The sequence below is a fragment of the Plantactinospora veratri genome (assembly GCF_036421995.1).
GTDB classification, from domain to species: Bacteria; Actinomycetota; Actinomycetes; order Mycobacteriales; family Micromonosporaceae; genus Plantactinospora; species Plantactinospora veratri.
In genome coordinates, this window is sequence record NZ_JAZGQL010000001.1 from 1 (window position 1) to 57,671 (window position 57,671).

General features: G+C 71.5%; 45 protein-coding genes, 1 tRNA gene and 3 pseudogenes (1 of these 49 running past the window's edge). 29 read left to right on the top strand and 20 right to left on the bottom strand.

Annotation, left to right across the window (positions count from 1 at the left end; all coding sequences use genetic code 11):
- Positions 1 to 160 precede the first annotated feature (160 nt).
- Together V1634_RS00005 and V1634_RS00010 are read left to right on the top strand one after the other, a co-directional pair.
- Positions 161 to 976 (top strand): SigB/SigF/SigG family RNA polymerase sigma factor, encoded by an 816-nt coding sequence (locus V1634_RS00005; RefSeq protein WP_331205637.1) that lies wholly within the window; start codon positions 161 to 163, stop codon positions 974 to 976.
- Between the two features lie 147 nt (positions 977 to 1,123).
- Positions 1,124 to 1,392, top strand: a pseudogene (locus tag V1634_RS00010) (helix-turn-helix domain-containing protein); the annotation flags it as partial.
- Positions 1,393 to 1,502: 110 nt separating this feature from the next.
- Here the strand turns inward: V1634_RS00010 and V1634_RS00015 are convergent.
- Both V1634_RS00015 and V1634_RS00020 read right to left on the bottom strand, forming a co-directional pair.
- The gene (locus V1634_RS00015; protein WP_407951683.1) at positions 1,503 to 2,063 is read right to left on the bottom strand and encodes a hypothetical protein; all 561 of its coding nucleotides are present in this window, start codon (positions 2,061 to 2,063) and stop codon (positions 1,503 to 1,505) included.
- A 653-nt stretch (positions 2,064 to 2,716) separates the two neighbouring features.
- Positions 2,717 to 3,112, bottom strand: coding sequence for a hypothetical protein (locus V1634_RS00020; RefSeq protein WP_331205638.1), 396 nt, complete (start codon positions 3,110 to 3,112; stop codon positions 2,717 to 2,719).
- A gap of 861 nt (positions 3,113 to 3,973) precedes the next feature.
- Between V1634_RS00020 and V1634_RS00025 the strand changes: the two genes are divergently transcribed.
- Positions 3,974 to 4,046 (top strand) — tRNA-Lys (locus tag V1634_RS00025).
- Between the two features lie 266 nt (positions 4,047 to 4,312).
- Complete coding sequence (locus V1634_RS00030; RefSeq protein ID WP_331205639.1) at positions 4,313 to 4,441, top strand: hypothetical protein; 129 nt, start codon at positions 4,313 to 4,315, stop codon at positions 4,439 to 4,441.
- Here the strand turns inward: V1634_RS00030 and V1634_RS00035 are convergent.
- The 6 genes from V1634_RS00035 to V1634_RS00060 all read right to left on the bottom strand — a co-directional run bounded on the left by V1634_RS00035 (position 4,423) and on the right by V1634_RS00060 (position 12,333).
- The gene (locus V1634_RS00035; protein WP_331205640.1) at positions 4,423 to 5,838 is read right to left on the bottom strand and encodes an FAD-dependent oxidoreductase; all 1,416 of its coding nucleotides are present in this window, start codon (positions 5,836 to 5,838) and stop codon (positions 4,423 to 4,425) included. The two genes, V1634_RS00030 and V1634_RS00035, sit on opposite strands and share 19 nt — an antisense overlap.
- A gap of 534 nt (positions 5,839 to 6,372) precedes the next feature.
- Entirely contained in the window at positions 6,373 to 8,475 is a 2,103-nt protein-coding gene (locus tag V1634_RS00040; protein WP_331205641.1) for a xanthine dehydrogenase family protein molybdopterin-binding subunit, read from the bottom strand.
- Between the two features lie 22 nt (positions 8,476 to 8,497).
- Positions 8,498 to 9,508, bottom strand: coding sequence for an FAD binding domain-containing protein (locus V1634_RS00045; protein ID WP_331205642.1), 1,011 nt, complete (start codon positions 9,506 to 9,508; stop codon positions 8,498 to 8,500).
- Positions 9,505 to 10,059 carry a 2Fe-2S iron-sulfur cluster-binding protein gene (locus V1634_RS00050; RefSeq protein WP_331205643.1) on the bottom strand — a complete coding sequence of 185 codons (555 nt, stop codon included), beginning with the start codon at positions 10,057 to 10,059 and terminating at the stop codon, positions 9,505 to 9,507. Before V1634_RS00050 ends, V1634_RS00045 begins: the two co-directional genes overlap by 4 nt.
- A gap of 64 nt (positions 10,060 to 10,123) precedes the next feature.
- Positions 10,124 to 11,485 carry an outer membrane protein assembly factor BamB family protein gene (locus tag V1634_RS00055; RefSeq protein WP_331205644.1) on the bottom strand — a complete coding sequence of 454 codons (1,362 nt, stop codon included), beginning with the start codon at positions 11,483 to 11,485 and terminating at the stop codon, positions 10,124 to 10,126.
- A 128-nt stretch (positions 11,486 to 11,613) separates the two neighbouring features.
- Positions 11,614 to 12,333: a PP2C family protein-serine/threonine phosphatase gene (locus V1634_RS00060; protein WP_331205645.1), complete on the bottom strand. Its 720-nt coding sequence runs from the start codon at positions 12,331 to 12,333 to the stop codon at positions 11,614 to 11,616.
- 63 nt (positions 12,334 to 12,396) lie between these two features.
- Here V1634_RS00060 and V1634_RS00065 point away from each other — a divergent pair, with 63 nt between their 5' ends.
- From V1634_RS00065 to V1634_RS00080, 4 genes are all read left to right on the top strand, one after another.
- Entirely contained in the window at positions 12,397 to 13,380 is a 984-nt protein-coding gene (locus tag V1634_RS00065) for a helix-turn-helix domain-containing protein (protein WP_331205646.1), read from the top strand.
- 339 nt (positions 13,381 to 13,719) lie between these two features.
- Positions 13,720 to 15,552 (top strand): SCO2524 family protein, encoded by a 1,833-nt coding sequence (locus V1634_RS00070; RefSeq protein ID WP_331205647.1) that lies wholly within the window; start codon positions 13,720 to 13,722, stop codon positions 15,550 to 15,552.
- Between the two features lies 1 nt (position 15,553).
- Complete coding sequence (locus V1634_RS00075; RefSeq protein WP_331205648.1) at positions 15,554 to 16,471, top strand: SCO2523 family variant P-loop protein; 918 nt, start codon at positions 15,554 to 15,556, stop codon at positions 16,469 to 16,471.
- The gene (locus V1634_RS00080) at positions 16,471 to 17,430 is read left to right on the top strand and encodes an SCO2522 family protein (RefSeq protein ID WP_331205649.1); all 960 of its coding nucleotides are present in this window, start codon (positions 16,471 to 16,473) and stop codon (positions 17,428 to 17,430) included. The genes V1634_RS00075 and V1634_RS00080 overlap by 1 nt, the downstream gene beginning before the upstream one ends.
- Positions 17,431 to 17,441: 11 nt before the next feature.
- On the opposite strand, the gene V1634_RS00085 is transcribed toward V1634_RS00080, so the two are convergent.
- Positions 17,442 to 21,800, bottom strand: a complete 4,359-nt coding sequence (locus V1634_RS00085) for a HEAT repeat domain-containing protein (protein ID WP_331205650.1) — start codon at positions 21,798 to 21,800, stop codon at positions 17,442 to 17,444.
- Positions 21,801 to 22,040: 240 nt separating this feature from the next.
- Between V1634_RS00085 and V1634_RS00090 the strand changes: the two genes are divergently transcribed.
- Entirely contained in the window at positions 22,041 to 22,973 is a 933-nt protein-coding gene (locus V1634_RS00090; protein ID WP_331205651.1) for an SCO2521 family protein, read from the top strand.
- Between the two features lie 74 nt (positions 22,974 to 23,047).
- Here V1634_RS00090 and V1634_RS00095 read toward each other — a convergent pair whose 3' ends face one another.
- The 3 genes from V1634_RS00095 to V1634_RS00105 all read right to left on the bottom strand — a co-directional run bounded on the left by V1634_RS00095 (position 23,048) and on the right by V1634_RS00105 (position 24,286).
- Entirely contained in the window at positions 23,048 to 23,284 is a 237-nt protein-coding gene (locus tag V1634_RS00095) for a hypothetical protein (RefSeq protein ID WP_331205652.1), read from the bottom strand.
- 79 nt (positions 23,285 to 23,363) lie between these two features.
- A complete protein-coding gene (gene mscL, locus V1634_RS00100; RefSeq protein WP_331205653.1) occupies positions 23,364 to 23,828 on the bottom strand; it encodes a large conductance mechanosensitive channel protein MscL in 465 nt (154 codons plus the stop codon).
- Between the two features lie 104 nt (positions 23,829 to 23,932).
- The gene (locus V1634_RS00105; RefSeq protein ID WP_331205654.1) at positions 23,933 to 24,286 is read right to left on the bottom strand and encodes an STAS domain-containing protein; all 354 of its coding nucleotides are present in this window, start codon (positions 24,284 to 24,286) and stop codon (positions 23,933 to 23,935) included.
- 167 nt (positions 24,287 to 24,453) lie between these two features.
- Between V1634_RS00105 and V1634_RS00110 the strand changes: the two genes are divergently transcribed.
- Positions 24,454 to 25,446 (top strand): NAD-dependent epimerase/dehydratase family protein, encoded by a 993-nt coding sequence (locus V1634_RS00110; protein ID WP_331205655.1) that lies wholly within the window; start codon positions 24,454 to 24,456, stop codon positions 25,444 to 25,446.
- A 26-nt stretch (positions 25,447 to 25,472) separates the two neighbouring features.
- Here the strand turns inward: V1634_RS00110 and V1634_RS00115 are convergent, their stop codons facing one another.
- Positions 25,473 to 26,480, bottom strand: a complete 1,008-nt coding sequence (locus V1634_RS00115; protein ID WP_331205656.1) for a DUF4352 domain-containing protein — start codon at positions 26,478 to 26,480, stop codon at positions 25,473 to 25,475.
- A 157-nt stretch (positions 26,481 to 26,637) separates the two neighbouring features.
- On the opposite strand from V1634_RS00115, the gene V1634_RS00120 reads away from it, so the two are divergent.
- From V1634_RS00120 to V1634_RS00160, 9 genes are all read left to right on the top strand, one after another.
- Positions 26,638 to 27,594, top strand: coding sequence for a threonine ammonia-lyase (locus tag V1634_RS00120; RefSeq protein ID WP_331205657.1), 957 nt, complete (start codon positions 26,638 to 26,640; stop codon positions 27,592 to 27,594).
- Positions 27,595 to 27,650: 56 nt separating this feature from the next.
- Complete coding sequence (locus V1634_RS00125; protein ID WP_331205658.1) at positions 27,651 to 28,415, top strand: IclR family transcriptional regulator; 765 nt, start codon at positions 27,651 to 27,653, stop codon at positions 28,413 to 28,415.
- A gap of 125 nt (positions 28,416 to 28,540) precedes the next feature.
- Positions 28,541 to 28,990, top strand: a complete 450-nt coding sequence (locus tag V1634_RS00130; protein WP_331205659.1) for a hypothetical protein — start codon at positions 28,541 to 28,543, stop codon at positions 28,988 to 28,990.
- 217 nt (positions 28,991 to 29,207) lie between these two features.
- Positions 29,208 to 30,470 (top strand): Ldh family oxidoreductase, encoded by a 1,263-nt coding sequence (locus tag V1634_RS00135; RefSeq protein ID WP_331205660.1) that lies wholly within the window; start codon positions 29,208 to 29,210, stop codon positions 30,468 to 30,470.
- Entirely contained in the window at positions 30,436 to 31,863 is a 1,428-nt protein-coding gene (locus V1634_RS00140; protein ID WP_331205661.1) for an MFS transporter, read from the top strand. The genes V1634_RS00135 and V1634_RS00140 overlap by 35 nt, the downstream gene beginning before the upstream one ends.
- Positions 31,860 to 32,627, top strand: coding sequence for an SDR family NAD(P)-dependent oxidoreductase (locus V1634_RS00145; RefSeq protein ID WP_331205662.1), 768 nt, complete (start codon positions 31,860 to 31,862; stop codon positions 32,625 to 32,627). The genes V1634_RS00140 and V1634_RS00145 overlap by 4 nt, the downstream gene beginning before the upstream one ends.
- A gap of 86 nt (positions 32,628 to 32,713) precedes the next feature.
- Positions 32,714 to 33,916 carry a DUF418 domain-containing protein gene (locus tag V1634_RS00150; RefSeq protein ID WP_331205663.1) on the top strand — a complete coding sequence of 401 codons (1,203 nt, stop codon included), beginning with the start codon at positions 32,714 to 32,716 and terminating at the stop codon, positions 33,914 to 33,916.
- A gap of 539 nt (positions 33,917 to 34,455) precedes the next feature.
- A complete protein-coding gene (locus V1634_RS00155) occupies positions 34,456 to 35,235 on the top strand; it encodes a DUF5753 domain-containing protein (protein WP_331205664.1) in 780 nt (259 codons plus the stop codon).
- Entirely contained in the window at positions 35,232 to 35,414 is a 183-nt protein-coding gene (locus V1634_RS00160; protein WP_331205665.1) for a DUF397 domain-containing protein, read from the top strand. Before V1634_RS00155 ends, V1634_RS00160 begins: the two co-directional genes overlap by 4 nt.
- On the opposite strand, the gene V1634_RS00165 is transcribed toward V1634_RS00160, so the two are convergent.
- Together V1634_RS00165 and V1634_RS00170 are read right to left on the bottom strand one after the other, a co-directional pair.
- The gene (locus tag V1634_RS00165) at positions 35,415 to 35,888 is read right to left on the bottom strand and encodes a nuclear transport factor 2 family protein (RefSeq protein WP_331205666.1); all 474 of its coding nucleotides are present in this window, start codon (positions 35,886 to 35,888) and stop codon (positions 35,415 to 35,417) included.
- Between the two features lie 126 nt (positions 35,889 to 36,014).
- Positions 36,015 to 36,907, bottom strand: a pseudogene (locus tag V1634_RS00170) (LysR family transcriptional regulator).
- A 129-nt stretch (positions 36,908 to 37,036) separates the two neighbouring features.
- Here V1634_RS00170 and V1634_RS00175 point away from each other — a divergent pair.
- A complete protein-coding gene (locus V1634_RS00175; protein WP_331205667.1) occupies positions 37,037 to 37,657 on the top strand; it encodes a dihydrofolate reductase family protein in 621 nt (206 codons plus the stop codon).
- Positions 37,658 to 37,806: 149 nt separating this feature from the next.
- Here the strand turns inward: V1634_RS00175 and V1634_RS00180 are convergent, their stop codons facing one another.
- A complete protein-coding gene (locus V1634_RS00180) occupies positions 37,807 to 39,024 on the bottom strand; it encodes a family 16 glycosylhydrolase (protein ID WP_331205668.1) in 1,218 nt (405 codons plus the stop codon).
- A gap of 74 nt (positions 39,025 to 39,098) precedes the next feature.
- A complete protein-coding gene (locus V1634_RS00185) occupies positions 39,099 to 41,189 on the bottom strand; it encodes a S9 family peptidase (protein ID WP_331205669.1) in 2,091 nt (696 codons plus the stop codon).
- Between the two features lie 80 nt (positions 41,190 to 41,269).
- On the opposite strand from V1634_RS00185, the gene V1634_RS00190 reads away from it, so the two are divergent.
- The gene (locus tag V1634_RS00190; RefSeq protein ID WP_331205670.1) at positions 41,270 to 42,787 is read left to right on the top strand and encodes an FAD-binding oxidoreductase; all 1,518 of its coding nucleotides are present in this window, start codon (positions 41,270 to 41,272) and stop codon (positions 42,785 to 42,787) included.
- A 278-nt stretch (positions 42,788 to 43,065) separates the two neighbouring features.
- On the opposite strand, the pseudogene V1634_RS00195 reads toward V1634_RS00190, so the two are convergent.
- Both V1634_RS00195 and V1634_RS00200 read right to left on the bottom strand, forming a co-directional pair.
- A pseudogene (locus tag V1634_RS00195) lies at positions 43,066 to 43,611 on the bottom strand (M23 family metallopeptidase); the annotation flags it as partial.
- A 172-nt stretch (positions 43,612 to 43,783) separates the two neighbouring features.
- Positions 43,784 to 45,874 carry a SpoIIE family protein phosphatase gene (locus V1634_RS00200; RefSeq protein ID WP_331205671.1) on the bottom strand — a complete coding sequence of 697 codons (2,091 nt, stop codon included), beginning with the start codon at positions 45,872 to 45,874 and terminating at the stop codon, positions 43,784 to 43,786.
- Between the two features lie 343 nt (positions 45,875 to 46,217).
- On the opposite strand from V1634_RS00200, the gene V1634_RS00205 reads away from it, so the two are divergent.
- A complete protein-coding gene (locus tag V1634_RS00205) occupies positions 46,218 to 50,597 on the top strand; it encodes a hybrid sensor histidine kinase/response regulator (protein ID WP_331205672.1) in 4,380 nt (1,459 codons plus the stop codon).
- 33 nt (positions 50,598 to 50,630) lie between these two features.
- Positions 50,631 to 51,185 (top strand): response regulator, encoded by a 555-nt coding sequence (locus V1634_RS00210; RefSeq protein WP_331205673.1) that lies wholly within the window; start codon positions 50,631 to 50,633, stop codon positions 51,183 to 51,185.
- Positions 51,186 to 51,213: 28 nt separating this feature from the next.
- Here the strand turns inward: V1634_RS00210 and V1634_RS00215 are convergent, their stop codons facing one another.
- Entirely contained in the window at positions 51,214 to 51,549 is a 336-nt protein-coding gene (locus tag V1634_RS00215) for an STAS domain-containing protein (RefSeq protein WP_331205674.1), read from the bottom strand.
- Positions 51,550 to 51,749: 200 nt separating this feature from the next.
- Here V1634_RS00215 and hemL point away from each other — a divergent pair, with 200 nt between their 5' ends.
- The 6 genes in view from hemL to ccsB are tightly spaced (at most 34 nt apart) and all read left to right on the top strand, a layout consistent with a single transcriptional unit that may run on beyond the window.
- Positions 51,750 to 53,084 (top strand): glutamate-1-semialdehyde 2,1-aminomutase, encoded by a 1,335-nt coding sequence (gene hemL, locus V1634_RS00220; protein ID WP_331205675.1) that lies wholly within the window; start codon positions 51,750 to 51,752, stop codon positions 53,082 to 53,084.
- Between the two features lie 20 nt (positions 53,085 to 53,104).
- Positions 53,105 to 53,740, top strand: coding sequence for a histidine phosphatase family protein (locus V1634_RS00225; RefSeq protein WP_331206081.1), 636 nt, complete (start codon positions 53,105 to 53,107; stop codon positions 53,738 to 53,740).
- 1 nt (position 53,741) lies between these two features.
- A complete protein-coding gene (locus tag V1634_RS00230; protein ID WP_331205676.1) occupies positions 53,742 to 54,332 on the top strand; it encodes a TlpA family protein disulfide reductase in 591 nt (196 codons plus the stop codon).
- 34 nt (positions 54,333 to 54,366) lie between these two features.
- Entirely contained in the window at positions 54,367 to 55,212 is an 846-nt protein-coding gene (locus V1634_RS00235) for a cytochrome c biogenesis CcdA family protein (protein WP_331205677.1), read from the top strand.
- Positions 55,212 to 56,930 (top strand): cytochrome c biogenesis protein ResB, encoded by a 1,719-nt coding sequence (locus V1634_RS00240; protein WP_331205678.1) that lies wholly within the window; start codon positions 55,212 to 55,214, stop codon positions 56,928 to 56,930. Before V1634_RS00235 ends, V1634_RS00240 begins: the two co-directional genes overlap by 1 nt.
- On the top strand, positions 56,930 to 57,671 hold the 5' portion of the coding sequence (gene ccsB / locus V1634_RS00245) for a c-type cytochrome biogenesis protein CcsB (RefSeq protein ID WP_331205679.1). Its footprint extends 275 nt past the window's final position; only the first 742 of its 1,017 coding nucleotides appear in the window; its start codon is at positions 56,930 to 56,932; the stop codon falls past the right edge of the window. Before V1634_RS00240 ends, ccsB begins: the two co-directional genes overlap by 1 nt.

Sequence of the window (57,671 nt, forward strand, 5' to 3'; positions counted from 1 at the left end):
TCCGTTTTATACATCAGCCGTTCGGCTAGCATCCGCCGATACCAACGGGCTAAGGTGATGCCTGAACAGCCACACGACACCTCCACCACCCGACCACCACATAACCAACCTCCACCACCGAACAACTCACACCCCCGCCCACCCAGCAGGGAGGACCACCATGACAACCACCACAGCCCCCACCACCACGGCCCCGGCCACCACCCGGACCACACACCCCACCCCCAACGACACCGCCACCGAACTCCTGCACGCCATGACCGCCCTACCCACCCACCACCCCTCCCGACCCGCCCTCCGCGACAAGGCCATCGAAGCCTGGCTCCCCCTGGCCCACCACCTCGCCCACCGCTACAGCGGACGCGGCGAACCCACCGACGACCTCACCCAGACCGCCGCCGTCGGCCTCATCAAAGCCATCGACAAATGGGACCCCACCCGCGGCGTCGATTTCGCCGGCTACGCCATCCCCACCATCATCGGCGAACTCAAACGACACTTCCGCGACCGCACCTGGGACATCCGCGTCCCCCGCCGCCTCCAGGAACTCCGCCTCGCCATCAGCGAAGCCAACAGCAACCTCCTACAAACCCTCGGCCGCTCCCCCACCATCACCGACATCGCCACCCACCTCAACCTCACCGAAGAAGAAGTCCTCGAAGGACTCGAAGGCGCCCGCGCCTACAACGCCGTCTCCCTGTCCACCCCCACCGGCGACGGCGACCGCACCACCGAACTCGGCGACCTCCTCGGCGCCGAAGACAACGAATACGAACTCGCCGAACTCCGCGTCGCCCTCGGCCCCGCCCTCGCCACCCTCGACGAACGCGAACAGAAAATCCTCACCCTCCGCTTCTACGGCAACCTCACCCAATCCCAGATCGCCGAACAGATCGGCGTCTCCCAAATGCACATCAGCCGCCTCCTCACCCGCGCCCTCACCAAACTCCGCGGCCAACTCGCCGACACGTACTGACCGGTGCGCCCGGCCGCCCGGTCCCGGGCGGCCCACCGGCCGGTTATCCCCGGGGCGGGCCGGCCGTCGTCCGGTACTCTGTACGGGCTAAAGGATGTCTCGTAACTCGCTCTTCATCCTCTGTGGATGATCGGGCACGATGTTCCGGTGCAGGTGATCACGTCAGCCCGCCCGGAGTGGATTTCCCGTTCACTGGTTCGCAACCAGCCCAGTTCCGCAGGCTGGTCCGCCTGGTGTCCGAGCGAGGCGGTGACGCGATCGCCGACGGACGGCCGGGCAGGCCGTGGGCGCTGTGCCTGGCCGACCGGGTGCTCCTGGTTGCCGCGTACTGGCGTACCAACCTGACGATGCGCCAGATCGGCCCGCTGTTCGGGGTGTCGCACTCCGCCGCGCACCGGGTCGTCGACACCCTCGGCCGAACAGCCTGCCGTTCGCTCCCGGCGGGTACTCCTTGATGTGTGATCGAGTAGCCGCACGAGCGGCGGCGGCACCGGCACATCCCGGGTCGCTGCCTTTGCCCGGTGTTTCAGCCCTCGGTCCTCGGCGGTGTCGTCCCCATCGCCCCAGGCCCGGCCCACGGCCACCGCGTTGAGCCCGTCAGGTGCAGCACGCCCCACCCCCCACGCTGGGCGGGCCGCTCGTACTCGTCTTCCCTCAGGTGAAGCACTTCCTCGGGCCGCAGCGCGGCGTAGTACATGCATCCGAAGAACGCTTCCAACTCGGGCACGGTACGCCCCACCTCGGCGAGCAGTGCCCGCGCTTGATCGGGGTTGACCACCGCGCGACGGTCCACCTCATCGGCTGTCTTCGGCGCGGTCCAACTCACCAGCGACATCGGGTGCGCGTCGAGTAGCCGCAGTTCTCCGGCGTACTTGAGTGCGCCGGAGAAGACGGCCCGTTTCCGGGCGATCGTGCTGGGCGACGCGGGAGCGCCGTCCATCCGTAGGGCAAGCGTGTCGAGAGCCTTGCGGACCAACGCGGCGTCGGCGAGCGCGGCCAGGTCGACAGTGTTGGCCTTGAGCCAGCGCACGGCGGCGGCCAGCTCGGCCGGCGGCTCTCCGGTGTCACGGCGGGCCTTGTTGAACACCCACCCGTATCTTATCCCTGAACCGGGTTTGTTGTATCGGAAATGGTCCGGCCAGGCCACGAGTCAGGCGGCCCATTTGGAAGCTAGCGAGTGGACAGCTCGAATGGGCATCATTGAAGGCCGGGCAAGGGCTCTGCATTCCCTAGCGTCGAATGGACGGGCCATCGAACGGCTAGCAACGTAGATGGACTCCGCACAGCGGCGGGGCATCGACTTGGCAAACCTTCCAGCCGCCATCGATGCCCCGTTCTTGCTTTGTGTGGAAGCGCCATTCGTGCGGCGTGCCTTTGTAAAAAATCGTCCGTCCGGTTGTGGCGTCGACGTCCGTGAAAATAAAACTGACCTGCGCCGATACGGTGCCGGTAGAGTCGACCGTCTTCCAATCGGCGGACGCTACTTTGATGCCCGTGCCGGCCGCGGCTGAGTCGGGTGCGTTGGTGGAACCAGCGTGAGCGGGCTTGGTGGCGGCGGCGCCAGGTGCTCCAGTGGTGGGCGTGGTCGGGCGGTGTCGGTTGATGCTGTCGCTATCCTGGCAGCCGCAGCCGCCCTCGTTTTTGTTGTCTTCGCACGCATGATCATCAAGGCGGCTGCGCCCACCCCACCCGCAGTGTCCACACTGCTCAGACAGCTAATGGTGGCTGCCGTAGTAGGCCCTACGCCACACCTCTGGCCTCGGCACAGTTGTAATAGGCGCCACTTGCGTGTTCGCAGACCAAGACATACACGTAGTACCCATCGGCAAAGAGGTTTCCGTGCGTCGACCTGCAGGCCCCGTCGTTGGACGGGTCATCTATCATGACCCTGAAGGGTCCACCGGTGTCAGGGTGGGTTCCATCAAGAACGGCAAAGACGCCCCGGCCATTGGATTTGTTGTCACACACCGTCACCTTTTCGCTCGACGGATAGCCTGCCAGGTCAGCGTCGAAGAACACCGCACCGCCGCCGCCCGCCGTGTAGAGCCAGTGCACGTTTTGGGGCGGCACCGCGGCACTCGCGTGCGCGGCGCCCCCAAATACGACGGCCGCCGTCACGGCCGCCAGCAGGCTCATTCGTCGTAACCATCGCATCTGCGACTCCTCCATTTCGTCATTCCGGTCACGGCTGGCGTGACCGGAGGGAATTCTCTGTTGTGACGCTTGCCAAGATCGTTGCCACACGGACGGAATTTGTCAAGGTCGGTGGGACCAGTGTGGCTTTTCATCGTGATGGGCCTGCTCACGATGGGCGCCGGCGTAACTCGTGTCGTCATAGGACGAGGCGATCGCGCGGCACACCGTGCTGGTCATGGCCGCCCTCGCCGTCTGCGCGGTCACCGCCGCCCATCTCACCGACCGCACCAACACCCAGGCGCCGCCGCCGAGCCCACCGGACCAGCCGCCACCACCCGAGCCCGGGATCCTGAATAGCCGATCCACACCACAAGATCCAGGAGACACTCCCTAGCGGGCTGTTAGCTCAACCGGCAGAGCAGCGGACTTTGATCCTCGGGGAGCGGTCTTTGTCCCCCACCACGGAACGTTGTCGTCCCCTGTGGACGGCGGGTGTCACGTGGGTGCGATGTGGGTGCCAGCCCGGATCGCGGATCTTCCTCGGTCCTCGGCCCGCTGTCTGCGTCTTCGACGACGCGCCTGAGTGCTCGGGCTCGGAGCACCTGTTTTCGGCCGGCGGGTGGGCTGGCCCGTCGCGCAAGGCGGCACTTTCGATCACGACGTCGAGCTGGACGTGGCCGGTCACCTCCCTCGCCGCAGCGATCGCGGACGACGCGGTCCCCGCGAGGGCCGTGGAGTACCTGACACCCAGGCCCCCGGCCACCGGCACGGCCGGAGCCGTACCGTGGCCGCGACCAGACCGCCGCCGCGACCGATACCCCCGGGACGTACGGTGAGCGATCCGGTAGCCTTGCAGGACACGGGCTGTTAGCTCAACCGGCAGAGCAGCGGACTTTTAATCCGCGGGTTCTGGGTTCGAATCCCAGGCGGCCCACTCATCCCACCTGCGGATATTCACGTTGCCTAATTCCACTGTGGACAACGTGAGACATGTGTGAGTCACACCCGTGACTCACGTCCGCGGACACCGACCCCGCTGGCAATCGAGACATTTAACGTTCACTACGTCGTCTTGGGGTAAATCCGGCCATCACGACATAGCCCGGCATCTCACCCCCCAGTGGGTGGTTCGAGAGCTTGTGTCCGTTATGAGCTTGATAGTTCGTCAGAGGCCCTGTTGGTGGGGGTTACACGGACGGCGTGGGCGAGGCGAGGGGGACGTGGTTGGCCGCCCGGACCGACTGGGTGTCCAGCACCACCGCGGTCGAACACGACTACCGCGAACTCGAAACCGGTCTCGACCTGGATGGTCAGGCGGCGGGTCTCTGACCGCCTGGTGTGGCGGCCTGGTCGGCCGGCAGGTTGACCGGTGGAGGTACGACCGCGTCGGCGCCATTCGATGCGGCGCTGTCGCGGCTGAGGAGGACGCGTAGCACCCGATCCGGTCGCAGCAGGCTGGTGGGCGCAGCGAGCAGGCCCGTCACGCGTACAAACGCGGCACCCAGACTCGCGTCGGTGGCGGCTGCGGCGTGCAGCCGGGGCAGGTACGCGTTGACCATGCGGATCCGTGCCGTGCGGCGGCCGGGTACCTCGGGGAAGGCAAGATCCGAGCCGGTGGCGATCTCCCACGGCGCGTCGACGACTTTGGCTATGGCCTGGAAGTAGCGCCGCGAGGTGGGCAGGCGCCCTGCGGCCAGCAGGTCACCGAACGCGGCGGCTTGCAGCGCGGCCACGGTCATACCCTGGCCGTAGATGGGGTTGAACCCGCATACTGCGTCGCCGAGGACGAACAGCCCGTCGGGGAAGCGGGAGAGCCGCTCGTACCGGTGCCGCACGTTGGCCGGGTACTGGAAGGTGGCCGGTTTGCCGAGCGGCTCGCCGTCGCGGATCGCGGTGTAGATGTCGTCGAAGGGCAGGCTCCGCGCGAACGCGAGGAAACCCTCCAGCTCGGTCGGTGGTTGGTCGCCGAGCATCCCGACCTGGGTGGCCAGGTACCGCTCGCCCTCCTGCGCGACGAGCCCGGCGCCCCGCGGCTGCCCGGGGTGCCAGGAGTGCAGCATGAGCGCGTCGCTGCCCAGCGCGCCGGGCGGCAACCGGTAGGCGCGGCTGGTGTAGCACACCCCGATATGCACCTTGTCGGCCTGCGGTCGGGTGTAGCCCCAACTCTCCAGCCAGAGCGGGGTACGCGAGCCGCGCCCGGTCGCGTCGACGACCAGGTCCGCGTCGATGACCGTGATGTGGCCGTCTGCACCGCGCACCCGTACCCCGGTGACCGTGCGGCGGTCGGCCGTGGTGGTCGGCACGACGACATCGAGGCCGTCGGCGACGCGGACGTTGGGCAGGGCGCGGACGCGGTCCCGCACGCCGGACTCCAGCAGCGGCCGGCTGGGGAACAGGACCGGCTGGCCGATGTCCGCCTGCCTGATCCGATGGCCGGACAGGAACCATCGAATGCCGCCCAGCAGGTCCCCAGTAGGTGCGCCGCCCGCGATGATCTCGGCGGTCAGGCCGGGGAACAGCCCGTCCAGCACCTGCGCGCCGCGGGCCAACAGCGCGTGTATGTGGTGTCCCTGCGGTACGCCGCGGCGCTGCGCCACGCCCGAGGGCAGGCGGTCGCGTTCGACGATCGTCACCCGCTCGAACGACTCCGCGAGGACCCGTGCGGTGAGCAGGCCCGCCATGCTCGCGCCCAGAACGACCGCGTGCCCGCCGACGATGCGACCCATGGTCCTCCCATGCTTTTTCGACAGGGACAATTATCCGCGGTGAATCGCCCGCCCTTCTTCTCCGACATTGCGCTCACGCGAATCACCATTGCCGCGAGCCGGCGCGAACACCGGCCGCGACGCTGCTGGCCGACGCGGCCAGTAGGGAGAAGGGTTTGAACCCCTGAGCCCGACCACCCACGGCCTGGCAGGGGGCACGGCGGGGGCCTGCTCGCCCGAGTTGCCGTGCCGCGTGGCGCCCGATCATGCAGTGTGACGAAGCGGAGGTGCGGTTCAGGGACTTCACGCGTGTGCCCGAAAACCCGTCCACGCGCGGCTCTGGCTCACATTCGGTGGTAGCAGCGAGTAGCGAACCGTTCGCCTGGCCGGCGGTGATGATCAGATTGGATAAGCCGACAGAGAGTCGTATCCGGGACTCGGCCACGGCATCGTGCTTAAGACCGGCCACAGCCGTCATGATGACCTGGACCGAACCCTCGGACGGCGGCCCGGCAGCCTGTGCCGTCTCGGCAGCCGTCGGCCGAGGGGGAGCCGTCAGCCGAGGGGCAGCCGGTCGACCAGCTTGTCGAGCTGGATCGGCAGGGTACGCAGCCGCAGTCCGGTCGCGTGGTGCACCGCGTTGGCGACGGCCGCCGCCGAGCCCACGATGCCGATCTCGCCCAGCCCCTTGATACCGAGCGGGTTCCCGCGGTCCTCGTCCGGCACCCAGTACGCCTCGATCCGCTGTACGTCCGCGCAGGCGGTCACGTGGTAGGTGGCGAGGTCCCGGTTCACCCAGTCGCCGAACCGCTGGTCGAGTACCCCCTCCTCGTGCAGCGCCATCGAGAGCCCCATGGTCATCCCGCCGATCAACTGGGACCGGGCGGTGGTCGGGTTCACCACCTCGCCGACGGCGAAGACCCCGAGCATCCGGGGGACCCGGATCTCGCCGGAGTCGACGTTCACCCGCGCCTCGACGAAGTGCGCGCCGAAGGCGTACCGGGGGGCCGAGGGGAGCGTGCGAGTCTCCTCGGAGGTGTCGAGCCGTACCGAGAGGCCCTCCGGCGGGACGCTCCCGGCGTACCGCTCGTCGAGCTGCCGGCGCAGGCTCCGGCAGGCCCGGTCCACCGACAGGCCCCAACCGGCGGTACCGGTCGAGCCGCCGGCGACGTACGCCGGGGGAAGGTCGCTGTCGCCGATGCTGATCGTGACCCGCTCGCCGGGTACCCCGAGGGCGTCCACGGCGATCTGCCAGAGCGCGGTCCGGGCGCCGGTCCCGATGTCGGTGGCGTTGATCCGCACCCGGTACGTCCCGTCCGGGGCGGCCGCCGCCTCGGCGGACGCCCCCGGGGTCCGGGCCGGATAGATCGCGCTGGCCATGCCCGTGCCGACCAGCCACCGGCCCTGCCGGCGTACGCCCGCGGCGGGATCGCGGTCCGCCCAGCCGAACCGTCGGGCCCCGTCCCGCAGGCAGGCGGCCAGGTTGCGGCTGCTGAACGGCACACCCTCCTCGGGATCGATCTCGGTGTCGTTGCGCAGCCGCAACTCGACCGGGTCGACCCCGCAGGCGACCGCCAGCTCGTCCATCGCGCACTCCAGCGCGAAGGATCCCGGGCATTCCCCGGGGGCGCGCATCCAGGACGGCGTCGGCACGTCGAGCCGGGCCAGCCGGTGTGTCGTCCGGCGGTGCGGTGCCGCGTAGAGCGCCCGGGTCAGCACGGCGGTCTGCTCGGCGAACTCGATGCTGGTGGAGGTCTGGCTGATCGCGTCGTGGCAGATCGCGGCCAGCCGGCCGTCGGCGTCGGCGCCGAGCCGGATCCGCTGGATCACCGGGGTGCGGTACCCGACCGGGCCGAAGATCTGCTGGCGGGTCAGCGCCAGCCGTACCGGCCGGCCGACCTGCCGGGCGGCCATCGCGGCCAGTACCGGCGTGCACCGGGGACTTCCCTTGCTGCCGAAGCCGCCGCCGACATGCTCGGCGGTGACCCGGATGGTCTCGGCGGGCAGCTCGAAGAGGCGGCCGAGGGCGTGCTGGACGTCCGTGCTGCCCTGGCTGGAGTCGTGTACCAGCAGCCGGCCGTCCGCCCAGGACGCCGTCGCGGCGTGCGGCTCCATCGGGTTGTTGTGGTACGCCGGGGTCCGGTACGTCTGGTCGAGCCGCACCTCCGCCGCCTGGTAGCCGCTGTCGAAGTCGCCCACCGAGGTGTCGGTGGGGTAGGCCGGGTTGACCTGGTCCGGCTTGTAGAGGCTCGGGTGCCGCTCGGTCAGTACGCTGCTGTGCGGCTCGGTGTCGTAGTCGATCCGGACTCCCCGGGCGCCCTCCCGGGCCGCCTCCAGCGACTCGGCCACCACCAGCGCCACGATCTCGCCCCGGTAGCGCACCCGGGGCTGCTGGAGCAGCAGCAGTTCCGCGCTCTGCGTCGGGTTCAGCCGGGGCGCCGTCTCGTGGGTCAGCACCGCAAGTACCCCCTGCTCGCGCATCGCCGCCGTGGTGTCGATCCGGATGATCCGCCCCTTCGCCACGGTGGCCTGGACCGCCCAGCCGTACGTCAGGTCCTCCGCCGGATGCTCCACCGCGTACCGGGCGGTGCCGGTGACCTTCTCCCGGCCCTCCAGCCGGGGGTGTGCCCGGCCGACGGCGGCGGCCGGCGCGCTCACCGGGTCACCCCGGCGGGCCCGCTCATCGGTCCCGCTCCGCCGTGCCGGTGCCGTCCTCGACCAGTTCCGCCAGGGTCCGCACGGTCAGGTTGCGGATCAGTGGGATCTTGAAGGCGTTGTGCGCCAGCGGTCGGGCGGCGGCGAGTTCCTCCTCGGCGGCGAGCCGGAAGGTCTCCTCGGTCGCCGGTTGCCCGCGCAGCGCCGCCTCGGCCAGCCGGGGCCGCCAGGGCCGGTGCGCGACCGCGCCCCAGCCCAGCCGGACGTCCCGGACCAGGCCGCCGTCGAGGTCGATCGCCGCCGCCACGGAGCCGGCGGCGAAGGCGAACGATGCCCGGTCCCGTGCCTTCCGGTACGCCGAACGGCGTGCGAACGGCAGCCCGGGGATCCGTACCGCCGTGACCAGCCCGCCCGGGGCCATCGTGGTCTCCTGGTCCGGCCGCTCGCCGGGGAGCCGGTGGAACTCGGCCAGCGGGATGTCCCGGGCGCCGGTCGGCTCCAGCACCTCCACCACGGTGTCGAGGGCGACCAGCGCGACCGCCATGTCCGAGGGGTGGGTGGCGACGCACTGCGGTGACCAGCCGAGGATGGCGAGTTCCCGGTTCTGTCCCTCCAGCGCCGAGCAGCCGGCGCCGGGCTCCCGCTTGTTGCACGGCCGGCTGACGTCCTGGAAGTAGTAGCAGCGGGTACGTTGCAGCAGGTTGCCGCCGACGGTGGCCATGTTGCGCAGTTGCCCGCTCGCCCCGGCCAGCAGGGCCCGGGCCAGCACCGGGAAGTCCCGGCCGACCGTCGGGTGCGCGGCCAGGTCGCTGTTGCGGACCGTGGCGCCGATCCGGAGCCCGCCGTCGGGCAGCGACTCGACCGAGTCCAGTGGCAGCCGGGTGACGTCGACCAGCAGCCCGGGTCGGGCCACCCCGAGCTTCATCAGGTCGACCAGGTTCGTGCCGCCGCCGAGGTAGGTCGCGTCCGGCTCGCCGGCCACCAGGGCCACCGCCCGGCCCGGGTCGGTGCTCCGCTCGTACCGGAAGCTCCTCATCGGACGTCCTCGGCCGCCGCGGCCTCGCGGATGGCGGAGACGATGTGCGGGTACGCGGCGCAGCGGCAGATGTTGCCGCTCATCCGTTCCCGGATCTCCGGCTCGGTGAGCCCGGCCGGCCCGGCGGTCAGGTCGGCGGTGACCTCGCTCGGCCAGCCCCGGCGCACCTCGTCGAGCATGCCGAGGGCGGAGCAGATCTGGCCGGAGGTGCAGTAGCCGCACTGGAAGGCGTCGTGCGCGACGAAGCAGCTCTGCAACGGGTGCAGCTGCCCGTCCTGCGCCAGCCCCTCCACGCTGAGCAGGTCGGCACCGTCCGCCGCGACGGCGAGGACCAGGCAGCTTTTCACCCGCCGACCGTCGAGCAGCACGGTGCAGGAGCCGCACTGGCCGTGGTCGCAGCCCTTCTTCGCGCCGATCAGTCCCAGGTGCTCGCGGAGCGTGTCGAGCAGGCTGGTCCGGTTGTCGAGGTCGAGTTCGTACGGTCTGCCGTTGACGGTTAGCCGCACCGACGACCGGTGCGGCAGGTCAATGTCCGGACTGGTTTGCACCATATGTCGAGATTACCGAGTGAAGCCGCCGGTGCGGGACCAATCCGGGCCTTCCGGTACCCGCCGCTCATCCCGGCGGGGTCGACCCCGGCGCGTACCGCCAGACCCGGATGACGCCGTCCCCGGTCCGGCAGGCGAGCAGCCGGGCGGTCCACCGGCAGGAGGAGAGGGCGTACGGCAGCGGACCCAGTGGGCGGACCGCCGTACCCTCCGGATCCAGCAGACCCACCCAGGTCCGGCCCCCGCTGCCGGCATGCCGGAGCAGCAGCATGGGCGCGGACTCGGTCGGGGTCGGGACCTCGGTCCAGCCGGCGAGGTCCACCACGGTACGCCCGGAGCGCGGGTCCACCGCCCGGCCGAGGGCGGCGTTCTCGCCGACCTCCACCAGGTGCACGCCGTGCCCCCGCAGCGACACCCGCCCGGCACTGCGCCACGCCGTACCGCCGGTGACCGGGTCGAGCACCTCGATGCCGGTCCGCCCCTCCAGACAGAGCATCGACCCGCAGGCCCCGACGTTCGGCCCGTCCGTCGACAGTGCCCGGATCCACCGGCGCTGCCAGCGGTCCGCCGAATAGAGGGCGAGGTGCGACTCGGACCGCACCAGCACGGAGTCGCCGGCCCGTTCCGCGTAGAGCGGCGGACCGCCCACCGGATCGAGCGGTTGCCGGAGCACCCCGCTCCGGGGGTCGCGCAGTTCGAGCCGGCCGTCCGGGTGCCCGGTCAGCAGCGCGGCCGGCCGTCCGGCGGTGGCGGGCACGGTGGCGACGCCGGTGAGCAGCGGTGAGGTCCAGAGGTCCCGGCCGGTGTCGAGGTCGAGCACCCGGACGGTCTGCCCGATCGGCGCGGCCGTGTACATCCCGGCACCCCACTCCGGGTAGTGGATCGGAGTGGTGACCGGCGGTGGCCTGTCGGGATCGATCCGCGAGCCCGGCGGGAACACCTCCTCGATTATCAGCGTGACTCCCGCCCCGTGCAGCGTCGCGAGCTGGCTCGACGTCGACCAGCGCGTCCGGCCGGTGCCGGGATCCAGCGCCGTGCTGCGGTAGGGGCCGTTCTGGGCGCCTCCCTCCGCCAGCACCAGCAGGCCGTCCTCCTCGACCAGCACCGCCTGCCGGTGCGCGGTCCGGTACGTCGTGCTCCAGATCTGCCGCCGCCGCCCCACCTCGTACGCGGTGACCCGGTGCCCGCCACCGAGCGGCTCGGCGACGAAGATCCGGTCACCGGCCAGCAGGAAGTATCCGCTGTCGCTCATCCGGTACACCTCGGTGAGCTGCGGAACGGCCGGTGGCGCCGCGCCGCCGGTGCCGGCCACCAACGCTCCGACCAGCACCAGTGCGGCCGTCCGGAGCCGACGTCGACGCGACCGGCGGGACGGGGCAGGGTCGGGCGGCAGGTCGTAGCGCTCCTCGCCGAGTTCGATCAACGCCACGGCCTCACCCTTCGCCGCCGGGGCCGGTCGGGTACCGAGGCAATTATCCGACCTCGCCGCCACCCGGAAGGGGCGGCCGGACCACCCGGTCCGCGCCGACGGCCGGTCAGCGACGCGACCGCAGGGGGCTATTCGGCGGTGACGTCGGCGACCACCAGCGTCACGTTGTCCGGGGCACCCGCCTGGTGGGCGAGCTTCACCAACTGACTCGCGCACTCCTCCCGGTCCGGAAAACCCGTCAGCGTCGCGGCGATGGCGTCGTCGTCGACCACGTCGGAGAGGCCGTCGCTGCACAGCAGCAGCCGGTCACCGGACTGGGCGATCAGCGCGATCGTGGCCGGCTCCAGCGGGCCACCCTGCATCACCCGGGTGACCAGGGACCGCTGCGGATGCCGCCGGGCCTCCTCCGGAGTCAGCCCACCCTGGTCGACCAGCGCCTGTACGAAGGTGTCGTCCCTGGTGAGCCGGGCCAGCCGGCCGCCGCGCAGCAGGTAGCCCCGGGAGTCGCCGACGTGCGCCACCGCGAGCCGGCGGCCGGCGAGCAGCATCGCGGTGACGGTGGTACCCATCCCCTCGGTGGCCGGGTCGGCCTCGGTCACCGCCCGGATCCGGCCGTTGGCCGTGTCGATCGCCTCCAGCAGGGCGGTCACGGGCTCCCCGTCGGGGGCGGACCGCTCCACCGGGGCGAGCGTGCTGATCGCGATCTCGCTGGCCACCTCGCCGGCCGGTGCGCCGCCCATCCCGTCGGCGACGGCGACCAGGCGGCTGCCGGCGAACGCCACGTCCTCGTTGTTCGGCCGGACCAGGCCAGGGTCGCTGACGGCCAAGCTGCGCAGGACAAAGGTCATACCGTGCAGCTTGCCCCGAGATCCACGGCAAAGTCACTACGCAGTACTGCGTAGGGTTGACTCATGATGCCGGTCTCCATGGTCGGGCGTGCCGGCGAGCTGGCCGAGTTCGCCGCCGCCTGGGCCGTGGTCAGTGGCGGGCGCCCCCGGACCGGCTGCGTGGTGGTCACCGGCGCCGCCGGGGTCGGCAAGAGCCTGCTGATCAGCGCCGCCCTGGACGGCCTCTCGCCCCGACCGGTGACCATCCTCACCGGTACGGCCCGGGTGCACACCCCGGCGCCGTACGACTGGCTCGCCGCCGCGCTCAGCGGTCGGGACACCGCCGACTTGCCGCTGCCGCCCGACGCGCTGGCCTGGCTGGCCCAGCACCCGAACGCGCCCCGCGAGCGGTACGCCCCCGACGCGCTGCTACGCCTCGCGGTACGCACCGTACGGGCGCTGGTCGGAGCCGGGCCGGCGGTACTGGTGGTGGAGGACCTGCACGCGCTCGACCCGGCCAGCCTCAACCTGGTCGGCGAGCTGGCCGCCGCACCGGACCTGCCCGCCCTGCTGCTCGTCGGCAGCCGGCCGGCGGAGGAGGCGGTGTCGCCCCAACTGGTCGCCGCCACCCTGGCCCGGCTCTCCGGCGCGCCGGGCGCGATCCGGCAGCATCTCGGCCCGCTGGGCCGGCCGGACGTGGCCGCCGTGCTCGGCCAGGTCTACCCCGGCGCGCCGGTGCCGTCGTCGGTCGTCGACGCCGTCTGGCGGCGCACCGGCGGCAACCCCTACCGGCTGGTGGAGCTGCTGGTAGCGGAGCGCGGCCGCCGGCCCGAGGAACTCGTCGCCCCGACGCCCACCGCCGAACTGACCGGCCGGGAGATCGAGGTGCTCTCCTGTCTGGCCGCCGGCATGTCCAACAAGCAGGTGGCCCGGTCGCTCGGCATATCGGTGCGGACGGTCACCGTGCACGTCTCCAATCTGCTCCGCAAGACCGGCTCGGCGTCGCGTACCGAGGCGGCGCTCTGGGCGGTACGCCAGCAGCTCACCGATCCGGCCCGGCAGAGCTGATCCGGTCCGGGTACCCCGCTCGGATACGGCGTCGCTGGTGAGCGGCTCGGCGAGGTGTTCCGCCCGCCTTGACGCGTACGCCATCATTGATGGATAGGCCCGAGATGCGAAGGGGGTGGCCGCGGTGAAACGTGGCACCACTGTGGAAAGGCCGACCAGTCCGGCGTTGACCAGCATCTTCCTCTGATCGCACCCGGTCGTGGAGCCGGGGTTGCCGCAGCCGGTCGGTCACGTCTCTATCATCGAGGCGCGTGCGGGAGCCACCCGGGACTTCCCGACGCACAACATGAGTGCCGCTCGACCTAGCCGGTGTTTTTCGCGGATGGTGGTGCACGATAGATGAGGATCCAGCCCCGTCAGGAGCTCCTGGAGATCTGGGCGGCCACCGTCCGGACGAGCTGGCAGGACGGAAAGTGGCAGTGGGGCGGGCGGGACGGGCCCAATTCGATCAGTGACGCCGAGCAGTTGCTCTGCATCCTGCTGCCGGCCACCCAGGCGGACTTCGGACTGGACCGTCCGGACGAGACCGCCGAGGAAATGATCAGGGCGCTGCGTCCACTCGGTACCGCCACCCAGATTCCCCGGATCCTGATCCAGGTGCTCACCGAGTATTACCAGCGCTACACCGACAAATCCGGGACGCCGGTCTTCTCCGGCCGGACATATTTCCAGACCGACGGCGGCGAGCCCTCCGAACAGCAACTCGATCTCGACATCGTCGACTCGTTCGCCATGTCGATCACACTCTCCCTGGCCGCCATCGGTTTCGCCCGGGTCTTCCGCACGGCGGTACGCCGCGAGGAGATTCTCCGGGAGATCGACGAGCTGGAGAGCATGGCGAGCGCGCGGCTGACCGCCGCCATGGTGGGCCTGCTGCGCAGCTTCGCGGTGAACGTCTTCGACGTCGACTCCGAGGAGGGCCAGGCGCTGGTCCGTACCCTCAACCAGAGCAACCTGCCGCAGCGGCAGATCGTCGCGCAGTTGCGCCGCCGGCTGCGGCAGACCATCGCGAGCTTCCGCGAGGTCATGATCGGTTCCGGCCAGGTGGCCGACCTGGACAGTCCGAACCGGCTCTTCGAGTGCGGCTGGTCCTGGGGCATCGTCCGGGACGCCCCGGACGTCGAGACGACCGAGCCGGTCGGCCAGCAGCCGGTCGGCGTGGCACCCGAGGAGCCCTATCTCTACTTCACCGTCATCGCGATCGACGCGATCGAGGAGCTCTTCACCGAGCGGACCCGGATCCTCGGTCTGCTCAACGAGGAGCAGCAACGGCTCTCCCGGGCACTCCAACTGCGCTGGGATCTGACCCGGGGCTACTGGGCCACCGTCGCCACCTTCGGCGACGGCCACCGCTGGCCGCTGGAGGACATCCCCTGGCGGACCACCGACCGGGACGCGACCGACTACTACACCCTGCTGGTGACCTCCCTGGCGGTCAAGGGTCTGGTGGTCGAGCGGGGCGCCGACGCCGAGCTGGGTCGGGTCGGGGCGGTGTTGGAGGAGCTGGCCAACCGGGCGCGGATCACCCGCCGGCCCTTCGACCAGGATCCGGCGCTCGCGCTGCACTCTCCCGGGGTGCGGATGACGTTGCAGAACAGCGAGAAGCTGGGCGGCCCGACGCTGCGCTGGACGGTGACCGAGTTCTCCGCCCTGCTGTTGCAGCGCACCGTCTACATCGCCGGCCTGCTCAGCGACGCCGAGCAGCGGGCCAGGATGTTGGACCTGGCCGACCGGGTCTGGGACCATCTGGTGCTCCGCCGCCTCGAACGCGGCAGCGGCCGGAGCCTGTGGGACCAGCCGGCCCGGGTGTTCCGGCAGTTCGACGACTTCCACGATTCCCCGTCGTGGTATTACACGGAACGGGTGGTGCAGGGGCTGGTCACCACCGTCCGCGTGCTGCGCCGGCCACCGCTGCGCAGCGAGCGGCTCACCATGCACGCGCTGGACCTGCTCAACGAGGCCGAGCACCTCTACGACATGGAACTGCTGGCCGGTGCGGCGGAGGCGGGTCCGAAGATGCAGCAGACCCTCCAGGTGGTCCGGGTGAACCTGAGGCGGGCCAGGGAGATCGTGCACGAGCGGCCCGGTACGGCGGCGGCACTGACCAGTTCGGTACTGCGCTGGTTGGACGAGTTGAACGCGGCCCGCCGCGACGTCGCGGAGGCTGGCTGAAATGTTGATCTTCGCGGCCTCCGACAAGGGCGGCACCGGACGCTCGGTAACCAGCAGCAACATGCTCTACCGGAGCGCGTTGCAGGGCAGCGACGTCTGCTATCTCGACTTCGACTTCGGGTCGCCGACGGCCGGTGCGATCTTCAACATCGACTCCGCCGTGCACGGCACCACCCGCGGCGGGCTGCACGACTACCTCGACGGCGCCCTGGCCGAGCCGCAGCGGATCGAGGTCTGGACCGAGTCCGACCGGCCCAGCCTGCGTAACCGGCCGCCCGGCGCCGGCCGGCTGGTGCTGCTGCCCGGCGACAGCGGCGGCGGGGAGTTCCCGGCCACCCGGGAGCGGATCGAACGCTGCGCCCGGCTCTTCCTGCGGCTGGAGGAGGAGTTCGACCTCAGCCTCGTCGACCTCAGCGCCGGCCGGTCGTACGCCACCCAGATGGTGCTGGCGGCCACCGCCATGCCGGAGCTGAAGTCGGTACGGTCCCGCTGGCTGGTCTTCCACCGCTGGACCCGGCAGCACGTCCTCGCCGCCTCGGGCCTGGTCTACGGCACCCGGGGCATCCTGGACGCCGGCACCCGGGTCGGGCACGACCACGACGAGCTGGTGAACCGGCTCCGGTTCGTGCGTACCGCCGTGGTCGACCCGGACTCGCCGGAACTGGAGGGGCTGCGGCCGGCGCAGGTCGCCTGGCTGCGGGAGTGCAACCAGGACCTGCTGGAGCTGGCCAGCAACAACCGGGTGGGCCGGACCATGCTGATCGGCTCCGTACCGCTCGACCCGGTGCTGCAATGGCGCGAGCAGCTCATCTCCGACAACGACGTGTACGCGCGCAAGATCGCAAACCTGGAGACCGTGGAGGCCTTCTCGGCACTGGCAAAGCTCATCGTCGACGACGCGGCCTGGGAGATGCTGTGATGAGACCGGATGTGACCTTCGAGGAGACGGCGGCCAGACGCAGTGTCGAGTCCGTACCGCTCTCGCACCTCTCCGTCGAGCTGGGGCACCTCTACATCGAGGAGTTCGCCGGCGGCATCGACCAGCTCCGCCGGCACTTCGCCCGGGTCGCGCCCTGGGCGGCGGCGGCCCGGCAGGCCTGCGCCGACCGGCTGCCGAGTGGCCGGCCCCGGATCAGCACCTGCTTCCTGATCGACGACTACTTCACCCGGTTCAGCACGCCCAGGGTGGTGATGGAACAGGTGCGCGAGGCCGCGCAGGACACCGGGCTGGTGATCGACTACTTCGCCCGGGAGGCCGGCTGCGCCCAGGCCGACGACATCCCGCTCGCCGAGCTGGTGCTCACCCAGCTCGTCTCCGATCCGGTCCCGGAAACCACCGGTGACCGCCCGCCCACCTCGGAGACCGGCTGGCTCTGCAACGGCAGGCGGTCGCCCGTCTCCGGCCCCGGCCAGGCGATGAGCGCCGGCCGGACCTGGCAGCCGCCGGTGCAGAACGCGGCGAACCGGCATTCCATCTTCATGGACGTCGAGCTGTGGGACTACGAGGACGACGGCCAGCGGCGCTGGTCCTGCCCGTTCCTGGCGGCCGTCTGGCAGCTCATGCGGCTGGGGCTGCTCCGGCACGAGGGCGAGGGCGTCACGAATCCCTACCAGCTCGACGACTGGCCGGACGACTGGGACGAGATGCCGGCGGTGGTGAAGCTCAACCCGCACGCCGCGCCGTTCAGCGCGTACCGGACCTTCTCGGTGCTCGGCTCGCGTTTCCTCCCCATCGAGCACGCCGTCCGGACGATCCTGAGCCAGGTCTCGATCAGCCCGGCGGTGCTGGACCAGATCCAGACCCGCAGCCGCAACGAACACATCGACCTGCCCAAGGACCTGGTCGAGCGGGCGGACTACGTCTTCGTCGGCGACTGACCGCACGCCGCTCACCGCCGTACGTCCGGCAGGTGGTCGGGGTCCGCGTCAGGTAGCCAGGTGAGCACCTGACTGGCCCGGCGCCGGAAATCGGGGTCCGGGTCGTCGCGGGCGAGTTCGGTGAGGAGTTCCCGGGTCTGGCGGTCGTTGCCGAAGTGGGTGCCGAGGGCCTGCACGGTGGCGGCCCGCACCGACCAGTCCTGGTCGCGCAGCCGCTCCACGAAAAGGGTACGCACCTCCGGATGTTCGGCGAGCCGTTCACCGAGTACCCGCAGCACCTCCCGGCGCACCTGCACGTCCTTGTCGTTGCCGGCCCGCTCGATCAGCAGCTCGCGTACTGCCCGATCGGCGCCGAAGTGCTCGCCGAGGATGCGTACCGCCACGGTGCGGATCTGCGGGTCCTCGCCGGCGGCCCGGGTCATCAGCACCTCGCACTGCTCCACGTCGGTGCCGAGCCGGGTGGCGAGTTCCACGGCGGCCTCGTGCACGAGTTCGGCGTCGGGGTCGTGCCGGATCCGTTCCAGTAGCGCCTCCCGGACGTCGGCGTCGACGCCGACCCGCTGCACCAGCAGTCGTACGGCGGCGAGCCGGACCCGGGCGTTGCTGTCCCCGTGCACCCGACCGGCGAGCAGGTCGTGCACGTCGTCGCGGGAACCGCTCCGTTCCACCACCGCGGTGGCGGCGAGCGCGAAGACGGCGGCGTCCGGGTCGTGGTGCGCCCGGTCGACCAGCACCTGGTGGACCTGGTCGGACAGCTGCGGCTCCCGGGTCAGCGCCCGGAGCGCGGCGAGCCGCACCTCCGCGTCGGAGTCGAGGCGGGCCCGGTCGAGCACCACCTCCCGGGTGGCCGGATCCCGGCGTACGGTGTCGGCGAGGGCGTTGACGGCGGCGAGGCGTACGGCCGCGTCGGAGTCGTCCCGGGCGAGCTCGGCGAGCACCTCGGAGACGGCGGAGTCCATCCCGACCCGCTCGATCAGGGCCCGGGCGGCGACGAGCCGGATCCGGGCGTCCCGGTCCCGCAGCGCGAGTTCGCCGAGCGCGGCCCCGACCGACGCCTCGGCGCCGATCTCGTCGGTCAGCGCCCGGGCGGCGAGCAGCCGTACGTCGGCGTCCCGGTCCTGGCGGGCGGCGGTGACCAACAGCTCGATCAGTGCGGTGTCCCGGTCGAAGTGCTCGACCAGCATCCGCATCGCGACCAGCCGGACGGCCTCGTCGGTGTCCCCGCCGGTGCGGCTGACCAGCAGGTCCCGGGTGGCGGTGTCCGGACCGTGTCGGTCGATCAGAGCGCGGGCGGCGGCCCGGAGCACCCCCGGGTCACGGTCGACCCGGACCCGCTCGATGAGCACCGACCGGACCTTCGCGTCACCGGCCAGCCGTTCGCCGAGGACCCGCACGCTGGTGCGCCGGGTCAGCGGGTCGGTGTCGTCGCGGGCGCGTTCGATCAGCAGGTCCCGGACGTGCCGGGTGGCGGCGAACCGCTCGACCAGGACGTGCGCGGCGGTCCTGGTCACCTCGGCGTCGGTGTCGGTGCGCAGGCACTCGACGAGTACGTCCCGGAGTTCGTCGTCGCCGCCGTACCGGTCGCCGAGGGTCTGGATCGCGGCGCGCCGTACGCTGGCGTGCTCGTCGGCGTGCGCGCGTTCCCGGAGCAGCTCGCGGACGTTCGGCTCGTCCCGGAAGCGTTCGCCGAGCGACTGCACGGCGGCGAGCCGCACCCCGGCGTACCCGTCGGCGCGGACCCGTTCGATGAGCAGGTCGCGTGCCTCCGGATCGGTGCCGAACCGCTCCCCGAGAGCCTGTACGGCGGCGAGTCGCACCCCGGCGTGGTTGTCGGCCCGGGCGCGCTTGATCAGCCGGGTCCGGGCCCGGGCGGCGGCGGCCTGGTGGGCGGGGCTGTCCACGGCGGTGGTGGCGAGCAGGGCCAGCTCGGCGAGGCCGGCGACCGAGGCGTAGGAGGCGGGGCTCTCGTCCATGCTGGCGAGCACGTCGTCGAAGAGGTCGTCGATCCGCTCGGCCGGGGTGGAGAGCATCGCGGCCAGCCGGGCGGCGTGGGTGGAGACCGGGTTCCAGACGACCCGGACGCCCCGGCGGCGGTACCAGGAGAGGTAGATCTTGCGGCCGGGCCAGTTCGGGCCGATCGCCTTGGCGGCCGGCAGGATCTCCTCGTCGATCAGCCGGGCGGTTTCCCGGTCGTCGATCGAGACGCAGTGCTCCAGCAGCAGGATGAGCTGCCGCAGCAGCGTCTCCGCCGGTTTGGCGGCGGCGCTGTGCAGGTTGCGCACCTCGGCCAGGCACTGCACGGCCAGCGCCAGGTTCCACGGCGGCGGAGCGAAGTCGGCCGGCGGCCAGGGCTGGTTGACCTCGGTGGTGAGCAGCTGGATGAGCTGCGCGGTGTGGTTCTGGTGCAGCGCACCGGCGAGCAGCCGGAGCACCTCCCGCCAGGACAGGTCGGCCCAGTGCTGCCGGAAGAGGTCCTTGAGCTGGTCGAAGGAGAGCACCTGGTCGTGCTGGAACTTCGCCAGGATGGCGTCGGCGCAGAAGAACTCCAGGAAGGTGCGGTGCACGAATCCGTAGACCTGCGGGCCGTACCGGCTGAGGATGAAGTTCCGCTCCCGGAACTGGTCGATCATTGCCAGCGCGATGCTGCGGGCGGTGGCGGCGTCCCGCCGGTAGCGCTCGACCAGATATTGCTCGAAGACGTCGCTGAGTTCCGTCCGGTCGATGTAGTTGACCGTCAGGCCCCGGTCGGCCGACTGCATCCGGTACGCCAGCCGGCGCAGCAGTTCCTTCTTGTCCTCCGGGTCCAGGAACCCGGCGACCGAGGACTGCTCCCGCAGGTGCCGGTCGGTGTCCCACTGCGCCACCAGCACGGTCGCGGCATGGTCGTAGAGCTTCCACCGCTCCCGGGGCAGCGGCTGGTGCTTGCCGATGATCGCCAAGATGGTCAGCAGCAGCGGGTTGCCGGCGAGTTCCCGGATCGCGTGCGAGTGCCGCATCGCGTCCAGCAGCCGGGCCCGCTGGGCGTGCGCGTCCTCGGGCCGGTCCCGGATCGCCAGCCGGTACCAGCTGGACAGGAAGTCGCCGGTCTGTTCCTCGTCCAGGTCCTGCAACGTGTAGTGCACGAAACCGACGCTGGTCAGGATGCGGCGCGAGTATCCGATGATCCGGGACGTGACGATCATGCGTACCTGTGGGTGGTTGGCGGCGAAGCCGGCGATCTGCCGGGCCACCTCCTCCCGGCGGTGCCGGTCGAAGACCTCGTCCAGACCGTCCAGGATCAGCACCGCCCGGCCGCCGACCCCGAGGTGCCGCAGCAGCGCGGTCCGCTCGATGCCGAGCCCGTCGGTGGCGGCCCGGTGGTCGAGATAGTCGACGAAGTTCTCGCACTTGCCCTCGGCGGCCAGGGTGACGAACGAGCGCAGCTCGATCAGCAGCGGCAGGTGCTCGGCGAGCGCGGTCAGCCGGTCGTCGACCGGGCCGCCGGTGAGGCTGAGCGCGACGTACCGGGCGGCGGTCGACTTGCCCGAGCCGGGGTCGCCGAGCAGTACGATCGCCCGCTGGTCCGGCGCGCCGAGCACGTCGAAGAGCCGCTGCAACGGCTTCGCCCGGTACGACTCGTGCAACTGCACCAACTCCCGGGGATCGACCTCCTCCGGTACGTCCTCGGTGCCGATCCGCCCCTCGGACTGCATCCGGCGCAGCCACTCCCGGGGCAGCTCGGCCGGGGGCGGATCCTCGCGTACCCACTGCTCGACGAAGACCGACATCAACTGGATCCGCAGGTAGTCCTCGGTCTGTTCCGGGGTCAGCGCGTCCAGGTCCAGCACCCCGTAGTGCTGCCGCAACCGGAGCAGGTACTGCTTGAGCGTGTCCCGGCTCAGCGTGTGCATGTCGCCGATCGGCACCCCGGCATCGGTGAGGCAGTTCGCCACCGCCGCGGTCACCATCGCGGCCAGGTCGGCCGGATCCCGAAAGGTGCTGCACATGTGCCGGTCGGCCAGCTCCGCCCGGAGCGCCTCGATCTTCTCCGCGTCCCGTCCCCGGTCCACGAAGCTGCGCGGCCAGGGCGCCTCCTCGTCCAGCAGGAAGATCAGGCACGGCTTGCCGCCGGTCAGCGCCTCCCGGTATTCGAGTTCGGTGATGGAGCGGTCGTAGCCGGCTGGGATGAAGCCGTACCGCCAGGCGAAGATGCCGACGTAGACGTCGCACTCGGCGACGTCGGCAAGGCAGCGTTCGAGGGGACGCCGGTCCTCGGCTACGTACGACTCCATGGCCATGTCCTCGACCCGCAGCCGGCGCAGCGCCAGTTGCACGGCGGCTCGGCAGTCTTGCAGATCCCGGAAAGTGGCCGAGACGTAGACCTTGGTCACGGCGGCTCCTAGGGGGCGGCGTGAGCGGCGCGTAACGCAACCGTATCAATAGGACGCAACAGCCCGATTTGCGCTGGTGGGAGGGGGTGGGCACCGGGTAACGGACGTTCGCCGACAGACCCTGCCGAATTGCTGCCGGCCGATCACCGTTCCCGGCGTGAACATCGGCTACCGTGACGCTGTCACGGCGACCCGGCCCGGTGATGCGGTCACGGTGCCCACGAGGTTGCGGAGGAGCGCATGCTGACCCTGGGCGAGGTCCATACCGGACTCCTACAGAACTCCAGCTCGCTCTCACTGGAGAACACCGCCCAACTCCTCGACCTCCTGGTCGGCCAGCGGGTCCGCCGGTCCGAGCGCCCGATCGCGTACGCGGTCTCGCCGGACCAGCTCACCGGGGTCGACTGCCGGCTGCCGACCCGGTCCGGCAGCCGTACCCGGGGGGTGGGGACGGTGGTCTCGCACGCGGCGGTGACCGGCGGGCACGTCTTACAGGGCTCCACCTACACCCGGCTGGACCGGGCGGCCAGCAACCGCCGGCTGATCTGGTCGCACTACCTGTCCCGGCCCGGTTGGGTGGAGACGATCGGCAAGGTCGACATCCGGGACGTCGCGCAGGGCTTCCTCGGCCCGACCTACCAGCCGCAGACGCTCAACCTCGGTGCGATCAGCGCCCGGCTGATCGACGGGGTGCAGAGTTCCCCCCGGCTGGATCGGCGCCCGCCGTTCCGGACCAAGCGCACCCGGCTGCGCTGGGCGGTGCTGCCGGCCGCCGAGCCGGGCACCGAGGCGCACGGAAAGTTCCGGATCGAGTCCGACACGCTGCGTACCCTGGAGTTGACCGCGCCGCAGGAGGTCGTGCCGGCGCTGGTGGAGTTCTGCGAGGACCTCGCCCTGCACGACTGGCTGCTCACCACGCTGCTGTCGCTGATCGAGTTCAGCCTCACCGGGCCGGGCACCCGGACGCAGAAGATCGACCGGCTGCGGCCGGCGATCGACTGTCTGCTGCACCTCTGGATGCCGGCCGCCCGGCTCGACGAGTCGGTGCTGCCGGTGTGGCGGGATCTCGAACACCGGCCGGGGTTCACCCGGCAGTGGCAGACCTCGGTGACCCGGATCCGCGACCAGGTGACGCTGAGCACCATCGCCCTGCTGGAGGCGCCGTCCCGCTGACCGCGTGTGCCGTCCGCCGCGCACGAGGCCGTCCCGCTGACCGTCGGCGCCGTCGGGTCGAGCCGGACGGTCGGTCACCGGGCGCCGGGCGGCCGGGCGGAGAGTTCCCGCCAGGTGTCGGGTCCGGTCAGCAGCGTCCGGACCACGTCGTACGCCGCGTCCTCGCTGTCGAACTCGTAGAACCGGGAGATCCCCTCGGCCCCGCCCGCGCGCTGCTCCACGTGCCACTGGTCGGCATCCGCCCGGAGGTAGACGTCGCGCCGGGCCAGGCGCCCCCACTTGCCGTTCCACCAGTGCTTTCGTTGCTCCATGCCGGGACCTTATCGAACGTACGTTCGAGAAGATCACCGGGTGCCGGACCGTCACCCTGGCAGGTGACGGTCCGGGGGTTCAGGGGCGGCGCTGAGCCGGCGGGTACTGCTGGCCGAACCGCTCGTCCGGGCCCTCGGGGTGCCGGTTCGGTGCCTCCCGGCCGGCGGCGACCAGCGCGTCACGGATCTCGGTGAGCAGCTTGATCTCCTCGCTCGGCGCGGCCGGCGCCGGCTCCTCGCCCCGCTGGCGCCGCTCGGCGAGCCTGTTCAGCGGAAGGACCACCAGGAAGTAGAGCACGGCGGCGGTCATCAGGAAGGTGATGGTGGCGTTGAGGAAGGCCGCCCAGTCGACCTCGGCCTTGTTCGGCAGGGTCCAGGTGCCGGCCTTGATGCCCGTGCCGCCGCCGAACATGGTGATCAGCGGCTTCAGGAACGAGTTGGTGAACTGGGTGACCAACCCGGTGAAGGCCGCGCCGATGACCACGCCGACGGCGAGGTCGACGACGTTGCCCCGCATGATGAAGTCTTTGAAGCCCTTGAGCATTGGCGTCTCCAGGTTGCCGGATTCGTGTCGGTCGACAACCTAGTGCCCAGTGCCGGGCGGACGAAAAGCGGCGGGCGTCGGCTCGGGACCGCCGGGTGACGCCGTCAGTCGGCGGCGGTGGGACCGCCGGCCACCGCCTCGTCCACCGTGGCGTGCGTCTGGAGCACCTCCACCAGGCCACTCACCTCCAGGATGCGCAGCACCCCCCGACGCGGCGCGGCCAACCGGACCATCCCGCCGGCCTCGTCGGCGCTGTTCCGGGCGCGGACGAAGACGGAGAGTCCGGTGGAGTCGCAGAACGTCAGCTCGGCCAGGTCGAAGACCAGCCGGGTGTGCCCCTTCTCCAGCAGGTCCGTGATCTGGTCCTGCAGTTGCGGCGCGGTGGCCATGTCGAGTTCGCCCGCGACCGACACGACGACGACGTCGGCCCGCTCCTCGGTGTGCACCGTCAGGGACATTCGCGACCTCCTGGGATATCGGTCGAACCGTACTCCACAACCGGCCCGGTATGCATGACGGGCGGCGGAAGTCGGCCGTCGGACCGCCGTACCGGCACCGGCGGGAGTGATCCGCTCTGCGCGAACAGGGGTTACCGGAGCCCGTCCGAGCCGGGCACCATCGCGGGATGCGAACTCTCGTCCTCGGCGGCACCGTCTTCCTCGGCCGGGCCGTCGCCCGGCAGGCCCTCGCCGCCGGCCACGACGTCACCTGCGCCGCCCGGGGCTCCTCCGGGGACCCGGTGGACGGTGTCCGCTTCGTCCGGGTGGACCGCGCCGACCCGGCCGGCCTGGCCGCGCTCACCGGCGAGTTCGACGCGGTCGTCGACGTGGCGAGGCACCCTGCCCACGTCCGGCACGCGGTGGCCGCGCTCGCCGGCCGCGTGGGGCATTTCACGTTCGTCTCGACCGGCTCGGTGTACGCGGACACCGCCACCGTCGGGCAGCGGGTCGACACCGCCCCGCTGCTGGCACCCGCGCCCCGGGACGCGGAGGACCCGGAGCTGTCCGCCGAGGCGTACGGCGCCTGCAAGGTGAGCTGTGAGCAACTCGTGACGGAGGCGTTCGGTGCCGAGCGGGTCTTCGTCTGCCGGGCCGGGCTGATCGTCGGGCCGGAGGACCCGAGCGGGCGCTTCGAATACTGGGTCCGGCGGGCGGCCCGGGGTGGCGAGGTCCTCGCGCCCGGCTCGCCGGACGACGCGGTGCAGCTCGTGGACGTACGTGACCTGGCGGCCTGGATCGTCGCGGCCGCCGAACGCGGGCTCACCGGCACGTACGACGGCACCGGCGCGCCGACGACCAGGGCCGCGCTGCTGGCCGGCGTACTCCCGGACGGCGCCGCCCTGAGCTGGGTGCCGCAGGAGTTCCTGGCGGAGCAGGGGGTGCAGCCCTGGTCCGGTCCCCGGTCGCTGCCGCTGTGGCTGCCGGTGCCGGAGTACGCCGGCTTCCTCAGCCGCGACGTGTCCCCGAGCCTGGCGGCCGGGCTGCGGACCCGGCCACTTGCCGAGACGGTCCGGGACACCAGCGCCTGGCTGGCCACGGCCGGCCCGGAGGCGGGCCGGCGGATCGGTCTCACCGAGGCCGAGGAGGCCGAGGTCCTCGCCGCCTGGCAGGCCCGCTGACCCGGTCGGTCCGGTGCACCGGACGGCTATCCGGTGCGGACCTGGATTCCGGGTGAGGTGGCGGCGGCACGCAGCCGGAGCCGGACGATCCGGGCATCGGGCGGGATGTCGTAGACCACCGCTCCGGTGACCCGGTTGCCGGGGTTGATCTCGCTGAGGAAGCTGACCTGGTCGGCGTTGGCCAGCAGTCCGGCGGAACTGTCCACCCCGAACCGCTGCCCCGCCGGCCCGTACGCGATCTGCAGGCTGTCCTGGAAGGTCACCGGTCGGGTGCCCAGGTTGCGTACCGCGAGGTCGACCAGGCAGAACTGGCCGACCGCGAGTTGGCTGACCAGCGGGTCGCCGACCTCGGTGAAGCCGCAGCGCACCGCCTGCACCTGGAACTCCAGGTCGCCGTCCCGGGCCGCCTGGTTGAGGCCGACGACCCGGGGGGCCGGGTCGCGCAGCCCGGTGTAGAAGTCCGGCCCCCAGGCCAGCGCGATCACCGCGGCGGCCACGCAACAGCAGGAGAGCACTGCGGCGACGAGGCCGAGTACGAACCACCACCGACGGTCGGTCTGGCGGACGAACTCGGGAGCCCGTGCGGTGCCGCCGGGCGGCGGTCGGCCCGGCTGCGGCCCGGTTCCGGCTTCCGGCGTGGCCGGTTGGGGTGCCCAGATCGGCGGCTGCGGCGGCGTCGGCGGGGGGTAACCGCTCAGCGGCGGGGTGGAGACCCGGGTCTCCGGCGTGGACCAGTCCGGTGGTGGCGGCGCCCCGCCTTCGGGGCGTGGTGGGGAGGGCGGGCCTGTGCCGGGCGCGATCGTGTCGGGATAGCGGCCGGTCAGCGGTAGCGGATCCGGGACCTCGTCGATCGTCGCCCCGGCCGCCGGATCCGGGGTCGGCTCCCGGGTCGGCCCCTCCGGCGGCGGAGGATCGATCGCCCAGTCCCACGGCTGGGCGACCGGCTCGGCCGGGCGCTCCCCGGCCGGCGGCGGCTCGCCGGAACCGCCGCCGGGCCGGTACGGCTGCTCGCCGGGCTGGTCGGGGCTGGTCATCGCGATTCCTCGTATCCTCCAGGGTCTTTGAAAAATAGTAGGCTTTAGTGGTATTCATCCCGGTAGGGATCGTCATCTTGCTCCCCGCAGGCGGGGCGGGACGGGGCGGCGGAACCGCTCCGGGGCGCCGTCCGAGCGGCAGTGGCAGGATGATCGGGTGGATCTCGTTACCGTCGATGACGTACGGGCCGCGGCGGGGGACCTGACCGGTGTGGTGCTGCGTACGCCGCTGCTGCCCTGCCGCTGGGACGACCAGCTCTGGCTGAAGCCGGAGAGCCTGCAACCGGTCGGCTCGTTCAAGCTGCGTGGCGCGACGCACGCGGTGGCCCGGCTCGACGCCGACCGGCGCGCCCGGGGCGTGGTCACGCACTCCTCCGGCAACCACGGGCAGGCGCTCGCCTACGCCGCCCGGTCCCGGGGAGTGCCGTGCACCGTCGTGATCCCCGAGGGCGCTCCGGCGGCAAAGGTCGACCAGGTACGCGCCCTCGGTGCCGAGGTACGCATGGTCGCCCCGGCCGACCGGCTGGCGGTCGCCGAGGCGATCGCCGCCGAGCAGGGACGGACCCTGATCCCGCCCTTCGACAACCGGCGGATCATCGCCGGTCAGGGCACCATCGGGCTGGAGGTGTTGGCGGACCTGCCGGAGCTGGACGTGCTGCTGGTGCCGGTCGGCGGGGGCGGGCTCTCCTCCGGGGTCGCGACCGCGGTCAAGGCGCTGCGCCCGGCTGCCCGGGTCATCGGGGTCGAGCCGGCGCTCGCCGCCGACGCCGCCGAGTCGCTGCGCAGCGGCGAACTGCGGCAGTGGGAACCGGCCCGGACCTATCGGACCAGCGCGGACGGGCTGCGGACCAACCTCTCCGCGCTGACCTTCGCACACCTGCGCGCCCGGCTGGACGGCATCGTGACGGTCAGCGAGGAGGAGATCGCCGCCGCGACGACCCGGTTGGTCCGGGACGCCCGGCTGGTGGTGGAGCCGAGCGGCGCGGTGGCCACCGCCGCCCGGATGTTCCACGCCGCCGAGCTGCCCGCCGGGCGTACGGTGGCGGTGGTGAGCGGCGGCAACGTCGACCCGGCGGTACTGGCGGCCGCCGCCGGCCGCCCCGACCCGGCCTGACGACGTGTCGACGCGGCCCGACCGGGTCGGTCGGCGGTGTTCCCTACATTGGAACCATGGCTGACCGGACCGGTGCGAGCGCCTCGGACAAGACGTTCGCGGTGTTGGAGGCACTGGTCGAGCACAGCCGGCTGACCGACATCGCGGCGGCGACGAACCTGCCGAAGGCGACCGTGCACCGGATTCTCCAGGTGATGGTCGAACGCGGGCTGGCCCGGCCCGCCGGCAACGGGGACTATTTCACCGGCCCCCGGATGCTCGCGCTGGCCGGCCGGGTGATGCACCGGCTGGACCTGCCCGCCCGGGTACGTCCCGAGCTGGAGGAACTGCAACGGCGCACCGGCCGTACGGTGCACCTGGCGCTGCTGCACGGTGACGAGGCGGTCTATGTGGCCAAGGTGGAGGCGGGCAAGCCGTACCAGCTCGCCTCCCGGGTCGGGATGAGCCTCGACCTGCACAGTACGTCGATCGGCAAGGCCGTCCTGGCGACCCTGGACGACGACCGGGTGGTGGCGCTCGTCGAGCGGACCGGGCTGCGCCGGCACACTCCGGGGACGATCGTCGAGGTCGGGAAACTGCTCGCCGAACTCGCCACGGTCCGGTCCCGGGGTTGGGCCGAGGACCACGAGGAGAACGAGCCCGGGGTCTCCGCGACCGGCGCCGCGGTGTACGACCACGCCGGGCACGTGATCGGCGGGGTGAGCGCGGCGACGCTGAGCTATGAGGCGGCTGACCAGCCGGCGGAGGAGGTGGGCCGGCAGGTGGTCGAGGCGGCCGGGCAGGTATCCCGGGCCCTCGGGGCCCGTACCGGCCTGGGCTGACCGGCCGGCGTACCGGAATCGGGGGACACTCGGGATCCATCGACCGGGGTAGAGTGCGTCCGGCGGCGGCGGGGTGTGCCGCCGGAATTTCTTCGGGGGAACCCGGAAGTTCGTCGGGGGACGTGGTGACCCAACATCCGGCGGATCGGCTCGCCGCCCAGCAGGCCGATCGGCGACTCGGCCGAGGGCTGCTGATCGGGCTGCTCGCCGTACTGCCGATCGTGCTGGTGCTGATCTGGGCGAGCTCCGGCCCCGACGAGTCGGACGTCTACACGGCGGCCCAGAACACCGCGTACGAGTTGGAGCGGACTCCGGTCCAGGGACTGGGGCTCACCGTTTTCGACGTCCAGGAGGCGGCGACGGCGGGCAACCGCGGCAGCGGCGGCCGGTACTCCCGAAGCGTCCTCTCGAAGATGCGGGTCGAGAGCGCGGGAGAGGATTCCCGTGGCGACCTGTACGAGTTCACCGACGACTACGGCGACCACGCGGTCTGCCTGGCGCTCCAGGTCGAGATCGACCTGACCGACCAGTCGCCGTCGTTTCCCACCGTCACGGTGAGCAGGGGAGCCTGCTGAGCCGTCGGGGCCGGCCCGGAGCAGTGGCCCGGACACCCTGCTGAGCCGCACCGTCCGGTTCGGACGTCCACAGGTCTCCACTGTCCAGAGCCCCACTCGACGCCGAATTGTTTCCGACTGGTTGCGCCGTACGAGGTTGACGGTCAGACTGTGACGAAGGTAACCGTGGAACGGCGTTCCGCAAGACGGAACGGCCGTGCTCTGGGGGTGACACCAGATGGCGGGTGGCGGGGAACGGAACCGGATCGACGACGACAGCACGGCGGCGCACTCTCCGCCGTCCTGGTCGACCGCGCCCACCAGCCGCACGCCGGACCACCCTGGAACACCGGCCGGCGACGACGTGACCCCGGTCGCCGTACCCGCCGACGAGCTGGTGGAGATCGCCGCCCGGATCCTCGCCACCGCCGGCAGCCCGGAACCGACCGCCCGGGCCGTCGCCGTCTCGCTGGTCGAATCCGACCTGGTCGGGCACGACTCGCACGGGGTACGCCGGCTGGTGCCGTACCTCGACGCGGTGCGCGGCGGCATGATCGATCCGTCGGCCGAGCCCGTCATCCGACGCCGGCACCGGGCCACCGCCGTCGTCGACGGCCGGCGCGGATTCGGCCAGCTCGCCGCCCGGCTGGCCGTCACCGAGGCCCGCGAACTCGCCCGGGAGTACGGCGTCGGCGTGGTGACGATCGGCAACTGCAACCACATCGGCCGGCTCGGCGAGTACGTGCAGACGCTCGCCGAGACGGACGCGGTCGGGCTGGCGTTCTGCAACATCGACCCGACCGTCGCCCCCTACGGCGGCCGGGAGCGCCGGCTCGGCACCAACCCGCTCGCCTGGTCGGCGCCCCGGGCCGACGGGCGACCACCGGTGGTCGTCGACTTCGCCACCTCCGCGATCGCCGAGGGCAAGCTCGCACTCTCGCTGGCCCGGCAGGAGCGGGTCGGCACCGGCCTGCTGGTCGACGCGGAGGGCCGCGACTCCACCGATCCGGCCGACTTCTACACCGGAGGCGCGCTGCTGCCGTTCGGCCAGCACAAGGGCTACGGCCTCAGCGTGATGATCGAGATCGTCGGCGGGCTGCTCTCCGGCGCCGGAGTGTCCAGCCTGCCCGGCTACGACAACACCAACGGCACCGTACTGATCGCCATCGACATCGGGACCTTCGTGCCGGTCTCCGGGTTCCGGGACCGGTCGGAGGAGTTCTGCCGACTGCTCGGCGACACCGCGCCCGCCGTCGACATCGATCCCGGCCCGGACGGCGTGCTGGTGCCCGGCGAGAAGGAGGCGCGGACCCGCGCCACCCGGATCTCCGCCGGGATCACGCTCGCCCCGTCCACCTGGCGCGAACTGGCCGAGCTGCCGGGCGGGCCCGAGCTGCCCGGCGTACCCGTACCCCACCCCCGAAGCCGCGCCGACCGCGCGGCCCCCTCGCCCGAGGAGAACGCTGATGACAACACCGGTGGACCCCGCGCCCCCGCCTGAGCCCGAAACCACCCCCACCCCCTCCGACCAGGAGCGCACCCCACCTGCCGAGCTGCGCCGGGTCGTCTCGGCCTCGCTGGTCGGCACCGCCCTGGAGTGGTACGACTTCTTCATCTACGGCACCGCCGCCGCGCTGGTCTTCGACAAGATCTTCTTCCCGGAGGCCGATCCGGCCGTCGGCACGCTCGTCGCGTTCGCCACCTTCGGGGTGGCGTTCCTGTTCCGGCCGGTCGGCGGCTTCTTCTTCGGCCGGCTCGGTGACCGGATCGGCCGGCGCTCCACGCTGATCATCACGACCCTGGTGATGGGCATCGCGACCGGGCTGATCGGCCTGCTGCCGACGTACGACCAGATCGGGGTCTGGGCGCCGATCCTGCTGGTGTTGATGCGGATCTGCCAGGGGCTCGGCGCCGGAGCCGAGTTCGGCGGCGCGTCGACCCTGCTCGCCGAGCACGCCCCACCGGAGCGGCGCGGCTACTACGCCTCGTACGCCCAGACCGGGGTGCAGATCGGTCTGGTGCTCGGTACGGTCTCGTTCCTGCTGGTCGGAATGCTCCCCGACGACCAGCTCGAATCCTGGGGCTGGCGGATCCCGTTCCTGGCCAGCTTCCTGATGATCTTTGTGACCGTCTACGTACGGCTCCGGGTCACCGAGTCGCCGGTGTTCCGCCGGATGGAGCGCAGCCGCACCGTGGTCCGGACGCCGATCATGGACACCCTGAAGATGTACCCCCGCAACTTCCTGGTCGGGATCGGGGCGCACATCTGCGACACCGCGATCGTCTACATCTTCGCCACCTTCAGCGTCGCCTACCTGACCAACGAACTCGACCAGCCGCGCTGGGTGGCGCTGACCGGCGTGATCCTGATGGGGCTGGTGGTGATCGCGGTCCAGCCGATCTACGGCGCGCTCTCGGACCGGATCGGCCGCAAGCCGCTCAACCTGTTCAGCGTGGTCTTCACCGCCGCCTTCGCCTTCCCGTACTTCTGGCTGCTCAACACCGAGGTGACCGGGCTGATCTGGCTGGCGCTGATCATCGCCGGTGGCATCGGCTTCGCACCGATGATCGCCGTACAGCCGGCGTTCTACGCGGAACTGTTCGGTGCCGGAGTCCGGTACACCGGCTTCGCCGCCTCCCGGGAGATCGGCGCCGCCATCTCCGGCTTCTCCCCGCTGGTCGCGGCGGCACTGCTCGGCGCCGCTGACGGCTCACCCTGGCTGGTCGCACTCTGGATCATCTTCACCGCCGTCGTGTCGCTGGTGGCGTTCCTGGTCGCCCGGGAGACCCGGACGATGGACATCAACGCCGTGCATGCGTACCAGGAGGGGCCGGAAGCCGGTCCGGGAGCGACGCCGCCGGCGGCCTCCACCCCGGTGGAGACGGCGCGATGAACCTGGAGAAGACCGTGGCGGTGGTGACCGGCGGCGGCACCGGGATCGGCCGGGCGGTGAGCCTGGCGCTGGCCCGGGCCGGCGCGGACGCCGTGGTGGTCAACTTCAGCCGGTCCCGGGCCGAGGCCGAGGAGACGGCGGAACGGGCCCGGGAGTGGGCCGGCCGGTCCCGGGCGCTCGCCGCCGACGTCACCGACGACGTCCAGGTCCGCGCGATGGCCGAGCAGGTGGTCGCGACCTTCGGCCGGGTCGACGTGCTGGTCAACAACGCCGGTGGTACCCGGGCGGTCGAACACCCCGACCTGGACGGGCTGACCGACGACATCTGGCGGGACGTGCTCGACCTCAACCTGCTCGGCGCGTTCCGCTGCGCCCGCGCCTTCGCCCCCGCACTGCGGGAATCCGGCGGTGCGATCGTGAACATCTCGTCGATCTCCGGCTACCGGGCCGGCGGCTCCTCGATCGCGTACGGGGTGAGCAAGGCGGCGATGCTCCAGCTCACCCGCAACCTGGCGGTGGCGCTCGCCCCCGAGGTACGGGTCAACGCGGTGGCACCCGGCACGGTGCAGCACACCCGCTGGCAGCCCGGCCTGCACGGCGAGCAGGAGTTCGCACGGCGCAGTGCCCGGGAGCGGGAGACGGTGCCGCTGCGCCGCACCGCCGACCCGGAGCACGTGGCACAGGCGGTGCTGGGACTGCTCGGCATGGACATGGTCACCGGCGAGGCGGTCATCGTGGACGGCGGCAAGCACGTCGTCTACTAGTTCGCGGGGCGGGGTGGAGTTAACTCCACCCCGCCTCTAGACCTGACGCTCCTGACCATCCGGACCGGCGCTGGTGTGCTCGACTGGTGACCACAGCCACCGCCGCCACGGCCTCCCGGACCCGCATCCCCGACCTCGACGCACTGCGCGCCTTCGCGCTGCTCGGCATCCTCGTCGTCAACATCACCTTCGTCGCCACCGGCTACAGCATGAACGTCACCGACCCGGCGTACGACTCCTGGCTGGACGACGCGGTCCGCTGGCTCAACCTCAGCTTCTTCGGGATGAAGTTCTACCTGCTCTTCTCGTTCATGTTCGGCTACAGCTTCGTGCTCCAGACCCAGGCGGCGGCGCGGGCCGGAGCGGAGTTCCGGCCCCGGATGGTACGGCGGCTGCTCGGCCTGCTCGCCCTCGGCGCGGTCAACATGGTCTTCCTGATCAGCGGGGACATCCTCACCGTCTACGCACTGCTCGGCGCGGTCCTGCTGGCTATGCGCGGGGTACGGGACCGTACCGCGCTGATCGTCGCCGCCGCGCTCTACGGCTATCTGCTGCTGGGCATCGGGTCGAGCATCCTCTTCCTCGACATGTCGAGCTACTTCGACCACGCCAGTCAGGTCGCCGCCGCACAGGAGTCGGCCGCCAACCTGGCCGGCGGGTTCGGCTCGGTGGTGCACGAGCACATCGCGATCCTGCCGCTCTACGGCCTCTCCCAGTTGACCGTGCAGGGTCCGACCACGCTGGCGATGTTCCTGCTCGGCATGGTCGCCGCCCGACGGCGGGTGCTGGTCGGGCTCACCGGCCGGGAGGCGTGGCTGCGGACCGTCCAGCTCGTCGGCTTCCCGGTCGGGATCGCCGGTGGCGTGGCCTACGCCTCGCTCGGCGGCAACGGCAACACCCTCGGGGTGTTGGTGAGTGCGATGACCGCGCCGCCGCTGGCCGCCGCGTACGCCGCCACGCTGATCCGGGTGGTGCACAGCGAACGTGGCCGGTGGCTCGGCACGACGTTGGCCCCGGCCGGCCGGATGGCGCTCTCGAACTACCTCGGTCAGTCCGTCGTCACGCTGCTGATCTTCACCGGTGTCGGCTTCGGCCTGGTGGGTCAGGTGTCACCGCTGGAGATGATGCTCTTCGCGGTCGCCATCTTCGCCGGCCAGGTGATGGTCAGCCGCTGGTGGCTGGAGCGGCACGGACACGGCCCGGCCGAGTGGCTGCTGCGCTGGTTCACCAACGCCGAACGCCCCGCCTGGCGGCGCCGCCGCCAGCTCAGCCAACCAGAGGTCGGGTAGCCGTCGGGCAGGTCAGATGCGACGGATCGGGAGCCGGGCGATCCGGCGGGAGGCGGGTCGCCCGGCGCTGTCGCCCGGAACCGGCGGAGTCCATGCCGCCGACCTGGTGTTGCTGCCCCGGGGTGGGGCGAGAGCGGGCGTCGGCTCGCGACCGGGCGTCCGGTTGGACGCGTCGGGGCAGCGCCAGCGGAGTCCGCACCGGCAGTAGCGCCAGAACCGCCGCCAGTCCCGGCGGTGTCGGGGCGCCAGCGGTACCGGTCGAGGTGCCCGTCGTGGCCAGCTCATCGTTCGGCCTCCAATCGTCGCGGCGGCTGCTGGAAGCGGGGGCCGCCCCCGAGGCGGGGGAGGCGTTCCGGGGGCGGCTCCCGCGCGGTTCCGTCCGGGCCGGACCAGCACCGAACGGTTCCGCTGCCGACACTCTGGACGGACGGTGCCTACGTTCGGTAGACATTGCGGGACACTGGGCGACCGTCCGACTTGTCGGGTGTGATCGGGTAGCCCCGGGCCGGATGTGGAGGGAGCGTGGGCAGGTCATGGGCATGCTGGCAGACTTCTTGATCGCGGAGCTTCGGGCGGCCCGGGCGGCCCGGAAACTGAACCAGGACGAGTTCGGCAAGATTGCCAACTACTCCGGGTCGCACGTGAGCGCGGTCGAGACCGGCGGCCGGCCACCGACCGAGGACTATGTCGCGGCGGTCGACGAGGGGCTCCAGACCGGCGGCATCTACAGCCGACTGCTCGCCAAGGTCACCGCCTTCGACGACGCACCGGTCTGGCTCCGTCCGTGGTTGGAGTACGAGCGCGAAGCGGTCGCCCTGCGCGCCTGCAACCCGCTGCTCATCCCCGGCCTGCTCCAGACGGAGGCGTACGCACGGGCCGTGATGGAAACGGCGTTGTCCGGCACGGAAGACATGGAAAAGCGGCTCGCGCTGCGGCTGGAGCGGCAACGTGCCGTTTTCGAGCAGGACGACCCGCCGTTGACGACCTTCGTGATCGGCGAGGCGGCACTCCGCGTCGGTGACCCGAAGGTGCTGCGTGAACAGCTCGAACACCTGCTCCAGCTCAGTGCGCGTCCCCGCGTCATCGTGCACGTCGTGCCAGCGACGACCGGACTCTGGCTCGGGCAGTCCGGGCCGTTCGTGATCGCGTCCTTTGAGGGCCCGGACGTCGCGTTCCTGGAGGACCACCTACAGGGGCGGGTGGTCACGGATCCCAGGGCGGTTGCCGCCCTACAGCGGTCGTGGGAGATTGTCAGGGCGGTCGCGCTGCCGCGTGACCTCTCCAGGGACCTGATTCTGAAGCTGGTGAACGAGCCGTGACCACCGAACAGCGCTGGAAGAAGTCGAGTCGGAGCAACGCGCAGGCCGAGTGCGTGGAGGTTGCCGACGATCTGGACGGGGCGGTCGGCGTACGGGACTCGAAGGATCCGTCCGGGCCGGTACTGGCCTTCGCTCCCGCCGCGTGGCGGGCGTTCCTTCGTGAGCTACCCGCGCGCTGACTACGACGGGCCGCGCAGGTGGTGGCTGACGTCACCGAGGAAGTCCGTGCTGACCTGCCGTTCCACGAAGCGCCACCCGAGGTCACGCCGTTCGAAGCGGTCCCGGTAGCGCCCGCTCGCCACCGCCTGCAACGGAAAGTCCGGCAGTGCCTGGAAGACGGTGAAGTAGGAACGCGCCATGGCGGTGCCGCTCGCCTCGTCGACCTCGGCGAGGACGTTCGTGGTCACATGCCTGGTACGCGGCGTCCCGTCGTCGTACAGCACCAGCGTTTCCCGGGTCAGCCGCTGCACCGCGTCCCGGCCGTCCAGCGTCTCGCGGTCGTCCAGGGTGAGCCGGGCGTCGGCGAGAAGGTCGGCGAGCCCGGCGAAGTCTCCGGTGTCCACCAGTTCGGCGTACCGGGCTATCAGGTTTTCGATCGCCCGGTGACTGGGCAGCTCGACGGGTGGGGCGTCGGCGAAGCGGTCGGTGTCCATCTGGTTGCCTCCGGGCAGGTGAAACGCCGGGCGGAGGTGGCCGAGGTCAACTCTACTGTCGCGGGTCGGTCTCGACGGTGCGGAAGCGTCAAGACCCGTGGGCGGACCTGTCGGGCGGTTCGCCGATCACTGGTTCGCGGTCGTGCGCGACGTCGTCGGCGCGGTCACGTCGGCGAGTGCGGCCAGTACGGCGGCGACGGCGGGCGGGTCGGGTGGTTCGCCGTAGGTGGCGGCGTGGATCTGCCGGCGGAAGCCGGTCAGTTCGGTGGCGTGGATGTCGGGCCGGCGATGGGCCTGGAGCGCGAGGCCGGGCAGGATGGCGACGCCTGTACCGGCGGCGACCAGGGCTTGCACGACGACCATGTCGTCGCTGAGTGAGGCGATTCGGGGGGTGAAGCCCGCTCGCCGGCACGCGGCGGTCAGCTCCTCCTGGCACCGTGCGCACCGCCGATCCAGGCGGAGTGGCGGTGGTTCGCGAGGCTGTCGTCGGGTCGCTGGCTGATCAGGTGGATCGGATCGTCGCCGAGGTGGCGGAGGCGGAATCCGTCGCCCTCGACCGGGGCGTCGGCGTGCCGGAAGACGAGTGCGACATCGATCTCGCCGTGTCGCAGCATCTGCAACGCTTCGACCGGGTGACGGTCGATCAGGCTCAGTTCGAGTCCGGGGTGCGCCTGGGCCAACGTGATGGCCGCCCTGGGCACGATTGTGCTCAACGCCGACGCGTTGGCGGCCAGCCGGACCCGCCCGGACCGCAGGCCGACCTGTGCGGCGAGTTCGCTGGTCGCCGCGTCGACCCGTCCCACGATCTCGGCGGCCCGGTCGGCCAGCAGTCGCCCTTCCGGGGTCATCCGGATGCCACGACCGATCCGCTGCACGAGCCTGACGCCGGTGGCCGCCTCCAGGCGGGACAGGTGGTGGCTCACCGACGGTTGGGAGTAGTGCAGCTCTCTCGCCGCTTCGGTCACGGACTCGTGCCGGGCCACCGCAGCCAGGACCTTGAGGTGGACCAGGTTCAGCATTGATCAAAGATATCAATGGGTCTGCCACGGGATTGGCATTGGACGTCATGTCATGGCTGTTGAATGCTGATGTTCCGGACAGGAACCGCACCGCGAGGGCGACGGCAGGTCGCGCCAGGAGGACAGGCAATGACCGCACATATCGGCAAGGTGGTCTGCGGCATCACGATCTCGGTCGACGGGTACTCGGCCGGGCTCAACCAGACCGAGGAACGCCCGTTCGGCGAGGACGGCGGCGACGGCTGGGGCGACAAGCTGCACGCCTGGTTCACCGACGCGCCCGAGGAGAGCAGGGCCGAGATCGACCAGATGATCGCGGCCAAGGCGTTCATCATGGGCCGCAACATGTTCGGTCCGGTGCGTGGCGAGTGGGATCGGCAGTGGAACGGCTGGTGGGGCGAGAACCCGCCGTACCACGCGCCGGTGTTCGTGCTCACCCACCACCCGCGCGAGCCGCAGCCGATGGAGGGCGGTACCACGTTCCACTTCGTCACCGACGGGATCAGGTCGGCACTGGCGCAGGCGCGCGAAGCGGCCGGTGACGGCGAGGTCGCGATCATGGGCGGCGCGACGACCGTCAACCAGTACCTCGCCGCCGGCCTGATCGACGAGTTGCGGCTGCACATCGCGCCGCTCACGCTCGGCGCCGGTACGCGGCTGTTCGAGGGCGTCCCGCCGCTGAAACTGGAGCAGGTGAAGTCACGGGCGACGAGCCTGGTCACGCACGTGACCTACCGCGTGCTGTCCTGAGCTGGTGGGCGCGGCACATCCGCCCCCGCAAACGGCGCGACACCGCGGCCGGTACGGTGGGGCCGGGAATACGACGACCGGCCCCACACCGGGACTCGGTGCGGGGCCGGGGTCGCGGCGGGTCGGCGTGCCGCCGCGCGTCCGAGGGGTCAGGCGCGCCGCCACTTCTGGTTCGCGCCGCCCGTGCACTCCCAGAGCTGGAGCTTGGCGCCGTTGGCGGTGCTCTGGTCGCGTACGTCTACGCACTTGTTCGCCTGCGGGTTCACCAGGTCGCCTGCCCCGCTCAGCACGAACTGCTGGGCGGGGTTGCCGTTACAGCCGACGATCTGGATGTTGGCACCGTTGGCCGTCGAGCCGTTCGCCACGTCCATGCACTTGCCCATCGCCCGGACCGTGCCGCCGGTGAAGGTCCAGCTCTGCGCGGCGGTGCCGTTGCAGTCCCAGATCTGCAACTGGGTGCCGTCGGCCGGGTTGGCGCCGGGGATGTCGATGCACTTGTTGCCGATCCCGACGATCCGGTTGCCGGTACCGGGGTTGCCGCCACCGGTGTTCCAGGCCCAGACCCGGACGTAGTCGACCAGCATCTGCTGCGGGAACGTGGTGCTGGCGTCGGGGTAGCCCGGCCAGTGGCCGCCGACCGCGATATTCATGATCATGAAGAACGGGTGGTCGTAGACCCAGCGGTTGCCGTTCAGGTCCGCCGGGGTCTTGCGGCCGTACTGGATGCCGTCGACGTACCAGGTGATCGAGTCCGGTGCCCAGTCCACCGTGAAGGTGTGGAAGGCGTCGGCGAACGCCTGGCCGCCGGGGAGCGTGTAGCGGGAGCTGATCGCGCTGCCGCCGGAGTAGCCGGGGCCGTGCAGCGTGCCGTACACGTTGCCGGGCTCGCGGCCGATGTTCTCCATGATGTCGATCTCGCCCTGGTCGGGCCAGGGCATGCCGCCGAGCATCCAGAACGCCGGCCAGATGCCCTGGCCGCGCGGCAGCTTCATCCGGGTCTCGAACCGGCCGTAGGTCTGGCTGAAGCGGTCCGCGGTGAGCAGCCGCGCCGAGGTGTACTCGCAGCGGCCGTAGTGGCACTGGTAGTTGGCCGGGTTCTCCCGGCGGGCGGTGATCACCAGGTTGCCGTTGCCGTCGTGCGCGGCGTTGCTGGTGCTGTTGGTGTAGTACTGCTGCTCGTTGTTGCCCCAGCCGCCGCCGCCGATGTCGTACTTCCACTTGCTGCCGTCGGGCGGGGTGCCGGCTGCCGCGTTGAACTCGTCGCTCCAGGTGAGCGCGCCCGGCTCAGCGACGGCCGGGCTCGGTGGGGTCACCACCAGCGTCGCGGCCAGCAGGGCCAGGACGAGGGTGGCTCGGCGTGTACGCATGTCAATGTTTCTACGCCAGAGAGCGCTTTCTTGCAAGGTTGTTAACTAAAACAAAAGTGATTGGCAGACTCGCGCTACCGGCCGGCGACACCGAGCCGGTCGAGGATCCAGGCCGCGACGAACGCCTCCTCCCGCCAGGAGTCGTAGCGCCCGCTCGGGCCGCCGTGCCCGGCACCCATCTCCGTCTTGAGCAGGTACGACCCCTGCGGGGCGACCGCCCGGAGCCGGGCGATCCACTTCGCCGGCTCGTGGTAGAGCACCCGGGTGTCGTTCAGGCTGGTGACGGCGAGGATCGGCGGGTAGTCCTGCGCGGTGACGTTCTCGTACGGCGAATACGACTTCATGTACGCGTACACCTCGGGGTCGGCCAGCGGGTTGCCCCACTCCTCCCACTCGGTGACGGTCAACGGCAGCGACGGGTCGAGGATCGAGTTGAGCGGGTCGACGAACGGCACCTGCGCGACGATCCCGGCGAAGGCGTCCGGGGCGATGTTGGCCACCGCGCCCATCAGCAGCCCGCCGGCCGAGCCGCCCCGGGCCACCAGCCGGTCCGCCGAGGTCCAACCGGCCTTGACCAGGTGCCGGGCGGTCGCCACGAAGTCGGTGAAGGTGTTCTTCTTGGCCAGCAGCTTGCCGGTCTCGTACCACCGGCGGCCCAGCTCGCCGCCGCCGCGCACGTGCGCGATCGCGAAGACCACACCCCGGTCCAGCAGGGAGAGCCGGGGGATCGAGAACCACGGGTCCATGCTGGCCTCGTAGGAGCCGTAGCCGTAGAGGACGCAGGGCGCCGAGCCGTCCCGGGGCGTGCCCGCCCGGCAGACCAGCGAGATCGGCACCCGGGTCCCGTCGTCGGCCAGCGCCCAGTCCCGGTGCTGCTCGTAGTTCGCCGGGTCGAAGTCGCCGAGCACCGGCTTCCGCTTGCGCAGCACCATCTCCCGGGTCACGAGGTCGTAGTCGTAGACCGAGTCGGGGGTGGTCAGCGAGGCGTAGTGCAGCCGCACGCTGGTGGTCTGGTATTCGGGGTTGCTGTCCAGCCCGACGGCGTAGAGCGGCTCCGGGAAGTCGATGTCGTACGACTCGGTGCTGCCGACCGGCAGCACCCGGATCCCGGTCAGCCCGGCCGTACGCAGCGACACCACGATGTGGTTGGCGAAGGCGTCGACCGCCTCCAGCCGGGTGCCCGGTTCGTGCTCGATCATCGGCACCCAGTCCCCGGGCGCGTCCGCCGAGGTGTACGCGAGCGCGAAGTCCTCCGCACCGTCGTTGTGCAGGATCAGGAACCGGTGCCCGTGGTGCTCGATCGAGTATTCGACGCCCTGCCGCCGGGGCGCGATCACCGCCGGCTCACCGGTCGGGTTGCCGGCCGGGATGACGCGTACCTCGCTGGTGACCTTGCTCTGCGAGTCGATGACGACGAAGTTCTCCGAGCGGGTCAGCCCGACGCCGACCCAGAACCGCTCGTCGTCCTCCTGGTAGACGATCTCGTCGGTGTCCGCCGCCGTACCGACGGTGTGCCGCCAGACCCGGTAGGGCCGCCAGCTCTCGTCGACGGTCAGATAGAACAATGTGGAGCCGTCGGCCGACCAGGCACTGCCGTAGAAGGTGTTCGGCACCTCGTCGGCGAGCACCTCGCCGGTGGTCAGGTCCTTGACCCGCAGCGCGAACCGCTCGTCACCGGCGAAGTCGGTGGAGTAGGCGAGCCAGCGCCCGTCCGGGCTGACATCGAAGGTGCCGAGCGCGAAGAAGTCGTGCCCCTGCGCCAGCGCGTTGCCGTCGAGCAGGATCTCCTCACCGGGCAGCGGCGCGCCGTCGGACGGCATCGGCGGAGTCGTCTCGCCGTCGCGTACCGCCCGGCGGCAGTGGATGCCGTACTGCTGGCCTTCGACCGTCCGGGTGTAGTACCAGTGGCCGTTCTTGCGGGTCGGCACCGATAGATCGGTTTCTTTGGTCCGCCGCTTCGTCTCGTTGAACAGCGTCTCCCGCAACAGGCCGAGCCGGGCCGTGGTCTGCTCGGTGTAGCTGTTCTCCGCGGTCAGGTAGCCGATCGTGTCCGGGTCGTCCTTGTCGGCGAGCCAGGCGTACTCGTCGATCACCGTGTCGTCGTGGTGGGTGCGCTCGGTCGGCACCTGCTTGGCGACGGGGGCGGCGGTCGTCTCAGTGGTCACCCGGTCACGTTACCCGTCCCGACCGGCCGGAGGGTGGCCGGTCCGAGCCGGACGTTGCCGAAAATTAGCACATGTGTACGATGACCAAGGTGGGGGAGATCTCGATAGAACGGCGCGGCGGCGCTGACATCGCACGGCGGCTGGCGGGCATCTGCGGTGCCCACTTCGCCCGGCCGGCGGGGGCGGCCGACGGGGTGGCCGGCACGGTGGCCCGCTGGGTCGCGGCGCCGGGCAACCCGGAGGCGGTCACCGAGGTGGTCCGGCTCGCCGCCGAACACGACCTGTCGGTGGTGGCCCGGGGGGCCGGCACCAAACTCGACTGGGGCATGGCCCCGTCGCAGGTCGACATCGTGCTGGACACCGGGCGACTCGCCGGGGTCTGGCAGCAGCCCGAGGACGAGCTGGTCGCCGAGATCGGTGCGGGCACACCGGTCCGGGCCGCCGCGGCGATCCTGGAGCGGACCGGGCGGCGACTGCCGATCGACGTGCCCTCGGTCGGCGCCACCGTGGGTGGCGTGGTCGCGGCCGACGAGAGCGGTCCACTCCGGCACCTGCACGGCCGACCCTGCGATCAGCTCGTCGGGGTCAGCTACGTCGACGCCTCCGGAGTGCTCGCGCACGCCAGGGCCGGCGCGACCGGCCGTTCCGGCGAGCGGTCCGGCCCGGTGCCGGCCGATCCCGACGTCACCCGGCTGCTCTGCGGGTCGCAGGGTGCGCTCGGCGTGCTGGTCTCGGCGACCCTGCGGGTGCAGCCGATCCCGGCGAGCCGCAATTGGGTGGTCCGTTCGGTCTGGACCCCGCTGGAGGTGCACGACCTGGTCCGGGCCGTCCTCGACGCCGAGTTGCGGCCGACCGCGGTCGAGGTCGACCTGCCCGGCGGCCGGACGCAGCCGGCCCGGCGCGACCTGCGGAGCCTCGGCTCCGGCGGGCACCTTCCGCCGGACGGTCCGGGTGCCACGGGGGCACCCGGCCCGTCCGGCCGGTCGTCGGCGCGTGGCTGGTTCGAGACGCCGGTCGGGCCGGTCGGCGGTTCCGGTGACCGGGCAGAGCCCGGGTCGGGTCGTGCGGTCGGGGTGCGCGGTCGGCCCGGGGAGCCCGGTGCCGGCACCCTGGCCGTACTCCTTGAGGGCGGGCCGGCCGAGGTGGCCGAGCGGGCGGCCCGGTTGACGGCGCTGCTCGGTGGCGACGCCCAGGTGCTCGGAGCGGCACCGGGGTGGTGGCGCCGCTATCCGTTCCGGCCCGACGAGGTCGCGCTGCGCATCGAGGTGCCGATCGGTGACCTGCACGCCGCCGTCTACGCGTTGCGGGACGCCGCCGGGGCGCCGGTGCCGGTACGCGGCTCGGCCGGCCTCGGTGTCGTGCACGCCGCGCTGCCGTCCGACGCGTCACCGGAGCGGGTCGGCGCCATCCTCGACGGCGTACGGGCGGTGCTTCGGGCCCGTTCCGGCCGCTGCGTGGTGGTCGCCGCGCCGCCCCGGATCCGGGAGGCGGTGGACCTCTGGGGCGAACTGCCCGACCTTCCGCAGTTGCGCCGGGTGAAGGAGCACTTCGATCCGGCCCGACGACTTGCCCCCGGGCGCTATCCGGGCGGCATCTGACCCCTGGGCGGGGGTGCGCCCGGCCCGGTCGGTTCACACCGACCGGGCCGGGCCTGGGATCAGCAGTTCGGCACCCCGGGCAGTTGTGCGGCGGGATGGTCGATGTAGATGTTGGTCATGAAGCCGTTCTGGTCCCGCAACCGGGACCACCAGTTGTTGGTGTAGCCCTCGGCGCTCACCGTGTCGCCCTGCTTCTGGCAGAGCACGTAGACCAGGGTGGGTCCGGCCAGCGTGGTCACCGTGGGGGCGGCGAGCCGGGCGTCGGAGCGTACCCGCACCCCGCTGCCCCAGGTCCAGAAGGCGGTGCCGCCACCGCACCCGTTGTCGCTGGTCAGATACCGCTGGTTGTACGAGCCGGGATAGGGCGCGAGCGAGCCGCCGTTGATCACGATGGTCTGGCCGACCCCGTTGTAGAGCTGCTCGTAGTGGATGTGTGCCCCGGTCGAGTTGCCGGTGCTGCCGGTGGTGCCGATCTGCTGGCCCTGGCCGACCGCGGCTCCGTCGGCCACCGAGAAGGCGGCGAGGTGGAAGTAGTACGTCGTCCAGCCGCCACCGTGGTCGATCACGATGTAGTTGCCGGCGCCACCGGCCTGGTAGTAGCGCCGGGCGGTGCCGCCAGCGGAGGCGAGCACCGGGGTGCCGGCGGTGGCGCCGCCGTCGGAGCGGACGAAGTCGAGCGCGAGGCGCACCTCGGCGCTGTGATGGCTGTAGGTCCAGCGCTGTCCACAGGGGAACGGCGCCTTGAAGACCGGTGCGGCGTGTGCGGGGGTCGCCGCCACCAGCGTCGCGGCGAGCGTGGTGCAGACGGTTGCCGTCAGGACGATGAGTAACCGGATCGATCGCAAGGGTTCCGTCCTTCCCGAGCGGGGGTGGGGGAACGGCCGGCCATTGCGTACGCAACGGAATGCTATCGAGCTGATCGGAACATGTAAATACTTACCCTAATGAATGTTCAGCCATGAAGGTTTCCTTCAGGTCTGTGGCTCGGCAGGGCGGTCAGCCGGTCGAGTCGTTGCGGAGTACCAGGATCGCGATGTCGTCCCGGGGCGACTCGACCGAGAAGTTGATCGCCGCCGCGCGCAGCCGGGCCGCCACCACGTCCGCCGAATAGCCGGCCAGCGGCGCCGCCGCGTCCCGCAGCCGCTCGGTGCCGAAGAGTTCCCGGCCGCGCCGCCGCTCGGTCACCCCGTCGGTGTAGAAGACCAGCGCGTCACCGGCGTCGAGCCGCACCTCGGCGACCGGCGAGGCGATCGAGTCGAGCAGGCCGAGCGCGGTACCCCCGGAACCCACGAACGACGCCCGCCCGTCGGCCCGGACCAGCACCGGCCGGTCGTGGCCGGCCAGATAGAGCGAGACGGTGAGCCGGCCGGTCCGGTCCCGGTCCACGGCGGCCAGCGCCAGGGTGCAGTACCGGCCGCCGCCCCGCTCCACCAGCGTGCCGTTGAGCCGGTCCAGCGCCTCCGGCAGCGGCTTGCCGTCACCGACCAACACCCGGATCACGTCCCGGACCAGCCCGGTCACCGCCGCCGCCTGCACGCCCTTGCCGGAGACGTCCCCGACCACCACCAGCCAGCGGTCCTCGGCCAGCGGCACGATGTCGTAGAAGTCGCCGCCCACCTCGGCCGCGTCCCCGGTCGGCACGTACTCGGCGCCGAACCCGATGCCGTCCACCACCGGCAGCACCGGCGGCAGCAGCGACTGCTGGAGGGTCTGCGCCACCTTGCGCCGCTCGTCGTGGATCCGGGCGTTCTCGATGGCCAGCGCCGCCCGCCGGGCCACGTCCTCCAGTACGGCGATCTCGTCCGGATCGTGCCGGTGCCGCTGGTGCCGGCCGACCGCCAGGGTGCCGAGCCGCTGCCCCCGGGCGACCAGCGGGATGGCGAAGCCGTCCATCGGGGCCCCGATCGGCACCTGCCCCTGGCTGCGTGACGCCTCGCGCAATCGGGACTGCACCGAGTCCGGACCGTCCTCGGAGAGCATCTTGTGCAACTGCGGCAGCACCGCCTCGTCGGCGTGGGTGGCGGCGGCCAGCTTCAACCGCCCCCACTCGTCGGTGACGTGCACCGCGCACCACTGCCCCAGCCGGGGCACCACGAGCTGCGGGATCAGCGCCATCGTCAGCTCGACGTCGAGCGACTGGGCGAGCAGTTCGCTCGCCTCGGCGAGGAAGGTCAGCCAGGTCTGCCGGCGTACGTCGGCCCGGCGCAGCCGGTCGTTCTCCAGGTGCAGGGAGAGCCGCTCGGCGACCAGCGCGGCGAGCGGGCGGGCGTACCCGGAGGGGGCGGCGTCGAGTTCCAGCTCCCCGGCGTACGGCCGGTGCACGGTCAACGGCACCCGGATCAGTTCGTCGCCGGGGCGGGGCTGCCGGCCGTACCTGGCGAGCAGTTGCCAGCCGGCGCCGTCGCCCCGGTCCAGGCGTACCGCACCGCCGGCGGCGCCGACCATGTCGCCGACCCGGACCAGCAGGTCGGTGGCGAAGGTGGGCAGCGGATCGTCGGCGTACGGGTCGGGGGCGGTCTGCATCAGCGCGCTCATCGCCCCGGCGGTCGGCGCGGACGGGCCGGGCGGGCCGCCGCCGACGGCGACGTTGTGCGCCGCCGTCTCCGCCGGGCGCTGTGCCGGATCGGCCGGGCCCTTGCGGTCCAGCCGGAACCAGACACCCTTGCCGGTGGCCTGGTGGGTGGTGCCCCACCGGCTGGCGAAGTGGTCGACCAGGAGCAGTCCCCGGCCCCGCTCGGAGACCTGCGAGATGTCCGTGAGGTCGTTCTTGGGTCTGGCCGTCACGTCGTCGATCGGTCCGGCCGCGAAGTCCGAGACCGTCACCGTCAGGCCGGAGGAGTCCGCGACGACCTCGATGTCCAGTTCGGTACGGGCGTGCTCGACCGCGTTGGTGGAGAGTTCCGTGGTGAGTAGCAGCGCCTCGTTGAGCAGTTCCTCGAGCGCCGCCTCGGCGAGTACCGACCGCACCAGGGCGCGCGCAGCCGCCGGGGTACGCCGGTCGGCGGGTAGCCGTACCCGGCGCAGTTGATCGCCCGTGCCCCCGCTGCCCGTCCCGCCGGTGCCCGTGCCGCCCGCCTCCGCTGACACCTTTCCTATCCTCCAGCGATCCGAGATCCAGGCCACCCTATCCGGGGCCGGGCAGGTCTGCGCCCCGCTCATGCCGGGCAGGCGGTCGGAGCGGGGCCGCGCTAGGCTGGACGCTGCCCTACTTGACCGTTCTGCCCGCTTTGCCTCCTGGTGGTCCCACTGGTCGCCGCTCGCGACCTCTCCTCGTGCGCCGAGGGTGGCACTGGATGAACGAAAGGCACAATGATGGTGTGGCCGCCGCCCGTGCGGAACCGCGGGGGTGCGGCGGAGCGGATGTGCCGACCACCTGGCGGCGCGGGCCGGCCGGACCGGCCCACCTCCTTCGAACCCTGAGCGAGGAACGATGACCACGGCGAAACAGATCTCTGCCGAGGAGCGGTCCACCGCCGAGGACGCGGTGCTGCTCAGCGAGCTCGCCGAGGCGTTGCGGCGGGTCCGTCGCGGCGATCTGAAGGTACGGCTGCCGCGCCGGGCGGGCGTCGCGGGCGAGGTGGCCGACGCCTTCAACGAGGTGGTGTCGGTGCAGGAGCGGCAGCACCTGGACCTGCGACGGATCAGCCGGATCGTCGGTCGGGACGGCCGGCTCACCGAGCGGCTGGACGAGGAGGGGCTGGACGGCGCCTGGGCCGAGGGGCAGCGGGCGATCAACTCGCTCATCGACGACCTCGGCCGGCCGACCACCGAGATCGCCCGGGTCATCGTGGCGGTGGCCGACGGCGACCTCTCCCAGCACATGGCGCTGGAGATCGACGGTCGCCCGCTGCGCGGTGAATACCTGCGGATCGGCCGCACGGTGAACACGATGGTCGACCAGCTCTCGTCCTTCTCCAACGAGGTGACCCGGGTGGCCCGGGAGGTGGGCACCGAGGGCGAACTGGGCGGCCAGGCCGACGTACGCGGCGTCGCCGGCACCTGGAAGGACCTCACCGACTCGGTGAACACCATGGCGTCGAACCTGACCTACCAGGTGCGGTCGATCTCGCAGGTGACCACGGCGATGGCCAAGGGCGACCTGTCGCAGAAGATCACCGTCTCGGCCAAGGGCGAGGTCGCCGAGCTGGCGCACACCATCAACGGACTGACCGACACGCTGCGGCTCTTCGCCGAGCAGGTGACCCGGGTGGCCCGGGAGGTCGGCACCGAGGGCAAGCTCGGCGGCCAGGCGGACGTGCCGAACGTCGCCGGCACCTGGAAGGACCTCACCGACAGCGTCAACTCGATGGCGTCGAACCTGACCGCCCAGGTCCGGAACATCGCCCAGGTGTCGACGGCGGTGGCCCGGGGCGACCTCAGCCAGAAGATCACGGTGGCCGCGCAGGGCGAGATCCTGGAGCTGAAGGACACCGTCAACACGATGGTGGACCAGCTCTCGTCGTTCGCCGACGAGGTGACCCGGGTGGCCCGGGAGGTCGGCATCGAGGGCAAGCTCGGCGGCCAGGCCCAGGTACGCGGCGTCTCCGGCACCTGGCGGGCGCTGACCGAGAACGTCAACCAGCTCGCCGGCAACCTGACCTCGCAGGTCCGGAACATCTCCCAGGTCTCCACCGCGGTGGCGAAGGGCGACCTGTCGCAGAAGATCACCGTGGACGCGCAGGGCGAGATCCTGGAGCTGAAGTCGACGGTGAACACGATGGTGGACCAGCTCTCGTCGTTCGCCGACGAGGTGACCCGGGTGGCCCGGGAGGTGGGCACCGAGGGCAAGCTCGGCGGCCAGGCCGAGGTGAAGGGGGTCTCCGGCACCTGGCGGGACCTGACCGACAACGTGAACTCGATGGCGTCGAACCTGACCGCCCAGGTCCGCAACATCGCCTCGGTGACCACGGCGGTGGCGAAGGGCGACCTGTCGCAGAAGATCACCGTCGACGCCCGGGGCGAGATCCTGGAACTGAAGTCGACCGTGAACACGATGGTGGACCAGCTCTCGTCGTTCGCCGACGAGGTGACCCGGGTGGCCCGGGAGGTCGGCACCGAGGGCAAGCTCGGCGGCCAGGCCCAGGTGCGCGGCGTGGCCGGCACCTGGCGGGACCTGACCGACAACGTGAACTCGATGGCGTCGAACCTGACCGCCCAGGTCCGGAACATCGCCCAGGTGTCGACGGCGGTGGCCCGGGGCGACCTGAGCCAGAAGATCACCGTCGACGCGCAGGGCGAGATCCTGGAACTCAAGCAGACCGTGAACACGATGGTCGACCAGCTCTCGTCGTTCGCCGACGAGGTGACCCGGGTCGCCCGGGAGGTCGGCACCGAGGGCAAGCTCGGCGGCCAGGCCCAGGTGAAGGGGGTCTCCGGCACCTGGCGGGACCTGACCGACAACGTGAACTCGATGGCGTCGAACCTGACCGCCCAGGTCCGCAACATCGCCTCGGTCACCACGGCGGTGGCCCGGGGCGACCTGTCGCAGAAGGTCACCGTCGACGCTCGGGGCGAGATCCTGGAGCTGAAGGGCACCGTCAACACGATGGTGGACCAGCTCTCGTCGTTCGCCCACGAGCTGACCCGGGTCGGCCGGGAGGTCGGCGTCGAGGGCAAGCTCGGCGGTCAGGCGCAGGTCAAGGGCGTCTCCGGTACCTGGCGGGACATCACCGAGAACGTCAACCAGCTCGCCGCCACGCTGACCACCCAGCTCCGGGCGATCGCCCAGGTCTCCACGGCGGTGACCACCGGTGACCTGACCCAGCGGATCGCCGTACAGGCGCAGGGCGAGGTCGCGGAGCTGAAGGACAACATCAACCAGATGATCGTCACGCTCCGGGAGACCACCAAGAAGAACGCCGAACAGGGCTGGCTCGACTCCAACCTGGCCCGGATCGGCGGCCTGCTCCAGGGGCAGCGCGACCTCGGCGAGGTCTGCCGCATGATCATGACCGAGGTGACCCCGCTGGTCGACGCGCAGCTCGGCGCCTTCTTCCTCGCCGACACCGACGAAGCGGTGATGCGGCTGCGGCTCACCGCGTCGTACGGCTACGTCGCCCGGCACCACGACGTGACGTTCGGCCCCGGCGAAGGGCTGGTCGGGCAGGCCGCGCTCTCCCGGCGGACGATCCGGGTCGGCGCCCCGCCGAACGGCAGCCTGACGGTCCGGTCCGGACTCGCCGCCACACCACCGGCCGACCTGGTCGTGCTGCCGGTGCTCTTCGAGGGGGAACTGCTCGGCGTCATCGAGTTCGCCAGCGTCTCGCCCTTCTCCGACCTGCACCTGGCCTTCCTGGAGCGGCTGGTCCTCACCATCGGCATCGCGGTGAACACCATCCAGGCCAACCGGCGTACCGAGGAACTGCTCTCGCAGTCCCAGCGGCTCGCCCACGAACTCCAGGAACAGTCCGCCGAACTCCAGCGCACCAACGCCGAACTGGAGGACAAGGCGCAACTGCTCTCCGAGCAGAAGGGCAACATCGAGACGAAGAACCGGGAGATCGAACTGGCCCGGATCGGTCTGGAGGACAAGGCGCAGCAGTTGGCCCGAGCCTCGGCGTACAAGTCGGAGTTCCTGGCCAACATGAGCCACGAGTTGCGTACACCGCTCAACTCGCTGCTGCTGCTGGCCCGGCTGCTCGCCGACAACTCGGAGCACAACCTCACCGAGAAGCAGATCGAGTTCGCCCGCACCATCCACAGTGCCGGCTCCGACCTGCTCTCGCTGATCGACGACATCCTCGACCTGTCCAAGATCGAGGCGGGCCGGATGGACGTCGAGCCGACCGAGGTGCGCTTCTCCGAGATCCGCAGCTACGTCGAGCAGGCGTTCGCGCCACAGGCCGAGGAGCAGGGCCTGGACTTCCAGGTACGCATCTCCAAGGAACTGCCGGCGACCCTGGTCACCGACGCACAGCGGTTGCAGCAGATCCTGCGCAACCTGCTCTCCAACGCGGTCAAGTTCACCGACAACGGGGCGGTGACGCTGCGGATCGGTCCGGCGCCGGAGGGGGCGTTCTTCGACGTACCGGCACTGGCGACCGCGCACCAGGTGGTGGCGTTCACCGTCATCGACACCGGCATCGGCATCTCGGACGACAAGCTCGGGCTGATCTTCGAGGCGTTCCAGCAGGCCGACGGGACCACCAGCCGGCGGTACGGCGGCACCGGGCTGGGGCTGTCGATCAGCCGCGACCTGGCCCGCCTGATCGGCGGAACGATCACGGTCTCGTCGGCGCCGGGGCAGGGCTCGACGTTCACCCTCTTCGTACCGGACGTGCTGGCGCCGGATGCGGTGGTCGCCCCGGTGCCGGTACCGCCGATGCAGACGCCCCGGGGCGGGCTGCCGGCGATGCTGCGCAACCAGAGCGAGCCGGACCGGCCGATCACCCCGGCGGCCCGGCAGCTCGACGGCGCCACCGTGCTGATCATCGACGACGACGTCCGCAACGTCTTCGCCCTGACCAGCGCGTTGGAACTGCACGGCATGACCGTGCTCTACTCGGACAACGGGGTGGACGGGGTACGCCTGCTCGCCGAGCATCCGGAGGTGGACATCGTCCTGATGGACGCGATGATGCCGGACCAGGACGGTTACGAGACGACCCGGGCGATCCGCCGCAACCACCGCTTCACCGACCTGCCGGTGGTCTTCCTGACCGCCAAGGCGATGCCGGGAGACCGCGAGTCGGCGCTCGGTGCCGGTGCGAGCGACTACATCACCAAGCCGGTGGACCTGGACGAGTTGATCGAGCTGATGGCCTCCTGGGTCAACGGGGGCGGACGGGAGGTCGAGGGTGACCGCAGGTGATACCGGAATGATCCGCGGCGAGGGGACGATCGGGTGAGCGAGCTGGCCAAAGCCCTGCTGGTCGACGACCGGCGGGAGAACCTGATGGCGCTCGAGGCGATCCTCCAGGGGCTTCCCGTTCAGGCGGTCGCGGTGGAGAGCGGCGAGGCGGCGCTGAAGCAGCTCCTGGTGGAGGACTTCGCGGTGATCCTGCTCGACGCCCAGATGCCGGAGATGGACGGTTTCGAGACCGCCAGCCACATCAAGCGGCGGGAGCGTACCCGGCACGTGCCGATCATCTTCCTCACCGCCGCCGACCGGGACGCCCAGCTCGCGCTGCGCGGGTACGCCGTCGGCGCGGTCGACTACCTGACCAAGCCGTTCGACCCGTGGGTACTCCGGGCGAAGGTCTCGGTCTTCGTCGAGCTGTGGGTGAAGACCCGGCAACTCGCCGCCCAGTCCGAGCTGGTCCGGGAACGGGACAACCAGTGGCGGACGATGACCGAGGCGGTGGACGACGCGGTGGCGCTGCTCCGCTCGGACGACCCGGAGGGTCGGGACCGGGCGGTGGAGGTGCTGGAGCAGGCGCGCTGGGGTGCGGTGGCCTGACCGGTGCGGCGCCCCCGGCCCCGACGGGTCAGCCGGTGGCCTGTTCGTTGCGGATCATCAGGGCGGAGCGCAGGCCGGTGATGTCCAGCACCCGGAGCAGGAAGTCGCCGACGTTGGTCAGCACCAGCAGACTCTGCGCGTGACTGGCCTTGCGGCTGAGTACGACCAGGGTGCCGAGGCCCTGCGAGTCACAGAACGTGACGTCTGCCATATCCAGCACGATTCGGGACGGCGCGTCGCCGAGTACCTCGTTGACGACGCTGGACAGCCTGGCGGCGGTGAGCATGTCGATCTCGCCGGCGAGGACCAGCGTCACCTCCTCGGTGCCGCGCTGCACGCCGATGGTCAGGTCCGCCCGGTTCACCCGATCAGCCTATCGCGACCTACCCGAACCGGCCTGTCGATGGCGATCCGCCCCGCCGCCCGGCCCGGGTACCCGGTGCCGGGCGCGGCGCCGCCACCGTGCCGGTGGAGGTGGTCGGGTCGGCGTCCGGGCGTGACGTGGACGACGGCCCGAGGGGTGGGTGCCGGACCCACAGGTAGCGCTGACAGAATGGCGAAACCGTGAGTGAGACGTACCCCGCCGGCCCCGGTCGCTACCCGGCTGCGGCACCGGCCTCCCAGGCCCTGTTCGACCGCGCCCGCACCCTCGTGCCGGGCGGGGTGAATTCTCCCGTGCGCGCGTTCCTGGCCGTCGGCGGCACGCCGCGGTTCATGACCAGGGGCGAGGGGGCGTGGCTCTTCGACGCGGACGGGCGACGCTACGTCGACCTGGTCTGCTCGTGGGGGCCGCTGATCCACGGGCACGCCCACCCCGAGGTGGTGGCGGCGGTGCAGGCCGCCGCCGCGTACGGGACGAGTTTCGGCGCCCCGACCGAGGCCGAGGTCGAGCTGGCCGCCGAGATCGTCGCCCGTACCCCGGTCGAGCAGGTCCGGCTGGTCAACTCGGGGACCGAGGCGACGATGTCGGCGATCCGGCTGGCCCGCGGCTTCACCGGGCGGGGCCGGATCGTCAAGTTCGCCGGCTGCTACCACGGGCACGTCGACGCGCTGCTCGCCTCGGCCGGGTCCGGGGTCGCCACGCTCGGCCTGCCGGACTCGCCCGGGGTCACCGGGGCGGCGGCGAGTGAGACGGTGGTGCTGCCGTACAACGACGTGGCGGCGGTCGAGGCGGTCTTCGCGGCCCAGGGGTCGGAGATCGCCGCGATCATCACCGAGGCCGCGCCCGGGAACATGGGCGTGGTGGCGCCCCGGGACGGGTTCAACCAGGCGCTGGCCCGGATCGCGCACGCACACGGCGCGCTGCTGATCGTCGACGAGGTGATGACCGGTTTCCGGGTCTCGGCGGGCGGCTGGGCGGGGCTCGATCCGGTCGACGCCGACCTCTACACCTTCGGCAAGGTGATGGGTGGCGGGCTGCCGGCGGCGGCGTTCGGCGGCCGCGCCGAGGTGATGGGGCGGCTCGCCCCGGCCGGCCCGGTCTACCAGGCCGGCACGCTCTCCGGTAACCCGCTGGCCACCGCGGCCGGGCTGGCCTCGCTGCGGCTGGCCGACGCGACGACCTACCAGCGGCTCGACTCCACGGCCGCCACCGTGGGCAAGCTGGCGAGCGACGCGCTGGCCGCCGCCGGGGTGCCGCACCGGCTCTCGTACGCCGGGAACATGTTCTCGGTCTTCTTCACCGACGCGGACGTCTACGACTACGACACCGCGCGGACCCAGGACGTCGCGGCGTTCCGGGCGTTCTTCCACGCGATGCTGGCCGGCGGGGTCTACCTGCCGCCCAGCTCCTTCGAGTCGTGGTTCGTGTCGACGGCGCTGGACGACGCCGCGCTGGAGCAGGTCGCGGCGGTGTTGCCGGTCGCGGCGCAGGCTGCGGCGGCCGGTCACGGGGGGTAGGGAACGTGGGCAGCACAACGGTGGTGCACGTGCTCCGGCACGGTGAGGTGTACAACCCGGAGAAGATCCTCTACGGCCGGCTGCCCGGATACCGCCTCTCCGAGCTGGGCGTGCAGATGGCGAAGGCGGCGGCACAGGCGCTCGCCGAGCGGAACGTCACGCACGTGGTGGCGAGTCCGCTGGAGCGGGCCCAGCAGACGGCGGAGCCGATCGCCGCGCAGTTCGGGCTGCCGGTCGGGGTCGACGAGCGGCTGATCGAGAGCGCCAACTGGTTCGAGGGGAAGCGGGTCTCGCCGGGCGACGGCTCGTTCCGGGACCCGCGCAACTGGTGGGTGCTGCGTGACCCGGTCACCCCGTCCTGGGGCGAGGCGTACACGGCGATCGCCGAGCGGATGTTCGGGGCCCTGCACGCGGCCCGGATCGCCGCCGAGGGGCGGGAGGCGGTCTGCGTCTCGCACCAGCTTCCGATCTGGACCCTGCGCCGGTACGTCGAGCACAAGCGGCTCTGGCACGATCCGCGCAAGCGGCAGTGCGGGCTGGCCAGCCTGACCTCGTTCCACTTCGACGGCGCCAAGATCGTCGGTATCGGCTACACCGAGCCGGCCGCGCACCTGGTCGCCATGTCGCCGACGGCCCGGACGGCCAAGGGGGCATGAGATGAGTCGCCCCCGGCGGGTCGCCGGCCCCGGCGCACTGCTCGCCGTCGCCGTGACGCTGGCCCTGGCCGGCTGCTCGGGCGGCGGCGACGGCGACTGGAAGGACGACTGCACGACCAGGGACGGCATCGTCGAGTGCGCGCCGGAGCACCGCCCGGCGGCCCCGGCGGTCTCCGGCGAGCTGCTGGACGGCGGGACGTACGACCTGGCGCAGGAACGGGACCAGGTGGTGGTGGTCAACTTCTGGGGCTCCTGGTGTGCCCCGTGCCGGGCCGAGGCGAACGACCTGGAGGAGACCTACCAGGCGACCAGGGACCGGGGCGTGCGTTTCCTCGGCATCAACATCCAGGACGGGCGGGACAAGGCGAAGGGCTTCGAGGCGGCCTACAAGGTCAGCTATCCGAGCCTCTTCGACCCGCCGAGCCGGTTGGCGCTGGCCTTCGACATCCCGCCGAACTCGATCCCGGCGACCATCGTCCTCGACCGGGAGAGCCGGATCGCCGTGGTGATCCGCTCCGGCGTCACCCGGGCCACGCTGGAGCCGATCGTCGCCCGGGTGGCCGACGAGCAGCCGCCGGGCGGGCCGAACTGATGGCCGGGCGAACGATTACCGGCGGGTCGGGCTGATGGGCGAGACCTTCGCCGAGCTGGCCGAGAGCGGGCCGCTGCTGCTGGCGATCGGGGCGGCCGCGCTGGCCGGCCTGGTCAGCTTCCTCTCGCCGTGCGTACTGCCGCTGGTTCCCGGCTACCTGTCGTACGTGACCGGGCTGGCCGGCAGCGACCTGGAGCAGCGCCGGGCCGCGACCGACCGCGCCCCCGACGGACCGGGCGCCGCGCCGGCCGACGGCGGCGGGGTGGCGGTGGCGACCCGGCCGGCCCGGACGCCCCGGGCGGTCCGGGGCCGGGTGCTCGCCGGCACGCTGCTGTTCATCGCCGGCTTCACCGTCGTCTTCACCCTGACCGCGGTACTGGTCACCGCCGTCGGCCAGGCGCTCTTCGCGCAGAAGCGACCGCTGGAGATCGGCATCGGCATCGTGGTCATGCTGTTGGGCCTCTCCTACCTGGGGCTGGTCCCCGGGACGCAGCGGGAGTTCCGGATCCGCCGGCTGCCCGCCGCCGGCCTGCTCGGCGCCCCGGTCTTCGGGGCGGTCTTCGCGCTCTCCTGGGTACCCTGCGTCGGCCCGACCCTCGGCGCGGTGATCGGGATGGGCACCGCGAGCGGCCAGGCCGACCGGGCCGCGCTGCTCGCCGCCGCATACTGCCTGGGGCTGGGGCTGCCGTTCGTGGTCTTCGGGCTCGGCTTCTCCCGGCTGCTCGGACTCTTCCGGGCGGTGCGCCGGAACAGCCGCTGGGTCACCCGGGTCGGCGGGGCACTGCTGATCGTGATCGGGTTGGCCCTGGTCACCGGCGGCTGGCAGGACCTGGTCATCTGGTTGCAGACCACGTTCGGGGTCGGCGAGGTGGGCATCTGATGTCGACCGAGGAGCGGGAGACCGTGACCGGACCGGGTGCCGCGCAGGCCGGCGTCGCACAGGCCGAGCCGCCGGCGGCCGCCGGCCCGACCGGGGACGACCAACCGCCCCGGGTACGCCGTAGCCCGCTGCCGCTGGCCCTGCTGCGCAACTCGTGGCGGCAGCTCACCAGCATGCGTACGGCGTTGATGCTGCTCTTCCTGCTGGCCCTGGCCGCGATTCCCGGCTCCGTGCTGCCGCAGCGCAACATCAACATCGAGAACGTCAACCGGTACGCCGTCGAGCATCCCGATCTCTTCCCGATCCTGGACCGGCTGGGCGGCTTCGACGTGTACGCCTCGCCGTGGTTCTCGGCGATCTACGTACTCCTGTTCACCTCGCTGGTCGGCTGCATCGTGCCCCGGCTGCGCGACCACGTCCGCGCACTTCGCGCCGCCCCGCCGCCCGCGCCGAAGCGGCTGGACCGGCTGCCCCGGCATGTCGTGCTGACCGACTCCGACGCGGACCCGGCCCGGATCGCGGCGGTGCTGCGCAGGCGGCGCTGGCGGGTGGTGGTCCGCGGCGGCACCGTGTCGGCGGAGAAGGGCTTCCTCAAGGAGACCGGCAACCTGCTCTTCCACCTGTCGCTGCTCGGGGTGCTGCTCGGCATCGGCCTCGGCTCCTGGTACGGCTGGCACGGCAACCGGCTGCTGGTCGCCGGCCCGGACAACTCGTTCTGCAACACGCTCCAGCAGTACAGCGAGTCCAAGCTCGGGCACCGGGTGGACGGCAGTGACCTGCCGCCGTTCTGCCTGGAGTTGACCGACTTCTCGGCGACCTTCCTGCCGACCGGGCAGCCGTCGTCGTTCCGGGCGACGACGCTGGTGGAGCAGGGCGACCGGGCGCCGTACCGGGCGAGTTTCTCGGTCAACGACCCGCTGCGGCTGGACGGGGCCAGTGTCTACCTGCTCGGGCACGGCTACGCGCCGATCCTGCGCTACACCGACCGCAGCGGCGAGACGCAGGAGAGCGACGAGGCGTTCCTGACCATCGACGGCAACCTGACCAGCGAGGGCGTGGCGGCGTTTCCGGACGTCAACCTCGACCCGGTGACCGGGGCGCGCAACCCCGACCTCCAGGTCGCCTTCGAGGGGCTCTACCTGCCGACCGCGCCGGAGGCGCCGCCGTTCGTCCGCTCGACGTACCCGGCGGAGCGGTCCCCGGCGGTGATGCTCTTCGCCTACCGGGGCAACCTCGGGCTGGACGCCGGGGTCCCGGGTTCGATCTACCGGCTCGACCAGCGCCAGGTGAACAGCGGCAAGCTCAAGCAGCTCGGCGAGGGCAAGCTGCTGCGCCCGGGTGAGAAGTGGACGCTCGACGACGGTACGTCGGTGGAGTTCGTCGGCACCCGCCAGTACGTCACCATCTCGGTCCGCTCCGACCCGGGCGAACGGATCGTGCTGGTCAGCTCGGTACTGCTGTTGCTCGGGCTGATGCCGTCGCTCTTCGGCCGGCGGCGCCGGGTCTGGTTCCGGGTTTCTCCGGCACCAGCCGACGCGACCACGACGGGTCGTAGTAGTTTGGTGGAGGTCGGTGGCCTGCCGCGTACCGAGTACGCGGGGTTCGCCGACGAGTTCGACCGGCTCGTCGCCGCCGTGCGATCCGACGGGGCACGGGACGACGGAACGCATCCCGAGCGGGCGCGATCCGACGGTGCGACGGAAGAGGAGACCGACTGATGGCCGCGCTGTCCGACCAACTCCTGGTGGTCGCGATCCTGGGCTACCTGCTGGCGATGATCTGCCACGCCGTCGAGTACGCCTTCGGCACCCGCAGTGTGATCGGCCGGGCGGCGGCGCGACCGGAACGCGCACGAGTGCTGGTCGGGGCCGGGGTCGGCGCGGCCGGTGGGTCCGGTCCGGCCGACGAGCCGGGCGGCCCGGTCGCCGGGACGAAGCTGCCCGGCGCCGACCTGCCGGTGCCGACCGGCGGGGCGCGGGCGGTGCTGGCCGGGCGGGCCGCCGTCGCGCTCACCGCGCTCGCCGCCGTGGTCCACCTCGCGGTGCTGGTCACCCGGGGCATCGCCGCCGAGCGCATGCCGTGGGGCAACATGTACGAGTACCTGCTCTCGGTCACCTTCGTCGGGGTGGTCGGCTGGCTGGTGCTGCTCTACCGGCGTTCGACGCTGCGGCATCTCGGGCTCTTCGTCGCGCTGGCCATGGTGCTGCTGCTGGCGGTGGCCGGGCTGGTGCTCTACGTGCCGATCGTGCCGCTGGTGCCGGCGCTCGACTCGTACTGGTTCGTGGTGCACGTGGCGACGATCGCGGTCTCCTCCGGCATCCTGCTGCTCGGCGCGGTGCCGGCGGTGATGTACCTGATCCGGCACGGCTACGACCAGGGCAGGCGGAGTTTCCCGTACAGCCTGGGGGCGCGGGTGCCGGCCGCCGACACGCTGGAGCGGTTGACCTTCCGGCTGCACG

What these genes read in the sequence shown, in the direction of transcription:
- V1634_RS00080 (WP_331205649.1), top strand. Translation starts at nt 16,471, where the DNA reads ATGAGACCGGATGTGACCTTCGAGGAGACGGCGGCCAGACGCAGTGTC.
- V1634_RS00115 (WP_331205656.1), bottom strand. Translation starts at nt 26,480, where the DNA reads ATGACCAGCCCCGACCAGCCCGGCGAGCAGCCGTACCGGCCCGGCGGC.
- V1634_RS00005 (WP_331205637.1), top strand. Translation starts at nt 161, where the DNA reads ATGACAACCACCACAGCCCCCACCACCACGGCCCCGGCCACCACCCGG.
- V1634_RS00110 (WP_331205655.1), top strand. Translation starts at nt 24,454, where the DNA reads ATGCGAACTCTCGTCCTCGGCGGCACCGTCTTCCTCGGCCGGGCCGTC.
- V1634_RS00140 (WP_331205661.1), top strand. Translation starts at nt 30,436, where the DNA reads ATGACAACACCGGTGGACCCCGCGCCCCCGCCTGAGCCCGAAACCACC.
- V1634_RS00175 (WP_331205667.1), top strand. Translation starts at nt 37,037, where the DNA reads ATGACCGCACATATCGGCAAGGTGGTCTGCGGCATCACGATCTCGGTC.
- V1634_RS00180 (WP_331205668.1), bottom strand. Translation starts at nt 39,024, where the DNA reads ATGCGTACACGCCGAGCCACCCTCGTCCTGGCCCTGCTGGCCGCGACG.
- V1634_RS00105 (WP_331205654.1), bottom strand. Translation starts at nt 24,286, where the DNA reads ATGTCCCTGACGGTGCACACCGAGGAGCGGGCCGACGTCGTCGTCGTG.
- V1634_RS00070 (WP_331205647.1), top strand. Translation starts at nt 13,720, where the DNA reads ATGAGGATCCAGCCCCGTCAGGAGCTCCTGGAGATCTGGGCGGCCACC.
- V1634_RS00065 (WP_331205646.1), top strand. Translation starts at nt 12,397, where the DNA reads ATGATGCCGGTCTCCATGGTCGGGCGTGCCGGCGAGCTGGCCGAGTTC.
- V1634_RS00165 (WP_331205666.1), bottom strand. Translation starts at nt 35,888, where the DNA reads ATGGACACCGACCGCTTCGCCGACGCCCCACCCGTCGAGCTGCCCAGT.
- V1634_RS00230 (WP_331205676.1), top strand. Translation starts at nt 53,742, where the DNA reads ATGAGTCGCCCCCGGCGGGTCGCCGGCCCCGGCGCACTGCTCGCCGTC.
- V1634_RS00125 (WP_331205658.1), top strand. Translation starts at nt 27,651, where the DNA reads ATGGCTGACCGGACCGGTGCGAGCGCCTCGGACAAGACGTTCGCGGTG.
- V1634_RS00095 (WP_331205652.1), bottom strand. Translation starts at nt 23,284, where the DNA reads ATGGAGCAACGAAAGCACTGGTGGAACGGCAAGTGGGGGCGCCTGGCC.
- V1634_RS00205 (WP_331205672.1), top strand. Translation starts at nt 46,218, where the DNA reads ATGACCACGGCGAAACAGATCTCTGCCGAGGAGCGGTCCACCGCCGAG.
- V1634_RS00135 (WP_331205660.1), top strand. Translation starts at nt 29,208, where the DNA reads ATGGCGGGTGGCGGGGAACGGAACCGGATCGACGACGACAGCACGGCG.
- V1634_RS00090 (WP_331205651.1), top strand. Translation starts at nt 22,041, where the DNA reads ATGCTGACCCTGGGCGAGGTCCATACCGGACTCCTACAGAACTCCAGC.
- V1634_RS00075 (WP_331205648.1), top strand. Translation starts at nt 15,554, where the DNA reads ATGTTGATCTTCGCGGCCTCCGACAAGGGCGGCACCGGACGCTCGGTA.
- V1634_RS00020 (WP_331205638.1), bottom strand. Translation starts at nt 3,112, where the DNA reads ATGAGCCTGCTGGCGGCCGTGACGGCGGCCGTCGTATTTGGGGGCGCC.
- V1634_RS00240 (WP_331205678.1), top strand. Translation starts at nt 55,212, where the DNA reads ATGTCGACCGAGGAGCGGGAGACCGTGACCGGACCGGGTGCCGCGCAG.
- V1634_RS00155 (WP_331205664.1), top strand. Translation starts at nt 34,456, where the DNA reads ATGCTGGCAGACTTCTTGATCGCGGAGCTTCGGGCGGCCCGGGCGGCC.
- V1634_RS00145 (WP_331205662.1), top strand. Translation starts at nt 31,860, where the DNA reads ATGAACCTGGAGAAGACCGTGGCGGTGGTGACCGGCGGCGGCACCGGG.
- mscL (WP_331205653.1), bottom strand. Translation starts at nt 23,828, where the DNA reads ATGCTCAAGGGCTTCAAAGACTTCATCATGCGGGGCAACGTCGTCGAC.
- V1634_RS00045 (WP_331205642.1), bottom strand. Translation starts at nt 9,508, where the DNA reads ATGAGGAGCTTCCGGTACGAGCGGAGCACCGACCCGGGCCGGGCGGTG.
- V1634_RS00235 (WP_331205677.1), top strand. Translation starts at nt 54,367, where the DNA reads ATGGGCGAGACCTTCGCCGAGCTGGCCGAGAGCGGGCCGCTGCTGCTG.
- V1634_RS00050 (WP_331205643.1), bottom strand. Translation starts at nt 10,059, where the DNA reads ATGGTGCAAACCAGTCCGGACATTGACCTGCCGCACCGGTCGTCGGTG.
- V1634_RS00035 (WP_331205640.1), bottom strand. Translation starts at nt 5,838, where the DNA reads ATGGGTCGCATCGTCGGCGGGCACGCGGTCGTTCTGGGCGCGAGCATG.
- V1634_RS00060 (WP_331205645.1), bottom strand. Translation starts at nt 12,333, where the DNA reads ATGACCTTTGTCCTGCGCAGCTTGGCCGTCAGCGACCCTGGCCTGGTC.
- V1634_RS00190 (WP_331205670.1), top strand. Translation starts at nt 41,270, where the DNA reads ATGACCAAGGTGGGGGAGATCTCGATAGAACGGCGCGGCGGCGCTGAC.